Annotated in this window: 44 protein-coding genes, 1 tRNA gene and 1 pseudogene; 18 read left to right on the forward strand and 28 right to left on the reverse strand. The window is 43.2% G+C overall.

The window, feature by feature from the left end; genetic code table 11:
- From Xkoz_RS25960 to Xkoz_RS15795, 3 genes are all read left to right on the forward strand, one after another.
- On the forward strand, window positions 1–245 hold a 245-nt coding region (locus Xkoz_RS25960), incomplete at its 5' end, for a transposase (protein WP_208615283.1).
- 313 nt (window positions 246–558) lie between these two features.
- Window positions 559–1,107, forward strand: a complete 549-nt coding sequence (gene mepK / locus Xkoz_RS15790; RefSeq protein ID WP_099143023.1) for a peptidoglycan L,D-endopeptidase MepK — start codon at window positions 559–561, stop codon at window positions 1,105–1,107.
- A gap of 43 nt (window positions 1,108–1,150) precedes the next feature.
- Entirely contained in the window at window positions 1,151–1,783 is a 633-nt protein-coding gene (locus Xkoz_RS15795) for an MBL fold metallo-hydrolase (RefSeq protein ID WP_099143024.1), read from the forward strand.
- Window positions 1,784–1,856: 73 nt separating this feature from the next.
- On the opposite strand, the gene Xkoz_RS15800 is transcribed toward Xkoz_RS15795, so the two are convergent.
- From Xkoz_RS15800 to pncB, 4 genes are all read right to left on the reverse strand, one after another.
- Window positions 1,857–3,047, reverse strand: a complete 1,191-nt coding sequence (locus Xkoz_RS15800; RefSeq protein ID WP_099143025.1) for an amino acid aminotransferase — start codon at window positions 3,045–3,047, stop codon at window positions 1,857–1,859.
- Between the two features lie 241 nt (window positions 3,048–3,288).
- Window positions 3,289–4,398 (reverse strand): porin, encoded by a 1,110-nt coding sequence (locus Xkoz_RS15805; protein ID WP_099143026.1) that lies wholly within the window; start codon window positions 4,396–4,398, stop codon window positions 3,289–3,291.
- A gap of 308 nt (window positions 4,399–4,706) precedes the next feature.
- Window positions 4,707–6,107: an asparagine--tRNA ligase gene (gene asnS, locus Xkoz_RS15810; RefSeq protein WP_099143027.1), complete on the reverse strand. Its 1,401-nt coding sequence runs from the start codon at window positions 6,105–6,107 to the stop codon at window positions 4,707–4,709.
- 223 nt (window positions 6,108–6,330) lie between these two features.
- On the reverse strand, window positions 6,331–7,545 hold the full coding sequence (gene pncB, locus Xkoz_RS15815) for a nicotinate phosphoribosyltransferase (protein WP_099143028.1): 1,215 nt from the start codon (window positions 7,543–7,545) through the stop codon (window positions 6,331–6,333).
- Window positions 7,546–7,870: 325 nt separating this feature from the next.
- On the opposite strand from pncB, the gene pepN reads away from it, so the two are divergent.
- The 3 genes from pepN (at window position 7,871) to Xkoz_RS15830 (ending at window position 12,476) form a co-directional block, all read left to right on the forward strand.
- Complete coding sequence (pepN, locus tag Xkoz_RS15820; protein ID WP_099143029.1) at window positions 7,871–10,489, forward strand: aminopeptidase N; 2,619 nt, start codon at window positions 7,871–7,873, stop codon at window positions 10,487–10,489.
- A 266-nt stretch (window positions 10,490–10,755) separates the two neighbouring features.
- On the forward strand, window positions 10,756–11,766 hold the full coding sequence (pyrD, locus tag Xkoz_RS15825; protein WP_099143030.1) for a quinone-dependent dihydroorotate dehydrogenase: 1,011 nt from the start codon (window positions 10,756–10,758) through the stop codon (window positions 11,764–11,766).
- Window positions 11,767–11,924: 158 nt separating this feature from the next.
- Window positions 11,925–12,476, forward strand: a complete 552-nt coding sequence (locus Xkoz_RS15830) for a cell division protein ZapC (protein ID WP_099143031.1) — start codon at window positions 11,925–11,927, stop codon at window positions 12,474–12,476.
- Window positions 12,477–12,712: 236 nt separating this feature from the next.
- On the opposite strand, the gene Xkoz_RS15835 is transcribed toward Xkoz_RS15830, so the two are convergent.
- Complete coding sequence (locus tag Xkoz_RS15835) at window positions 12,713–13,825, reverse strand: YcbX family protein (protein WP_099143032.1); 1,113 nt, start codon at window positions 13,823–13,825, stop codon at window positions 12,713–12,715.
- Between the two features lie 160 nt (window positions 13,826–13,985).
- On the opposite strand from Xkoz_RS15835, the gene rlmKL reads away from it, so the two are divergent.
- From rlmKL to pqiC, 5 genes are all read left to right on the forward strand, one after another.
- Window positions 13,986–16,121: a bifunctional 23S rRNA (guanine(2069)-N(7))-methyltransferase RlmK/23S rRNA (guanine(2445)-N(2))-methyltransferase RlmL gene (gene rlmKL / locus Xkoz_RS15840; protein WP_099143063.1), complete on the forward strand. Its 2,136-nt coding sequence runs from the start codon at window positions 13,986–13,988 to the stop codon at window positions 16,119–16,121.
- A gap of 4 nt (window positions 16,122–16,125) precedes the next feature.
- Entirely contained in the window at window positions 16,126–18,033 is a 1,908-nt protein-coding gene (locus tag Xkoz_RS15845; protein WP_099143033.1) for an ABC transporter ATP-binding protein, read from the forward strand.
- Between the two features lie 103 nt (window positions 18,034–18,136).
- Complete coding sequence (gene pqiA / locus Xkoz_RS15850) at window positions 18,137–19,348, forward strand: membrane integrity-associated transporter subunit PqiA (protein WP_244183494.1); 1,212 nt, start codon at window positions 18,137–18,139, stop codon at window positions 19,346–19,348.
- A 4-nt stretch (window positions 19,349–19,352) separates the two neighbouring features.
- The gene (pqiB, locus tag Xkoz_RS15855; RefSeq protein WP_099143035.1) at window positions 19,353–21,002 is read left to right on the forward strand and encodes an intermembrane transport protein PqiB; all 1,650 of its coding nucleotides are present in this window, start codon (window positions 19,353–19,355) and stop codon (window positions 21,000–21,002) included.
- Complete coding sequence (gene pqiC, locus Xkoz_RS15860; RefSeq protein WP_099143036.1) at window positions 21,002–21,622, forward strand: membrane integrity-associated transporter subunit PqiC; 621 nt, start codon at window positions 21,002–21,004, stop codon at window positions 21,620–21,622. Before pqiB ends, pqiC begins: the two co-directional genes overlap by 1 nt.
- A gap of 74 nt (window positions 21,623–21,696) precedes the next feature.
- Here pqiC and fabA read toward each other — a convergent pair whose 3' ends face one another.
- Both fabA and Xkoz_RS15870 read right to left on the reverse strand, forming a co-directional pair.
- Window positions 21,697–22,215, reverse strand: coding sequence for a bifunctional 3-hydroxydecanoyl-ACP dehydratase/trans-2-decenoyl-ACP isomerase (fabA, locus tag Xkoz_RS15865; protein WP_099143037.1), 519 nt, complete (start codon window positions 22,213–22,215; stop codon window positions 21,697–21,699).
- An 85-nt stretch (window positions 22,216–22,300) separates the two neighbouring features.
- On the reverse strand, window positions 22,301–24,031 hold the full coding sequence (locus tag Xkoz_RS15870) for an AAA family ATPase (protein WP_099143064.1): 1,731 nt from the start codon (window positions 24,029–24,031) through the stop codon (window positions 22,301–22,303).
- 207 nt (window positions 24,032–24,238) lie between these two features.
- On the opposite strand from Xkoz_RS15870, the gene matP reads away from it, so the two are divergent.
- Window positions 24,239–24,688 (forward strand): macrodomain Ter protein MatP, encoded by a 450-nt coding sequence (gene matP, locus Xkoz_RS15875; protein WP_099143038.1) that lies wholly within the window; start codon window positions 24,239–24,241, stop codon window positions 24,686–24,688.
- An 81-nt stretch (window positions 24,689–24,769) separates the two neighbouring features.
- Here matP and ompA read toward each other — a convergent pair whose 3' ends face one another.
- Together ompA and sulA are read right to left on the reverse strand one after the other, a co-directional pair.
- Complete coding sequence (gene ompA / locus Xkoz_RS15880; RefSeq protein WP_099143039.1) at window positions 24,770–25,885, reverse strand: porin OmpA; 1,116 nt, start codon at window positions 25,883–25,885, stop codon at window positions 24,770–24,772.
- Between the two features lie 457 nt (window positions 25,886–26,342).
- Window positions 26,343–26,903 (reverse strand): SOS-induced cell division inhibitor SulA, encoded by a 561-nt coding sequence (gene sulA / locus Xkoz_RS15885; RefSeq protein ID WP_099143040.1) that lies wholly within the window; start codon window positions 26,901–26,903, stop codon window positions 26,343–26,345.
- A gap of 240 nt (window positions 26,904–27,143) precedes the next feature.
- Between sulA and Xkoz_RS15890 the strand changes: the two genes are divergently transcribed.
- On the forward strand, window positions 27,144–27,767 hold the full coding sequence (locus tag Xkoz_RS15890) for a TfoX/Sxy family DNA transformation protein (RefSeq protein ID WP_099143041.1): 624 nt from the start codon (window positions 27,144–27,146) through the stop codon (window positions 27,765–27,767).
- Window positions 27,768–27,816: 49 nt separating this feature from the next.
- On the opposite strand, the gene Xkoz_RS19915 is transcribed toward Xkoz_RS15890, so the two are convergent.
- The 11 genes from Xkoz_RS19915 to yccS all read right to left on the reverse strand — a co-directional run bounded on the left by Xkoz_RS19915 (window position 27,817) and on the right by yccS (window position 41,163).
- A complete protein-coding gene (locus Xkoz_RS19915) occupies window positions 27,817–28,392 on the reverse strand; it encodes a nucleoside 2-deoxyribosyltransferase (RefSeq protein ID WP_244183493.1) in 576 nt (191 codons plus the stop codon).
- Between the two features lie 174 nt (window positions 28,393–28,566).
- On the reverse strand, window positions 28,567–29,745 hold the full coding sequence (locus tag Xkoz_RS15900) for a hypothetical protein (protein ID WP_099143042.1): 1,179 nt from the start codon (window positions 29,743–29,745) through the stop codon (window positions 28,567–28,569).
- A 9-nt stretch (window positions 29,746–29,754) separates the two neighbouring features.
- Window positions 29,755–30,840, reverse strand: a complete 1,086-nt coding sequence (locus Xkoz_RS15905; protein WP_099143043.1) for a GNAT family N-acetyltransferase — start codon at window positions 30,838–30,840, stop codon at window positions 29,755–29,757.
- 1 nt (window position 30,841) lies between these two features.
- Window positions 30,842–31,720 (reverse strand): hypothetical protein, encoded by an 879-nt coding sequence (locus Xkoz_RS15910; RefSeq protein ID WP_099143044.1) that lies wholly within the window; start codon window positions 31,718–31,720, stop codon window positions 30,842–30,844.
- A complete protein-coding gene (locus Xkoz_RS15915) occupies window positions 31,717–33,096 on the reverse strand; it encodes a P-loop nucleotide/nucleoside kinase family protein (protein WP_167386609.1) in 1,380 nt (459 codons plus the stop codon). Before Xkoz_RS15915 ends, Xkoz_RS15910 begins: the two co-directional genes overlap by 4 nt.
- Window positions 33,086–33,937 (reverse strand): hypothetical protein, encoded by an 852-nt coding sequence (locus Xkoz_RS15920; RefSeq protein WP_099143046.1) that lies wholly within the window; start codon window positions 33,935–33,937, stop codon window positions 33,086–33,088. Before Xkoz_RS15920 ends, Xkoz_RS15915 begins: the two co-directional genes overlap by 11 nt.
- Window positions 33,934–35,082 (reverse strand): DegT/DnrJ/EryC1/StrS family aminotransferase, encoded by a 1,149-nt coding sequence (locus Xkoz_RS15925; protein WP_099143047.1) that lies wholly within the window; start codon window positions 35,080–35,082, stop codon window positions 33,934–33,936. The genes Xkoz_RS15920 and Xkoz_RS15925 overlap by 4 nt, the downstream gene beginning before the upstream one ends.
- A 34-nt stretch (window positions 35,083–35,116) precedes the next feature.
- Window positions 35,117–36,226, reverse strand: a complete 1,110-nt coding sequence (locus Xkoz_RS15930) for an MFS transporter (RefSeq protein WP_141554432.1) — start codon at window positions 36,224–36,226, stop codon at window positions 35,117–35,119.
- Window positions 36,227–36,332: 106 nt separating this feature from the next.
- Window positions 36,333–37,676: an ATP-grasp domain-containing protein gene (locus tag Xkoz_RS15935; protein ID WP_099143049.1), complete on the reverse strand. Its 1,344-nt coding sequence runs from the start codon at window positions 37,674–37,676 to the stop codon at window positions 36,333–36,335.
- A 4-nt stretch (window positions 37,677–37,680) separates the two neighbouring features.
- Window positions 37,681–38,709 (reverse strand): radical SAM protein, encoded by a 1,029-nt coding sequence (locus tag Xkoz_RS15940; RefSeq protein ID WP_099143050.1) that lies wholly within the window; start codon window positions 38,707–38,709, stop codon window positions 37,681–37,683.
- A gap of 282 nt (window positions 38,710–38,991) precedes the next feature.
- The gene (gene yccS / locus Xkoz_RS15945) at window positions 38,992–41,163 is read right to left on the reverse strand and encodes a YccS family putative transporter (RefSeq protein WP_099143051.1); all 2,172 of its coding nucleotides are present in this window, start codon (window positions 41,161–41,163) and stop codon (window positions 38,992–38,994) included.
- 66 nt (window positions 41,164–41,229) lie between these two features.
- Between yccS and helD the strand changes: the two genes are divergently transcribed.
- Window positions 41,230–43,284 carry a DNA helicase IV gene (helD, locus tag Xkoz_RS15950; protein WP_099143052.1) on the forward strand — a complete coding sequence of 685 codons (2,055 nt, stop codon included), beginning with the start codon at window positions 41,230–41,232 and terminating at the stop codon, window positions 43,282–43,284.
- A gap of 12 nt (window positions 43,285–43,296) precedes the next feature.
- Here helD and mgsA read toward each other — a convergent pair whose 3' ends face one another.
- Window positions 43,297–43,755, reverse strand: coding sequence for a methylglyoxal synthase (gene mgsA / locus Xkoz_RS15955; protein ID WP_099143053.1), 459 nt, complete (start codon window positions 43,753–43,755; stop codon window positions 43,297–43,299).
- 90 nt (window positions 43,756–43,845) lie between these two features.
- On the opposite strand from mgsA, the gene Xkoz_RS15960 reads away from it, so the two are divergent.
- Window positions 43,846–44,259, forward strand: a complete 414-nt coding sequence (locus tag Xkoz_RS15960) for a CoA-binding protein (protein ID WP_099143054.1) — start codon at window positions 43,846–43,848, stop codon at window positions 44,257–44,259.
- Between the two features lie 68 nt (window positions 44,260–44,327).
- On the opposite strand, the gene hspQ is transcribed toward Xkoz_RS15960, so the two are convergent.
- On the reverse strand, window positions 44,328–44,648 hold the full coding sequence (hspQ, locus tag Xkoz_RS15965) for a heat shock protein HspQ (protein WP_208615285.1): 321 nt from the start codon (window positions 44,646–44,648) through the stop codon (window positions 44,328–44,330).
- A gap of 230 nt (window positions 44,649–44,878) precedes the next feature.
- Here hspQ and yccX point away from each other — a divergent pair, with 230 nt between their 5' ends.
- The gene (yccX, locus tag Xkoz_RS15970) at window positions 44,879–45,157 is read left to right on the forward strand and encodes an acylphosphatase (protein WP_099143055.1); all 279 of its coding nucleotides are present in this window, start codon (window positions 44,879–44,881) and stop codon (window positions 45,155–45,157) included.
- 15 nt (window positions 45,158–45,172) lie between these two features.
- Here yccX and tusE read toward each other — a convergent pair whose 3' ends face one another.
- On the reverse strand, window positions 45,173–45,502 hold the full coding sequence (tusE, locus tag Xkoz_RS15975) for a sulfurtransferase TusE (protein WP_099143056.1): 330 nt from the start codon (window positions 45,500–45,502) through the stop codon (window positions 45,173–45,175).
- Between the two features lie 184 nt (window positions 45,503–45,686).
- On the opposite strand from tusE, the gene Xkoz_RS15980 reads away from it, so the two are divergent.
- Window positions 45,687–45,774, forward strand: a tRNA-Ser gene (locus Xkoz_RS15980).
- Window positions 45,775–45,948: 174 nt separating this feature from the next.
- On the forward strand, window positions 45,949–47,160 hold the full coding sequence (locus Xkoz_RS15985; protein WP_099143057.1) for a tyrosine-type recombinase/integrase: 1,212 nt from the start codon (window positions 45,949–45,951) through the stop codon (window positions 47,158–47,160).
- On the opposite strand, the gene Xkoz_RS15990 is transcribed toward Xkoz_RS15985, so the two are convergent.
- From Xkoz_RS15990 to Xkoz_RS20905, 5 genes and pseudogenes are all read right to left on the reverse strand, one after another.
- Window positions 47,161–47,367, reverse strand: a complete 207-nt coding sequence (locus tag Xkoz_RS15990; RefSeq protein ID WP_099143058.1) for a helix-turn-helix transcriptional regulator — start codon at window positions 47,365–47,367, stop codon at window positions 47,161–47,163.
- Window positions 47,357–47,560 (reverse strand): hypothetical protein, encoded by a 204-nt coding sequence (locus Xkoz_RS15995; RefSeq protein WP_099143059.1) that lies wholly within the window; start codon window positions 47,558–47,560, stop codon window positions 47,357–47,359. Before Xkoz_RS15995 ends, Xkoz_RS15990 begins: the two co-directional genes overlap by 11 nt.
- A gap of 126 nt (window positions 47,561–47,686) precedes the next feature.
- Window positions 47,687–47,917, reverse strand: coding sequence for a hypothetical protein (locus Xkoz_RS16000; RefSeq protein ID WP_099143060.1), 231 nt, complete (start codon window positions 47,915–47,917; stop codon window positions 47,687–47,689).
- Complete coding sequence (locus tag Xkoz_RS16005; protein ID WP_099143061.1) at window positions 47,914–48,258, reverse strand: hypothetical protein; 345 nt, start codon at window positions 48,256–48,258, stop codon at window positions 47,914–47,916. Before Xkoz_RS16005 ends, Xkoz_RS16000 begins: the two co-directional genes overlap by 4 nt.
- A 12-nt stretch (window positions 48,259–48,270) precedes the next feature.
- Window positions 48,271–48,502 (reverse strand): annotated as a pseudogene (locus tag Xkoz_RS20905) (hypothetical protein); the annotation flags it as partial.

Here is a 48,502-nt window from a genome sequence, read left to right on the forward strand (position 1 = left end):
TAGATAATGCGCGTATTCACCATGGGATCGAGAAAAAAATAGAACGTCGCGGGTTACAGGAGCACAACCTGTTTTTACTTTACCTTCCCACCTACAGCCCAGAGCTGAATCTGATTGAAATCGTCTGGAGACAGGCCAAATACCACTGGCGACGGTTTATCACCTGGACGCAGGAAACCATGGACTATGAGCTAAATACGCTATTGGCAGGTTATGGCGACAAATTTGCAATTAATTTCTCTTGAGGACTTATTAATAAATGTACTAATGTGTTCACTCTGTATTTCACTCTTAATGGATATTCTGGCTGCGGATAGATTTCTATGATGCATATGTAAGACCTCTGTCAACAATTCGGAGTTGTTAAAATTCAAGCTATATTGAATATAGTTTGAATTATGTTAGGTAGATCACAATATTAAGATGATGAATTTACAGTAACATACAAAGTAATTGAAACTACTTTTTGTTTTATGATGTCTTATTAATCGGAAAAGTGAAATTATGAATGAGTTTAGACAATATTAATGCATTAAAGAATAGCAGGGCATATTAACTATGAATAACATTGACCACAATCGCCGAAAGTGGCTCGGCATAAGTGTGGCCGCATTGGGGTTAAGTTTATTACCCCAATCGGTTTTAGCTGCACTGACAACATCACGTCCCCGAATTTTACGCTTCAATAATTTGCATACCGGAGAAACACTCAAAGCTGAATTCTTTGATGGCCATCGGTATAATAAATCTGAATTAGCCCGCCTGAATTACTTATTTCGCGATTTTCGTCAAAATAAAGTTACAACCATTGACCCGAAATTATTTGATCAAATTTATTTATTGCAAATTATGATGGGAATAAATAAGCCTGTTCAATTAGTTTCTGGTTATCGTTCTCTGGTGACAAATAATATGTTGCGCCACGCCAGTGGTGGGGTGGCAAAACACAGTTACCATACCCGTGGGCAAGCCATGGATTTCCATATTGATGGCATTCAGCTCGCTCATATTCGTAAGGCCGCATTGAGAATGCGGGCAGGGGGCGTAGGGTTTTATCCAAAGAGTAATTTTATTCATATTGATACAGGCCCGGTCAGGACATGGTAATCTTATTACCGATTGAGTCTTGATTGTGGAGTGAAACAGTATAATGAAATACCATATTATCCCCGTCACGAGGGCGATGCAAAATTGCACATTAATTTGGTGTGAAGAAACTCAGGAAACAGCAATTGTTGATCCTGGTGGTAATGCCGAACAACTTATTGCTGAGATAGAGCGCCGTGGGTTGAAACTGACCCAAATTTTGCTGACGCATGGTCACTATGATCATGTTGGCGCCACTGTTGAAGTTGCTAAGCATTTTAATGTGCCGGTTTACGGGCCACACAAGGAAGATGCTTTTTGGATAGAGGGCTTGGAAATTCAATGCCAAATGTTTGGTGTTGAACCCTGTCCCTCTTTTACCCCCGATCGTTGGCTAGATGAGGGGGATATACTGAAAATCGGCAGTGTTGAACTCTCTGTTTTGCATTGTCCGGGGCATACACCGGGGCATATCGTTCTTGCCAACCATACCGATAAGATCATCTCAATGGGAGATGTGTTGTTTAAGGGCAGTATTGGCCGTACTGATTTTCCAGGTGGGGATCAGGATGAGTTAATTCAATCCATTAAGGAAAAGGTATTGCCATTGGGGGACGAGTACCAATTCATACCGGGCCACGGTCCAATGTCAACATTGGGTTATGAACGGGAAACAAACCCATTCTTGCAGGATTAATTGTTCTCGTAAGAATAGCTGTGAAAAAGATAAAAGCCGCTTTGTCAGCGGCTTTTCAGAAAATCAGGCGTGATTAGAGTACTGCAACGATAGCTTCACACAGGGGAACCATATTCTCCAGTGTCAAGCCCGCAACGTTGATACGACCAGAGCTCACCGCGTAAACACCGTATTCATCCCGCAGACGATCAACTTGTTCTTTCGTCAAACCGCTGAATGAGAACATACCATTTTGAGCGCAAATAAAGCTAAAGTCTTGCTTCGCACCTTTTTCTTGTAAGGTGTTCACAAACAGTTGGCGCATACGCTTAATGCGTTCACGCATTGTTGCCAATTCCTGAATCCATTCTGCTTTCAGATCATCATTGGACAGAATAGTCGTCACAACAGAAGCACCGTGCGCCGGTGGGTTAGAGTAGTTGGTGCGCACAATGGATTTTGCCTGGCTGAATGCTTTTTCTGCGGTATCGCTGTCTGTTGCAACGATGGTGCAAGCACCAACACGTTCATTGTACAGGCCAAAGTTTTTGGAATAAGAGCTGGCAACGATCAGTTCATTGTGGTTTCGGGTAAAGATACGCAGGCCTTCCGCATCTTCATCCAATCCCTTGGCAAAACCTTGGTAAGCAAAATCGAACACAGGCAGCCAGCCGTTTGCCGCAGATAAATCTGCCAGTTTCTGCCACTGTTCAGTAGTGGGATCAATACCCGTTGGGTTATGGCAGCAACCGTGCAGTAGAACGACATCACCTGCTTGTGCCTCAGATAAACTTGCCAGCATTCCCTCGAAATCCAAGGCATGCTTTTCTGCGTTGTAATAGTTATATTCGCGGATCTCCAAGCCAGCGCTGGCGAAAACACCTTTGTGGTTTGGCCAGGTTGGGTTGCTGATCCAGACACGTTTTGCATTGGTCTGTTTGGCAATAAAGTCGGCGGCAATGCGCAGTGCGCCGGTTCCACCTGGGCTTTGTACAGTACGGGCGCGTTTGTCCGTGACAATCGGGCTGGTGTTGCCAAAAAGCAGTTCCTGAGTGACACGACCAAATTCAGGTAATCCACTAATGGCCAGATAATTTTTGGTCGTTTCGTTTTCCAGCAGGAATTTCTCTGCTTTTTTAACAGTCGTTAATACAGGGGTTTTACCTGTTTCGTCTTTGTAGACGCCGATACCTAAGTTAATTTTATTTTCACGAGGATCAGCTTTAAAGCTGTCCGCTAAACCAAGAATAGGGTCGGCAGGCGCTGCTGTGATTTTTTCAAACATTTTTTTGATTCCAAGACTCGGAGAGTTAAGCCCAAAATAAATGATACGCTGCTCAGGGTAACCTTAAGGGATCGATTTGCCAACCACTTGTCGCAAAAAGAATAAAATCTTGTGAAGTGGTTTACGGAGTGAAAAAAAGAACCTGAAAAAACAGATAAGTAAGATGCAAAAAGCAGCGCCGGAGCGCTGCTTTTCTAAGATAGACTGATTAGCTTTTCGCTAAACCGTTTATCAACAGTCATTAGAACTGATAAGTCAGGCCAACACCGAATACGTTGCGAGCGTTTGCGTCTACACCTTCGTTTTTGTCCAACAGGTTGATTTTGTAATCAACATAGGTAGACAGGTTTTTGTTAAAGTAGTAGTAAGTCCCTACAGAAACGTATTTAACCAGATCAGCGCTGTAGCGTTCTTCACCTTCACCCAGATCTTTGCCTTTAGATTGAACATAAGCCAGAGATGGTTTCAGGCCCAGGTCAGAGAACAGGTATTGTGCAACCACTTCAAAGTTCTGAGTTTTATTAGCAGTAGCAGTAAGGGAGGAGGTGGCGCTCTCCTCTTTAAAGTCAGCAGAAGTCAGATTACGGGTTTCGCCGTACATTGCTGCCAGGTATACGTTGTTCGCATCGTATTTAGCACCGATGTTCCATGCTTCAGCACGTTTACCGTGAGCAACAGCATTATTCCATTCACCGTTTGCACGAGTAGAGTTAGCGTAAGAAGCACCAACAGTGAAACCGTAACCTACGTTATAAGTGGTCGCCAAACCGTAGCCATCGCCATTTGCTGTAGCGCCGCTACGTTTATTTTTGGTGCGCTCGCTGTTTTGACCTTGGTATTGCACGGCAAAGCCCAAGCCATCAACCAGACCGAAGAAGTCAGTGTTACGGTAAGTCAACAGGCCAGTAGCACGACCGGTCATGTAGTTATCAGTTTTAGCCATGGAGTCAGCACCGAAGATTGGCAGCACGTCAGTCCATGCGTTGATATCGTAGTTGACGCCGTAGTTACGACCGTAATCCAGTGAACCGTAGTTAGCGAATTTCAGACCCGCGAAAGCCAGACGAGTTTTAGTCTCTTGCCCACCTTCGATGCCGTTAGCATTCAGGTTGTATTCCCAACGACCGAAACCAGTCAGTTGATCATTAATCTGAGTTTCGCCTTTGATGCCGATACGTGCGTAAGAAGCATCGCCATCTTCGCCGCTTCTTTTATCAGCGATCTGGTGACGAACGTCTACTTTACCGTACAGATCCAGTTTGTTGCCATCTTTGTTAAAAATTTCAGCTGCGTTTGCTGTACCAGCAACCAGCAGAGCTGGAATGACCACTGCAAGAATATTGCGTTTCATTATTATTACCCTCATTGGTGTTATCTAGACACCTGCCACTGCCAGAAATAGAACACTAAAAAAATTTGGAACTATTTTTGACTATCGAGTGTCTTATTAGTCGGCGACCAGTGTTCCATTGGTAATGAATTTTATCTACCGGCAAAATGCTACAAAAGTGCAAAATCGGTAACAAAGTGAAAATAGATGTTTCAAGATGTAAATTTCAGGGAACTTTTTTAGTGTGCTTTTCGCCATAAAATAAAAAAAGCCAACTTTCGTTGGCTTTTTACGGGATTGATTTTTAGCTCGTTTATTGAGCTGATTCATTAGAAACTTGCGTTTCTTGGTGTCCGTGGGAAGGGGATTACATCACGAACGTTGGAAACGCCGGTGACATAAGCGACTAAACGTTCGAAGCCCAAACCGAAACCGGCATGCGGTACAGTGCCGTAACGACGCAGGTCACGATACCACCAGTAATCTTCTTTATTCAGCCCCATCTCTTCCATACGCTGATCCAGCCTATCCAGACGCTCTTCACGCTGAGAACCCCCGATGATTTCACCGATACCCGGCGCTAACACGTCCATTGCTGCAACGGTTTTGCCATCTTCATTCATGCGCATATAGAAGGCTTTAATATCTTTTGGATAGTTTTTCATGATCACTGGCGCTTGAAAATGTTTCTCTGCCAGATAACGCTCATGCTCTGAGGACAAATCCACGCCCCAGAAAACCGGATTTTCAAATGCCTGCCCACAATTTTCCAGAATTTCAATGGCATCGGTGTAATCCAACTGAACGAACTCTGAATCAACAAATTTTTCCAGACGAGTGATAACTTCACTATCAACACGCTCTGCAAAGAAAGCCAGATCATCAGCGCGTTCTTCCAATGCTGCCTTGAAAACATATTTCAGCATCTCTTCGGAAAGTTTAGCGATGTCATTCAGGTCAGCAAAAGCCACTTCGGGTTCAACCATCCAAAACTCGGCCAGATGACGGCTGGTATTGGAGTTTTCTGCACGAAACGTTGGGCCGAAGGTATAGATTTTGCTCAAGGCACAGGCATAGGCTTCGCCATTTAACTGGCCGGATACCGTCAGAAAAGCCTCACGACCAAAGAAATCCTGACTGAAATCCACTTCGCCTTTGTCTGTGCGTGGCAGGTTTTGCAGATCCAAAGTGGAAACGCGGAACATTTCGCCGGCACCTTCTGTATCGGATGCGGTGATCAGCGGGGAAGAGACCCAGAAGAAGCCTTTTTCATGGAAGAAGCGATGCAGGGCTTGAGCCAGTGTATGGCGAACACGAGCCACGGCGCCGATCAAATTGGTGCGTGGACGAAGGTGTGCCACTTCACGCAGATATTCAATACTGTGGCGTTTAGCTGCCATTGGATAAGTATCAGGATCATCAACCATGCCAACGATCACAATGTTCGTGGCTTGCAATTCAAAATCCTGCCCCTTACCTTGAGATTCCACCACCGTACCCGTAATTTCAACAGAACATCCCGTGGTTAAATGTAATACTTCATCCTGATAATTGGGTAAATTATTATTAACGACGGCCTGTAATGGATTAAAGCAGGAACCGTCATAGACGGCGAGGAATGAGATGCCAGCTTTAGAATCTCTCCTTGTACGTATCCAACCGCGAACGGTGACTTCACTGCCAACCGCAACACGGCCTTGCAGTACATCGACCACAGGCGCTACGCTCATAAATTTCTCTCTTTTTTATATATAGTGGGTTAATAACGGGATAGATTTTTACCAAATACTCCTGAATTCAGGAGTAGATCCCCTATCTTACTTGCCATCTCTCAGGAAACAAGTGGAAATTGCGGGTGTTAATGCGGAAAAGGAGGGAAAAGGGGTTTTTTATTTGCGTAACCCGCATAAAGCCGGTTACGCAGAAGATATTTAGCCAGGTTATGCCGTTTTTCTATACCGCTTTCTCTATATAAGGAATATCGAATGCCTGGCGTAACTTATTGACAAATTCATCATCTTCACAGATGGTTTTGCCGGGGCTATCCGAAAGTTTTGCCACGGGTTTGCCATTGCATTCGACCAGTTTGATAACAATATTGAGTGGCCTTATGCCCGGAATATTGCAGGTCAATCGTGTGCCAATACCAAAAACCACATTAATTCTCTTATGGAAATGCTGATACAGTGCCAATGCTTTTTGTAGATCCAGGCTGTCAGAGAACACCAATGTTTTTGTCATTGGGTTGATATCCAGTGATTGGTAATGAGCGATGGCTTTTTCCCCCCATTCGATAGGATCACCGGAGTCATGGCGCAGACCTTGGTAAGCCGTTGCTAATGGTTTGTCAAAATCCCGCAAAAAAGCATCCATCGTGATGCAATCCGTCAAGGCGATGCCCAACTGGTTTGGGTATTCATTGAGCCAGGTTTGCAGCGCAGCCCTCTGGCTATTGGCCAGCTCCGGGCTAATTTGTTGGTGAGCCTGGAACCATTCATGGGCTTGTGTACCGAGAGGTGAAAGATCAAGCTGTTCGGCCAGTTGATAATTGCTGGTCCCGATCAAATAAGGGAAGCTATTTTTCAATTCATTGATAATGGCATATTGCACTGCGTGTGAAAAACGCCGGCGAGTACCAAAATCCATTAACTTAAAACCGGATAGGTCGATATTTTTTTCCGCGGCGTCTTGATAAAACAATTCGACCAATTTTCTCAATTGAATAACGGCATCTTCGGGCGTTATTTCAGGTGAGCGATGACGATGAACCAATTCGCTGATCAACGCAAGCAGAGGCACTTCCCATAAGATAACTTCGCGCCATAAACCGGAAATACGGATGGCTAATTGCCCTTCATGGGTAACAGAAACGTCTACTTGTTTAGGATTAAAGCGGAATGTCTTGCACCAGTTAAGGTAATCCTCTTTAAAGAACGGGAGGCGGGAAAGATAATCGACTTCACGTTCTGTCAATGTTAAGTCTGCCATCATGTCAATTTGATGACGTAATGGCTCGGCGTATTCTCCGAGCAGCTCGTCACCACGGCAACGAAATTCTGCAACAACAGGAATATCGTTGTAATGGTGGTACACTGCTTGCTGCATGTGAAACTTATAGGCATCAGTATCAAGCAGCGATTTGATAATCGGGGTAGCGTCTAAAGTCATGGCGCGTCAGGCATCCTCGCGGAGCATATTCGTGTCAGCTAAATCGATAAAGTCGGGAGAGTATACCGTGATTATTGGGTTATTAAAGCGATATAACTGCATATATTTTCCCGAATCTAAAGATAAGGTTAATCCATTTATAGATAATATCATGTTAAATGAGATATGAGATGACAATTCGCACGAAAGCACTAATATATCGATCACATCACTTATACCTTTATTTAATAAGTTATTAACATCTAAAAAAGAAACTTATTGATTGAAAGGACAGTTTCTCTATGGCAGCGTTTATGCTTGTTAAAAATAATGGAAAAGGTTCCCTATGACACAACAGCGACTCGTTAAACACCGTCTGGATTATACAGCACCAGATTACACAATTACTCACATTGATCTCGATTTTGAGCTGGATGCTGAGAAAACAACAGTGACGGCAATCAGCCAGGTAAAACGTCAGATTAATGACATTACCCCACTGGTTTTGGATGGCGAAAACCTCACCTTAAAAGGCCTCTATATCGATGATAAAGGGTGGGAACATTATCAGGAGCTGGATGGAAAGTTGCTTATTGAGCAACTCCCAGCCCAGTTCAGCCTGAAAATTGTCAATGAAATTAATCCGACCGCAAATACGGCACTTGAAGGGCTGTATGTCTCTGGCGATGCTTTGTGTACCCAGTGTGAGGCAGAAGGATTCCGTCATATTACTTATTATTTGGATCGACCCGATGTTCTGGCTTGTTTTACAACTCGCATTACCGCGGATAAATCTCAGTACCCATTCCTGCTCTCCAATGGTAACCGTATTGATCAGGGAGAGCGGGAAGATGGGCGTCATTGGGTAAAATGGCAAGATCCATTCCCAAAACCGGCTTATTTGTTCGCATTAGTTGCGGGGGATTTTGATGTCCTGCGTGACACGTTTGTGACCCGCAGTGGACGTGAGGTTGCATTGGAACTGTTTGTTGACCGGGGCAACTTGGATCGTGCTGACTGGGCGATGACATCGTTGAAAAACGCGATGAAATGGGATGAAACCCGCTTTGGTTTGGAATATGACCTTGATATCTATATGATCGTCGCCGTTGATTTCTTCAATATGGGGGCGATGGAGAACAAGGGATTGAATATTTTCAATTCTAAATATGTGCTGGCAAAAACGGAAACGGCAACCGATGAAGATTACCTTGCCATTGAAGCGGTGATCGGACACGAATATTTCCATAACTGGACAGGCAACCGCATTACATGCCGTGACTGGTTCCAGTTAAGCCTGAAAGAGGGGCTGACCGTGTTCCGTGATCAGGAATTCAGTTCTGATTTAGGTTCACGTTCGGTTAACCGTATTAAGAACGTAAGTGTTATGCGTTCTGCCCAGTTTGCTGAGGATGCCAGCCCTATGGCGCATCCTATTCGTCCCGATCAGGTGATGGAAATGAATAACTTCTATACGATGACCGTCTATGAAAAAGGCGCAGAAGTGATTCGGATGATCCACACCTTATTGGGTGAAGAACAATTTCAGGCGGGTATGCAGCTTTATATCCACCGTCACGACGGTAGCGCCGCGACCTGTGATGATTTTGTTCAGGCGATGGAAGACGCTTCTAATGTCGATTTGACACTTTTCCGCCGCTGGTATAGCCAATCTGGCACACCGGTATTGACTGTCCGTGATGAATACGATGCAGAAAAACAACAATATATTTTGCATGTTAGCCAACTGACACCCTCAACGGCAGATCAGAAAGAAAAACATCCCCTGCACATTCCTCTGGACATTGAACTGTATGATGCACAAGGAAAGGCGATCCCACTGCGTCGCAATGGCCAACCTGTACATCCTGTTTTGAATGTCATCAGTGCAGAGCAATCATTTGTTTTTGACGATGTTTCAGCACAGCCTGTTCCTTCTTTACTGCGTGAGTTTTCTGCGCCGGTGAAACTGGATTATCCCTACAGTGATGAACAACTTTCATTTTTGATGAAACATGCACGCAATGCGTTTTCCCGTTGGGATGCCGCCCGGACATTGTTCATCAATTATGTGAAGCTAAACGTTGTCCGTAACCGAAAATCGCTGCCACTGGAATTGCCAATGCACGTCATTGATGCTTTCCGTGCTGTACTGTTGGATAAAAATATCGATCCGGCATTGGCGGCATTGATTTTGACTTTGCCGTCTGAAAATGAAATGGCAGAACTGTTTACGGTGGTCGATCCGCAAGCTATCCATGACGTCATTCGCGTCATGACGAAGGTACTCGCTAATGAGATGGTGGATGAGTTTTCTGCGGTATATCACAGCCTGCATACAGGGACATACCGCGTGGAGCATAAAGATATTGCGAAACGCGATTTGCGTAATACCTGCCTCTACTATTTGGCCTTTACTGATAACAAAGAGTTGGCTGACCAATTAGTGGCGGCACAATATTATCACGCTGATAACATGACTGACAGTATCGCTGCTTTGTCTGCGGCTGTATCTGCTGAATTGCCTTGCAGTTATCAATTAATGGATGAATTTGATCAGCGCTGGCATCAGAATGGTTTGGTCATGGATAAATGGTTCAGGCTGCAAGCGACCAATCCAGCTTTCGATGTGCTTGATAAAGTACGTGATCTGATGAAGCATCGTTCTTTCAGCCTGAGTAATCCAAACCGTGTTTATTCACTCTTGAGGATCTTCTTTAGTAAAAATGCGGTGGCTTTCCATGCTGAAGATGGTAGCGGTTATCAATTTTTGGTGGAAGTCCTCACCGAACTGAATAGCCTCAATCCTCAAGTCGCCTCACATTTGATTGATCCGTTGATCCGTCTGAAACGTTACGATGAGAAACGTCAGGCTTTGATGCGTAATGCACTGGAACAGTTGAAAGGTTTAGAAAACTTGTCTGGTGATCTGTTCGAGAAAATTACCAAGGCACTTGAAAGTTAACATATTCTCCGGCTCTGGCCGGAGAAGCCAGGTTCGCCAATAAACCCTGTTGTTTTAAACGGGGTTTATTTTTGCCTGCTTATGAAGGGGGCTTTTTTGTTGACTCATATGATGGTAAATTAGCGCTCACTTCCTGCTGCCACAACGCACAATGATATATGTATGGGATTGCGCACAATTCAAAACGTATAACTGACAATTCCCACGTAACTGATTATAAAAACGCGATCATAAAAACTCGCTCGTAAAAAAATAGGTTAATTTAAATGTGTTATTCTCTAGTACGGAAAGCATTATTCCAGCTTGATCCTGAACAGGCACATGAGCTGACTTTCCGCCAACTCAAACGCGTCACCGGTACGCCTTTCGAATTTCTTATCCGCCAATCCGTTGCCACTAAGCCCGTGACTTGCATGGGGTTGTCTTTTAAAAATCCACTTGGTTTAGCCGCTGGCCTTGATAAAAACGGTGATTGCATTGATGCGCTTGGCGCGATGGGCTTCGGGTTTGTTGAAATTGGTACAGTGACACCACGTCCACAAGCTGGAAATGATAAGCCAAGATTATTCCGCGTGGTTGAAGCAGAAGGGATCATCAACCGGATGGGGTTTAATAACCTTGGGGTGGATAATCTGGTTGAGAATGTTAAGTGCGCAAAATATGATGGGATCATCGGGATCAATATTGGTAAAAATAAAGATACGCCGGTCGAGAATGGAAAAGAGGATTATTTAATTTGCATGGATAAAATTTATCCCCATGCAGGTTATATCACTATTAATATTTCTTCCCCCAATACACCGGGTTTGAGGACATTACAGTATGGTGATGCACTGGATGATCTCTTATCTGCGATTAAAAACAAGCAAAATGAGCTTCAGAAAAAGTTCCAAAAATATGTTCCTGTTACCGTTAAAATTTCTCCTGATCTTTCAGAAGAGGAATTAATAAAAATTGCTGATAGTTTAATTCGTCATCATATTGATGGTGTTATTGCAACAAATACCACATTGGACAGACAAATTATCGCAGGATTGAATCATTGCCAGCAGGCAGGCGGATTGAGTGGGCGTCCTGTACAATTGCGCAGTACCGAGATTATCCGCCGCCTTTCGCAAGAATTAAAAGGTGAAATACCGATTATTGGTGTGGGTGGAGTTGATTCACTTGTTGCAGCCAGAGAAAAAATGGAAGCAGGCGCTTCATTAATTCAGATATATTCTGGTTTTATCTATAAAGGGCCAAAACTTATCAAAGATATTATTGATCATATCTAAACATTTACCGTAATTTGGGGCAGGGGTTTATTTCTGTCCCCAATTCGTCTATATTTTGTCATATAGATTAAATTTTATCATTTATTTTAACTTTGTTATTTCGGTGGTAATACTTATTTTTAACCAAAAAAGCTATTTTGAGCATAAAAGGGTAATCAATGAAAATTAGACCTGATGATCAGTGGCGCTGGTATTTCGATCCTGAGCATAGTCGAGTTATGCTCGATCTTGCTAATGGCATGGTTTTTCGTTCCTGTTTTCCCGTTAAGATGTTGACTGATTACGCTGTTACAATGAAAGAAATGTCATTCTCGGTTGATGATGCTGCGTTTTTTTACACCTTCGAAGAACATTTACGTCGTATTAACATGGCTCCGGCGCTTAGGGCTGAATTAGCGTTGAATGGGGTGGTTGCGTTACGTTTTATGAAACCACTAATGCCTAAGAGCTGGTATTTCTCCCCTATTTCTTTAGTAGAAAAACCAGAACAGGGTGAAATTATTCAGTTTAAATTACAAGATAGTGGCACTGAGGCGCTGTTTATGGTCGCAGAAGTGGGTGACAATGCCAGTTTGTGCCTGCTGGCACAGCAAAAGTTAGCGCTGCATGATCGGGTAATGAATTTTTGTGATCCCATTAAGGTTATGAATGATCGCATAATGCCTTATATTGAGCCTGCGCCGACATCAATATATGATCGGGCGATTTAGTTATTGTATTTATAATATTCTTCCTACTCACATCATTGTCCACACGCTATCAAATACATTTACAATGTCAATCAATGGGATGGTTTTCTTCCATATCTATTTTTTATTTAAAAATGCAATAATAAAAATCTTATTAAAATTAACAAGATAGATATTAAAAACCAGATAGATAACTGACTGCTTATATTATACTGCCTGATTTCAATTCCACTACTACTGTTATATATTATTAATGCTTATCTTAATTCAATGACTAAATCATTTTGAGGTATACAGCTACATGCCAGAATTTTCCCATCACTTTTGATAGAAGTGGATTTTAATGGCAATACATCCCCTTCAATCAGAGATACCTTACAAGCACCACAAATTCCGGCACGGCATGAATAAGGGACCCGAATACCTTGATCTTCCAATTGTTCTAAAATAATTTGCTGATTATTGCCAATAAATTGTTGCCCATTGAATTCAATAGAAACAGTTTGTTGTTCCACTTTCTTTATCGCCAAATCGGTTGCTTGTTCACCACCGCCATATTCCCGTGGCGTTTTCTTTTCCAAAACAGTGACGCGATCACCGACTCGAATAATGCCGCTATTACGGGCAATGGCATTTTGCCCAAAATCCACTGCCCCATTTTCTCTGGCTGTTCTGAACGATTGTAGTGTCGCCAGTGGCTCACCCTGTGGATTTTTACGACCTTTTTCCGGGCTGACGGTTGTCAAGATACAACGACTGCACGGTTTTGGTAGATCGAAAACAATATCGCCAATTTGGATCACCTGCCAGCTATCCTCTTCAAAAGGGGCGGCACCGGTGACAATGATATTGGCACGGAACTGCTCGATTTTAATGCTGGCAGGACAACGTTGTTGCAGGGCCTGAAAAGAGGCTTCATTGATAATTAAATAGGGAAAACCATCTGCGAATGATAAAGAAATATCGGGAAATTTCTTAACCCGCCGTGTTAGCGCCTCACTAAGCCAGCGTAGTTGTACCGGTTGTTCAAAAAAACCACTTAACCACTCATTCACCCTCTCAGGGGCGACTAAAGCGGTAAAATGATTTCCCCAAACTTCGGTAGGGAAGCGCTCCTCTTCAAAATCATCGTAAAGCACAGTGACGCTTTCCCCGTTTGGCGCCTGTAAATACACGCCGTTATGGAGCATGGCTGGGGTAAATAGCAGCAATTGAGGATATTGGCGGGCAGTAATAAAAGTACCATCAGTCTTGGTGATCATAAAATTGCGATCAAACATCAAGCCACTTTCATTGACGAGGGAATGGGAGATTTGTACTCCACGCATGGATTTGACGGGATAAGTATAGAGGCGCGACAGGGTTAACATCCATTATCTCCAAAATGTTTTTATCTTTACCAAGGTATTTTTATCTGTACAAAAGTATTTTTTATCTTTGATCGTGTCAGCAACTTTAGGATATGTCGACGGTATTGGCTATAATGTGCAACAATTTTTTTGGTGGTGAACTTTAGTGATGATTAATAAGATGAACTCTCTCTTTGCCAGCACGGCACGTGGTCTGGAAGAACTGTTAAAAAACGAACTGGAAATATTGGGCGCACAATCCTGTAAGATTGCCCAAGGTGGGGTTCATTTTCAGGCTGATGATCAGGTGATGTATAAGAGCTTGCTGTGGAGCCGGCTGGCTTCCCGTATCATGCTGCCACTTAACGAATTTAACGTTTACAGTGACCTGGATCTGTATCTTGGTGTTCAGTCTATTGACTGGAGTGACATTTTCTCAGTTGATAGCACGTTCGCTGTCTATTTCAGCGGCACAAATGACGAGATCAGAAATACACAATATGGCGCATTGAAAGTCAAAGATGCCATTGTTGACAGTTTCATGCGCAAAATAAATCGACGTCCTGATGTTGCTAAACAACAGCCTGATATCCGTATCAATGTCTTCCTGAATAAAGAGAAAGCGTTCGTCTCACTCGATTTGAGTGGTGATAGCCTGCATATTCGTGGCTACCGTGATTTGGCCGGGCAAGCACCACTGAAAGAGAACCTTGCCGCCGCGGTCGTTTTGCGTTCTGGTTGGAATGCAGGCACACCAATGGTTGATCCCATGTGTGGTTCTGGAACGTTGCTAATAGAAGCCGCCATGATGGCAGCAGATTGTGCACCTGGCCTGCATCGTAAACATTGGGGTTTCACCTCATGGTTGAAATTCGATGAAACCATCTGGCGCGAAGTGACGACAGAAGCACAGGTACGTTTCCGTAAGGGGTTGCAGGAGACAACTTCGCGCTTTTTTGGAACAGATATTGATCGCCGGGTAATGGACATGGCGCGTTCGAATGCGCGCAGGGCAGGGGTGGCTCAATTGATTCAGTTCCAGCAGGGAGATGCCAGCAAGCTGGAAAATCCGCTGCCGGAAGGGCCAGAGGGAACCGTATTAAGTAACCCGCCTTATGGTGAACGTCTTGAAAGTGAACCGGCATTGGTTGCGCTACACAGTGTCTTTGGTCGCTTGATGAAAGCCCGCTTCCCCGGTTGGCGTTTATCGTTATTCAGTGCTTCGCCAGAGTTGTTGAATTGCTTGCAATTACGTGCAGAGCGTGAGTTTAAAGCCAAAAATGGCCCTCTGGATTGTATCCAAAAAAATTATTTCATCCAGAAGAGTGAACAGTCAGCGGATAAACCCCCGTCATTGGATATCGGTATTGCTGAGGATTATGCTAACCGTCTGCGTAAAAATGAGAAAAAAATCAGCAAGTGGGCCAAACAGCAAGGCATTGATTGCTATCGTTTATATGATGCGGACTTACCTGAATACAATGTTGCTGTTGATCGCTATGCCGATAAAATTGTTGTGCAAGAATATGCACCGCCAAAATCGGTGGACGCCAATAAAGCTCGCCAACGCCTGTTTGATGTGATCAGTGCAACAATGAATGTGCTCGGTTTATCATCCAACCAACTGGTCTTGAAAACCCGTCAGCGCCAGAAAGGCAAAAGCCAGTATGAAAAAATGGCGGAGAAGCAAGAATTCTTTTTGGTCAATGAATATGGGGCGAAATTCTGGGTTAACCTGACCGATTATTTGGATACGGGATTATTCCTTGATCACCGTATTGCCCGTAAAAAATTGGGTGAAATAAGCCGAGGCAAAGATTTCCTTAACCTGTTTGCCTATACCGGTTCGGCAACCGTTCACGCCGGATTGGGGGGCGCCCGTTCGACCACCACGGTAGATATGTCTCGCACTTATCTTGAATGGGCAGAGAAAAATTTACAGGTGAATGGCTTAACGGGGCGTCAGCACCGTTTGATTCAGTCTGATTGTTTGGGATGGTTAGCCCAGTCCCATGAACAATTTGATGTCATCTTTATTGATCCCCCAACATTCTCTAACTCCAAACGGATGGAAAACACGTTTGACGTTCAACGTGATCACGTCGAGTTGATGAAACAACTAAAACGCCTGTTACGTCCTGGTGGAACCTTAATGTTCTCCAATAATAAGCGGGGTTTTAAAATGGATGTTGCTGAATTGAATAAGTTAGGGCTGGTTGCTAACGAAATAACAGAAAAAACGCTATCTCAGGATTTTGCCCGTAACCGTCAGATCCATAACTGCTGGCTGCTGCACCACGCTGGCGAGGAAAAATAATATTATGTCATTGATTAGTTTATCCGGTGCCTGGTTATCATTCAGTGACGCACCGTTGTTGGATAATACTGAACTTCATATTGAAGAAAACGAAAGAGTGTGTTTGGTTGGCCGAAATGGGGCAGGAAAATCCACATTATTGCGTGTGTTGGCAAAAGAGCAATCATTGGATGATGGCGTAGTTATCTATGAGCAAGATCTGGTTGTTGCGCGTTTACAGCAAGATCCGCCTCGTGACGTAGAAGGCACGGTATTTGATTTTGTTGCCGAAGGGGTAAAAGAACAGGCTGAATACCTCAAAGCGTACCATCATGTTTTGCGTTTGGTCGAGACAGATCCGAGTGAGAAAAATCTCAACCATCTGGCAGAGTTGCAGGAAGTGCTGGATATCCGTGGTCTTTGGTCATTGGATAGCCAGATTAGCGATGTGTTGAAACAACTTTCTTTGCCGGCAGAAGCAAAACTCTCTTCATTGTCTGGTGGTTGGTTACGTAAAGCCGCATTAGGCCGGGCGTTGGTTTGTTCGCCAAAAGTCCTGTTTCTTGATGAACCCACCAACCACCTTGATATCGATACCATCGAATGGCTGGAGAATTTCCTGAAAGACTTCAATGGCAGCCTGGTGTTTATTTCCCATGACCGCTCATTTATCCGCAATATGGCGACACGTATCGTCGATCTGGATCGCGGAAAGCTGATTTCATGGCCGGGAAATTACGATAAATATCTTGTCGGAAAAGAAGAGGCATTGCGGGTTGAAGAGTTGCAAAATGCCGAGTTCGACAAAAAACTGGCACAGGAAGAAGTTTGGATCCGTCAGGGTATTAAAGCACGCCGTACCCGTAATGAAGGCCGGGTAAGGGCATTGAAAGCATTACGCACAGAACGCTCTGAACGCCGTAATGTCATGGGAACGGCCAAAATGCAGGTCGAGGAAGCGACACGTTCCGGTAAGATTGTTTTTGAAATGGAAAATGTGAATTACCAGGTTGGTGGTAAGACATTGGTCAAAAATTTCTCGGCCCAAGTCCAACGTGGCGACAAAATTGCCTTGGTGGGGCCGAATGGCTGCGGTAAGACGACATTATTGAAATTAATGCTGGGCGATTTGTCCGCAGATAGTGGGCGCATTCATTGTGGTACAAAACTGGAAGTTGCTTACTTTGATCAGCATCGGGCAGCACTGGAGCCTGATAAAACCGTCATGGAGAACCTCGCGGAAGGTAAACAAGAAGTCATGGTCAATGGACGTTCCCGCCATGTACTGGGTTATTTGCAGGATTTTCTTTTCCATCCCAAACGCGCAATGACGCCTGTGCGAGCGCTGTCGGGTGGTGAGCGCAATCGTCTGTTGCTGGCTCGTCTGTTCTTGAAACCCAGCAACTTGCTTATTCTCGATGAACCGACCAATGACCTGGATGTTGAAACATTAGAGTTACTTGAAGAATTAGTTGATAGCTATACCGGAACCGTGATCCTGGTGAGCCATGACCGCCAATTTGTCGATAATTCAGTCACTGAGTGCTGGATTTTTGAAGGCAATGGTGAAATTAACAATTTTGTCGGGGGCTATTACGATGCCCAGCAGCAACGGTCACAAACTGTTTCTCTGCGTCAGGTTGCGGAAAAAAAGGTGAATGCGGTAAAACCGAAAGAATCGTCTAAACGGGCAAACAAGACAAACAATAAGATAAGTTACCATTTACTGCGTGAATTAGAACAACTACCCTTATTATTAGAGAAATTAGAAGAAGAGATAAATCAATTGCAATCTCAGGTCAGTGACCCGGAATTCTTCAATCAAGCGCATGCAATTACACAAAATGTTCTGAATGAATTGGCAAATAAAGAACAAGAATTGGAAAAAGCGTTTGATCGCTGGCAAGAATTGGAAATGATGAAAAATGGATGATCGCTGCCGCATAGACGAAACTTGTGGGTTTTGCTAAAGGAGAAACACTTTGTGTTCCAATAATCACCAGCACGATAAGCTGGTTCTTTGTCCTCAGTGTGACATGCTGGTGGCTGTGCCTGATTTGGAACAAGGGAAAAAAGCGGTTTGTCCACGATGTAGTGCGTTACTGACAGCAAAGTGGAAAGAGCCGCGTAATCAGCCAACAGGCTATGCATTAAGCGCATTAATCATGCTCTTTCTCGCTTGCCTGTTTCCTTTTGTTAGCATGAGTGTTGCGGGGATTGTGAGTGAAATAACATTGACTCAGATCCCCAAGGTGATGTTCAGCGAAGACTATTCCAGTATGGCGGTGTTTTTCCTGATCTTCGTCCAGCTTGTGCCGACATTTTGTATGGTTGCCATCATCCTCTTATGTCAGAACGTCAAAATGGCGCGCCGCTTGAAAATAGAGTTGGCGCGCATTTTGTTTAAGATGAAAACGTGGTGCATGGCCGAAATCTTTCTGGCGGGAGTGCTGGTCAGCTTTGTCAAACTGATGGCCCATGGCGAAATCAGCATTGGGTTGAGTTTCTTCCCTTATTGCTTATTTTGCCTGTTTCAGGTTCGGGCGTTTCAGTGTCTTGACAGACATTGGTTCTGGAATGAAATTGCACCAGCCCCTAAAGTTTGCCACACCTTGCAGGCCGGAAAACCGGGTTTGGTGCAAGGTGTCAGGCTTTGCCTGTGTTGTACCGCAATTTTGCCTGCCCAACAATCTCGCTGCCCCCGTTGCCACACAAAGGGGGATGCGCGTCGTCGTAATAGCCTTCAGTACACAATGGCATTACTGATAACATCAGTCATACTTTATATTCCAGCGAATATTTTACCTATCATGGTGACCCAGGCACTGGGGACACAGATAAATTCCACCATTTTGGAAGGTGTGCTTTTACTTTGGAGCTCTGGATCTTATCCCGTTGCCATAGTGATTTTTATTGCCAGTATTATGGTGCCCTTATTAAAAATGCTGGCGATTAGCTGGTTATGCTGGGATGCCAAAAGTCACATGAATCACGATTCCGAAAAGATGCATTTTATTTATGAAATGGTGGAATTTGTTGGGCGTTGGTCAATGATAGATGTCTTCGTTATTGCTGTTCTATCCGCGTTGGTTCGCATGGGACAACTGATGAGTATTTATCCTGCCCTGGGAGCAGTACTGTTTGCCCTGGTGGTGATTTTGACGATGTTTGCATCAATAATGTTCGATCCGCGTCTAACTTGGGATAAAGCCAATCGTAAATTTGAGCGACATAAAAATGAGGAGTAGTAAGGTGACGGATAAAGAAGAAGATCTGACCCAGGCCAGAATTCATAAACTTAAGAGTTGGTCACCGGTATGGATCGTACCCATTGTCACTGTGCTGATTGGGGCCTGGATCTTGTTTTACCATTTCAGCCATCAGGGACCCGAAGTCACATTAATCACTTCCAATGCGGAAGGCATTGAGGCAGGCAAAACAAAAATTAAAAGCCGCAGTGTTGACATTGGCGTCGTCGAGAACGTGTCCCTAAGCGAAAACCTGGGGCAAGTTATCATTAAAGCTCGCCTAAACGATGGCATGAATCGCTTGTTACGCACAGATACCGCTTTTTGGGTTGTGAAACCCCAGATTGGCCGTGAAGGGGTTTCTGGCCTGAGTACATTATTGTCCGGTGCTTTTATCGAATTACAGCCCGGTACACAAGGTGAGGAAGAAAACAGCTTTTCATTGCTTGATACCCCGCCGCTGGCTTCCCCTGATGCAAAAGGTATTCGCCTGATCCTGAGTAGTGAAAAAGCAGGACAATTAACGCCCGGCGATCCCGTGTTATTTCGGGGATACCGTGTGGGTTCCGTTGAGGCGGGCACGTTTGATCCCACCTCTCGCCTGGTTCGTTACCAGATTTTCGTTAAAGCACCTTATGACGCTTTACTGACCACAAATGTCAGGTTCTGGAAAGACAGCGGTGTCACATTTGATATGTCATCACAGGGTATACGGGTTGAAGTCGCTTCATTATCGACCTTGTTTGGGGGGGGGGTGAGTTTTGATGTGCCGAAAGGTTGGGAGCTGGGTAATCCGGTGAAGGAAAAGGAAGCCTTTAAACTCTACGATAGCGAGAAAAGTATCCAAAATGCACTGTATACAGAGCATAAAGACTTTTTACTCTTTTTCTCTGACTCTGTGCGTGGTTTGCAGTCGGGCGCCCCGGTCGAATTTCGTGGTATCCGGGTGGGAACGGTAGCCAGGGTGCCTTTTTATAGTGAAAACATTAAGCAGCGTATCGACACTGACTTCCGTATCCCGGTATTGATTCATGTCGAGCCTGGCCGATTTGTGAAAGAGTTAGGTAATGGATTTAGCACAGACAAAGAATTGAAGGAAACTATTGCCAGAGGGTTGAGAGCTACCTTGAAGCCAGGCAATTTACTGACAGGTGCGTTGTTTATTGATCTGGATTTTTTCGCCAATGAGAAACCATGGGCAGGCCCCTATGAAATTGCGGGCTATAAAACACTGCCTACGGTAAGCGGTGGTTTGACGCAAATTCAACAAAAAGTCATCGCGGTGCTGGATAAGATCAACAGCATGCCGATTGAACCCGTTTTTGCTCAGGCAACACAAACACTCAAAGAAAGCCAGAAAGCAATCAAAACAGCGCAAAAAACCATGGATGAATTAAATCGTATTCTTGCGAGTAAAGCAGCACAAGGATTGCCTCAAGATATACAAGAAACATTACATGAGTTGAACCGCAGCATGCAGGGGCTACAGCCAGGCTCACCAGCATATAGTAAGCTGATGGATAATATGCAACAGTTGGAACAGGTATTACGTGAATTGCAACCTGTCTTGAAGACGCTCAATAACAAGAGTAATGCACTGGTATTTGAAGCCGAAGCAATAAAAGATCCTGAACCTAAAAAGGCGCCTAACTGATGAAAAAATTGATTTCAAAATTGGCATTTTTTATTTCCGCCAGTGTGTTTATTGTTGGAAGCGGACTTATTTCGGGATGCAGCAGTAGTCAGCCACAAAAAACCTATTATCAGCTACCGGTCTTAGCTAATCCGGTCGCCCAAAATCGGGTTTCGCAAGAAGGTAAACGGGGAGCTAAGCATGAACGGCCGCTGTGGATAAAAGAGGTTAACCTTTCTGATTACCTTTCCGCCCCTGGAATTGTGTATCAGACCGGAGAAGTGAGCTATATCAATGCATCGAACCATTTATGGGCCAGTCCGTTGCAACAACAATTACAACAACTATTGATTTCTGAACTGAGCGCAGCATTTCCACATCGTTTGGTTTCCGGGCGAAAATTAGAAAAAGATGCAGATGCGTTGGATATCACAATAACGGCTTTTCACGGGCGCTATGATGGCCAGGCATTGATTGAAGGCTATTGGATATTGTCTAACCCAGAAAGCGTGATTAAGCGGCCATTCAGCCTTAAGCTGAAACAGGAAAAAGACGGTTACGCTGAATTAGTGCTGACTTTAGCGAAGGGTTACAGCCAGTTAGCCGAATCTATTGCCAGACAACTCTCTTTGCAACATTAACGGAGTTATTCAATGGGAGAAAAACACCTCCGCAATAGCGGAGGTTCGACATTGGATCGCCAATTGTCAGTTAATTAAAAGGCACTGGTATCTTTAAACAAGCCGACTTTCAGATCAGCCGCAGTATAAATCAGTTTGCCATCGACCAGAACTTCGCCATCAGCCAGCCCCATGATTAATTTGCGATTAATGACACGCTTGAAATTAATGCGATAGGTCACTTTTTTGGCTGTCGGTAAGACCTGGCCAGTAAATTTGACTTCCCCAACGCCGAGTGCGCGGCCTTTACCTTCTCCACCGATCCAGCCCAGGAAGAAACCAACAAGTTGCCACATGGCATCAAGGCCAAGGCAGCCAGGCATGACAGGATCATTGACAAAATGACAACCGAAAAACCACAACTCTGGGTCGATATCGAGTTCCGCCTCGACATACCCTTTATCATAAGTCCCCCCGTTTTCTGTCATTTTCGTGATGCGATCCATCATCAGCATATTGCCAGAAGGCAGCGGCGGCCCATTTTCACCAAATAATTTACCTTGCCCAGAGGCTTGAAGTTCTTCTTTCGAGTAGGACTCTTGTTTTTTAAACATGTTCGCAGATAGCCTTAAAATCGTGTAAGGGTAGAGAATAGCGTACACTTGTACGCCCAACAACTCCGATCAGATAACGATGGAGTTAACCTAGCCAGCGGAGAAACCAGGGTAATCGAGGTCGCTCTTGAGTATTAGCCTGTGTAATGAGTTCACGTATCATAGCTAACAAGTGTTCTTTTTGCGGATCATAATAAGGAATACCCGTTAACAATGATGCCGCCTCAGAAACATGCTTAACTGCCCAAATATGAAATTGCTCATCCTTTACCGCATCAATAACATCCTGGTTCAGGCACAAATGTTGGATATTTGTCGTCGGAATAATAACACCTTGATGGCCGGTTAGCCCTCGGTAGTGACAGATGCGGAAAAATCCCTCAATTTTTTCATTAACGCCACCAATAGGCTGCACATAACCAAATTGATCCACGGCACCCGTAACGGCAATTTGCTGGTCGATAGGTTGCTGTGACAATGCACTGATAAGGGCGCATAATTCGGCGAGTGAAGCACTGTCTCCATCGACTTCACCATAAGATTGTTCAAATACAATCGAAGCAGAGAACGGTTGTGGCTGCTCTAATTTCAATTCAGAAATCAAATATGCCTGCATGATCATCATGCCTTTTGCATGAATATTGCCACCTAACTCAACCTTGCGCTCCACATCAATAAATTCCCCATCCCCTAAATGTGCAACACAACTGATACGGGAAGGTTCTCCTATTGGATCAGGATGTCCAGGATATTCGAGTACGGATAGCCCATTGATTTGACCAATAACGGAACCTTGCGTGTTGATCAAGATCTGGCCTTTTAGAATTTCCTCTGTACTACGTTCAGCCAGATAACCATGACGCCAGTTACGATTATCTTCCGCTTGTTGCAGAGCATGTTGGGTGATCCGATTTTCCTGCTGATAATTGGCCGCGGCTTCCAATTTTTGCTGCAACCATTGAATATCCAGAGGCAAGCGGAATTGATCTTCTGTGTAACGGGTAGCAAGTTTAATCAACTCAGGCCAGGCATCGGTACTTAATGGCGGCAAGTTTTGTTGCTGGATGATGCCATTAACGTACCGGCACCATACCGCCAGATCATCTTCTGCCAGAACGGGGATATCCAGTTCAAATTCACCATACAATGCGCTGCTTGCCAGTTCAGGCTCAATGGCCTGTAACTCTTCAAGGCTGAGCCTGTCTCCGACTAAAATCAGACGCAGATCTAATTCCATTGCGGGTATCGGCAGAGGTAGGGCGCGATTTTCATCGTGTGACAGCCAGTCAAAACGGCGCTGAATAATCATCTGCTTGAGACGAACCCACATCAATGGCTGAGAAAGCAGGGTGCGCAGGGGCAAAATCAAGATACCGCCATTCACTTGATGGATAAGGCCTGGTTGCAGTTGAAGCGTCCCTTGGTATGTATAGACATTACCAAATAATTGCTCTGGTTCAATCCATTCGCGGTAAGCCACTCGTTCAGTTGGCGCAAAAAGACCTTCCCCAGAGGGGTGCCAGGTAATGGTTTGGTGCTCTATCTGATAATAACCACCAATATTTGGCCGGTTTTCTGGTAACAAAGAAGGGATCGTATCGGATAAAAGGGAGAGATAAATATCACTTTCTTCTGCTTTCAACAGCATAAGGGGTTGACGCAGGGGAGTCTGACAAAAAATGGATAATCCGCTGTACAGCCTGGGTTGAACCATATCCATTGTGATGGGGGGCAATTCAGCGACAGAATTGAAGAGTGCCTGATAAGGCGCATTGTTTGGCTGTAAAGCCTGCCAGTCTAATTTTATATTCGTCAAGGTGATAGCTACATCATATAGTAAACAGGGAAACATTTATTATACAAGATTAGGCAATGAACCAACATGACAGAATTTTGAAAGAGACGATATTTGAGACAGCACTTTGATTGCTTGTAAAATAGGCCAATATTTTGTGTTGTTATGGGCAATTTCAAGAAATAGTTGCTATGCTTAATTTTAGTTACGCTGTCACTGAGAGATGAAATGAAATATCAACAACTAGAAAATCTGGAATGTGGCTGGAAGTGGGCATATTTGGCAAAAAAACACCGTGAAGGTGAGCCGATTACTAAATACATTGAAAAAAGTGCTGCACAAGATGCGGTCAATGAATTAATGAATTTAGAAAGCGAGCCAGCCAAGGTATTGAAATGGATTTCTTTGCATATGAATCCTGATTTAGCTAACCGAATGAAGCAAACGATTCGGGCGCGGCGTAAACGTCATTTTAATGCTGAACACCAACATTCGCGTAAAAAATCCATTGATCTGGATTTTCATGTTTGGCAGCGGCTTTCAGCGCTCTCCCGACGCCGTGGTAATACTCTGTCAGAAACGATCATACAGTTATTGGAAGATGCTGAATATCGGGAAAAGTACACTCACCATATGTCGAGTTTGAAACAAGATTTAGAAGCAATATTAGGCAAATAAATCTACTGCTAAATAGGAAAATAGATAAAAAATAAAAGCCCCATATAAAATGGGGCTTTTGATATATTGATTGTAACGGTATTACTGGGCGACTTGAGGTTGGGTAACCACTTCAGTCGTGCCCTGGATGTTGATATCTACACGACGATCTGGAGCCAGACAGTCGATAAGTTTAGAGCGAACTTTAACCTTATCACAGGTAGAGCCAGTGACAGGGTTTTCCTTACCGCGACCTTCTGCCTGAATACTGCCTGCCGGGATACCCTTAGCAACCAGATAATCTACAACGGATTGGGCACGTTTCTGAGACAGTGGCAGGTTGTAATTTTGGCTGCCAATGCGGTCGGTATAACCGATTACCAAAACCTTGCCTTGTGTTGGGTCAATTTTAGCCAGTTGGTTATAAAGGTTGTCCAGTTCCTGTTTACCTTCTGCTTTCAATGTGGATTTGTTGAAATTGAACAGGACATCAGAGCGCAGAGTAAAGCTCTTGCTTTCAACGACAGGAGCTGGTGCAACAGGCGGTGCTGGTGTAACGATAGGTGCCGCTTCATCCTGGCCGAAACGGTAAGAAACACCCACGCTCAGCAGTCCGTTATCTGGACGGGCACCAACGGTAGTTGCATCACCGATGTTGTTAACCCATTGATAATCCAGGCGGGTTGCCAGATCTTTAGTCAATGCGTATTCGAGACCAACCGCGGCCAGAGGCGAAATACCATTGTCGCTGTTTTTCAGGTTACGCTGATCTTTCTCACCGTTTCCAGCGACGGCATTGGCATTGTAGGTTGCGGAGGAGTTTGCATGCCAGACCATACCACCAAGGCGAGTATAAACATCCAGGTTATTCAGCACTGGGTAGCTCAGTTTAGTGGTTAGCTGAACGCCCTGGGCACGGAAAGCACCATTATTGACGCTGCCTTTGTAAGCCATGCGACCTAACCAATCGTAACCCAGTTCAAAACCTAAGTATGGGTTTACTTGATAACCGACATAAGCCCCCGTACCTAACTGGCTTTTGTGGGCAGATCCGTTGCCAATCTGGTTATCATAACCATTTCCGTAGAAATTAACGTCATGGTATTGAGACCAACCCAGCTTAGCGCCGGTATACCAGGTGTTGTCCTTTGGAGCTGCTTGAGCAGCAGTTGCGAAAGCTGCCACTGCCACTGCTACTGCGATAGCTGTTTTCTTCATTTTTACGCCTCGTTATCATCCAAATAGGCAATTGGCTTTAAAGCCTTATTGTTAGCCATTGGTTAAAATGTTCCATTAGGTAAATATGCTTAGATTAGAAGATCTGTACTAAAATATAAGAATGGTAAGCACAACTCCCTAAACTGTGTAAGTCTACAACGAAGTTAAAAAGTTACAAGTGCACTGTGACTCATGGCCCAAAATTTTTAATTACAGACTGACAAAAATAAATATTTTTGACGAATATTTACAATATTGACGATATTAATATACCAATCCAACTTCAAGTTGCAGTTTGCAAGCCAATGAGAGTGCTTATATCTCCCCGCTACGCGGGGAGATATAAGACGCATCTTGAAAGGCGACTGGTATATATTGATTTTCATTGCAAATAATAATGTTTCTCAATGAGTAGCTTATTTTTTGTAAAAAATATTGGGAATAATCCTAAATTTAGTCAATGATAGTAATTAGAATGAATATGTAGCCTATTAGTTTTCGGCGTAAATGGATGTGGTAAATTTTGCGGCCGCATAATAAAACCGAGAGTAATACCTTTTTGTGCCGCTATTTGTAATGTATTTAATTGATATTCTGATAATTTAGGTAACCAACCCAATACAATACTGTAATTGCCACTTGCCAATGCTTTTTCCATAGCACTAATAGAAGCAATAGGACGTATTTGATTTAATTGAACGATCTTATTTAAGGGAAGCCCTGCATTTATTAACCATTGACGGCTTAACTTCTTATTAGGATTTATCCAAAGTAACCATCTATCTTCTTTTCCTGACTGATGTAATAAAGGAAGAAGGATAGGGTTAATAACAGGCTGATGTTCACAGTAAACCAGCTCACTCACCATGCCTTTTATAGTATGTGAAGTGCATTGAGGTGGTTCCACAAAAGAGGCGCTTTCAACCATTTCTTTGCCTATTTTATATTCGTTCACTGTTGTGCCAGCGGTTGCCGTTTCTTTCTCAATGAGGTGTTTCCACGCGGATCGGATGTTCATGATGTCCCTCGCCACATAAGACTGTATATTTATACAGTATAACGATTTTTGATTAAAAGCAAGTCTCTTTTTTTCAAAGCGCTTCGCAAAAATTTACAGAAATTAGGATTTTTCTGACTTAACGATTGGCAGGTGGAAACAGATTGCGTATGGTTTTAATTAATTGTTCTGGTTATCTATTTTATTAATAGCAGGCATGATTAAACATTACGTTGGAATGTGATTCATGGAGTGATAAAAATGTTTTTATCCGGAGCGCGTTTTGCTCAATTGCAACACGGTGTATCTTCACTGGGAAGGCTTAAGAAAAAGTCTCAATTTGGCGGTATTGGATTATTAATTAATGACGTTTTATTTGCCATCAGCTCTGATGGGGAACTTTATTTACGAGGAAATAGTCACGCTGAAATATTATTTAAGGCCAGGGGAATGGAAAAATTCATTTATTCAAAAAGAGGGATACCTGTGACCTTACGGTATTATCGTGTTAATGAAGCACTTTGGCAGGATCAAAAACAGTTATTCGAATATGTCAATTTAGCCTATCAATACACAATGAAGGAAATGATTGATAGGCAGAAAATGCCTCTCCGGCTTAAAGATCTCCCTAATTTAGGGATTGCTCTAGAGAGACAATTATGGAAAGTCGGTATCTCTAAAGTAGAAGAATTACGCGTGTTGGGGGCAAAAGCGACTTACCTCAAACTCCGGCAGCATAGGAAAAAAACAAATATCAGTTTATTGCTTGCGTTGGCAGGGGCAATAGAAGGGTGTCATGTTGCAGTATTACCAGAAAAATTACGTAATGAATTAATGCGTTGGCACCGCGATTTGGTTCACCATAACCCAGAAACTCATCCATGATGAGTGAAGTTTGGTGAATAGGGGCGTTAGCCCCTACTACTTACTCATTTTATGCAACGGCTGAAGATTTTTGGTTAATTTTATTATCGACTATGGATTGAATTACATGACTTAATATTGTTGGATCATGTTGAAAATCATTCAGGGAAATATGATGGACTTGAGCAATAGCTGATAACCCTTTTAATAAATGGCTGGCAGAATGATTAAAGGGTTTTTCAGTGACCAGTATAATGGGACGTTTTAAGGCGGAAGCCCAGCCCAACTCGATATGAGTGCCATCCGTCCTTATGAGTTGCTTCTGCTGTGGGCAGACAGGCAAAATAGCAGCAAAAATATCACACTGCTCCATCCATTGGCGATCCCGTTGGGAAACTTCCTCTGGTGTAAAGAGATGTGTGGTGCCTCCAAATTGCTCTGTACGGTGGGCTGAAAAAACGTCTGCACCGAGTGACTCCAGATGGTGAATGGCAGATTTAATGTGAACTTGTAAATTATTATCTAATACCCTTAATTTCAATGCATGTTGAATAGGGCCACCAATAAATATTTTAAGGTCAGAAAATATTATGGACATAGAATTGCCTCTTAAAGTAATCACTTTAATGTTTATAAATATACGCATTAAACTTCAAGTTGCAATTTACAACACTATATGAAACCTGATTTATCCCCGCTTCGCGGGGAGAAATCACACGCATCTTGAAGTTAGATTGGTATAGAAGATAATGATTTATTTCATTGTACAGATATCATAGGTTGTTATCTGAGTAAATTCTATTTTCATTATTTGTTATATTTAAATTATGGCTATATATTCCAATTTCTGATTGGAGATTCTATTTTCAATATAATCAGCAATGATATCATCTGAATTGTTTTGGAAAATATCATGGCGAAAATGAGTGCTGTTTTTTTCTTTTGCAAGAAATTGATTTATCTTATTCATTGCTCGTTTTCTTTCTATCGGATTATTAATAAATAAGTCATTACATTTTTTAATTAATGCCAAGCCGTCTTTTTCTGGTAGGTATGGGGGGATTTCAGGATAACCCTCTTGCGGTTGCCATAAAAAACCGTATTCGTGGCTATAATAATTTTGTAGATACACTTCTAATTGTAATTGCTGACTGTAATTTTGTGGCGGTAAGAAAAAAACATCTTTATTGAGAGCGACACACTCATAAAATGTGGTAAGACCCGGATTAGCTAATACCTTACGGGCACGATGTAATTTTTGCAGAAAATCATCCCTTGCAAAACAGCCAATATGAATATGGGGATGCGTTTTGGCAAATGTTTCCGCCAGATTGACAATCGTCTTACCCCCACCTGCAATAGTGATATTGGTTTCATTTTGCAGTTGGGGAATAGACAATAACTCTTCAAGGAAATGGTAATAAAAATCAGTTGGATCGGCATAGACGGTATCAATGCCGCCAAGGGTAATTAATATCCCTTCTGGTTCATGGTCATCCAGCAGGTATTGTTGCACCGAGCTATGAAGAATGGGAGGGATAATTTGATAGTTGCCCAGTTTATCGTGGAATCGTTCGATATTGCGCTCTATCCCATGAAAATGCTGAATAAATGTTTTTTCCGTTTGGTGCAGATCAACATCAAGATTACCCCACATCCAAAAGAGTGTATCGATATAGATAATGGATGTGTTAAGTTTTGAAACAAAATTAATCGAGTTGGGATTAGTATTACTGATATACAAACTTGCGCCTGCAATAAGTTCAGAATAGCGTGAAAGCTCAGTAACCGAAGTGGTATCACATTCATAGATCTCATCAAATAAGCCAGACTTTTGACCTAATTGAGAAGAAGTGAGTGTGCCTAATAAAATAAGTTTAGTGCCTGACATTAATTTATTTCGACGCCGCAAATTTTCCACCACATTTAACGTGGTGGATATTGGACCAAAACAGAATGGTTCAGCGTCAAAAATAATATATGGAATATTTTTCGACATATTATTCTCTCATAAAGGGATATTTACATTTTCTATATCAAATTGTTTAGTATAAGGACTATATAAAAAAGTACTGCCATGGAGATTATTAAGATGCAATCGGCCAGAAAGATTGAGATTACTCGCCATTAAGTGCGCCAAGAAAATATTGTGCAAATTTTGATGGGAGATCATGATCCGCATAGAAGACATTGAAAGTTCATCGCCAATCTGCATGACAAAACGATGAATCCTGTCGGCCGCGTCTATCACCTGTTCTGAATCTTTAAAAGGTGAATCAAGGGGAGTATGCAGTAACCGATAGGCATAATCCTTGCCATAGCGATGCGGAATATCTGCCAGTTTCATGCCAATAAGTTCTTCTGGAAAAAATTCACGAAGTGCATCAGCTTCGTGTATTGCACAAGATTGATAGGCTGAGCTGAGTGCCTTGGCAGTTTCAAATGCCCGACGTTGGGGCGAAGTATAAATATCTTGCCACGGAAGTGCCTTCAGTATTCGTTTACCAATTGCTTCAGCCTGTTTGATTGAAGTCGCATCAAGGGTGATCAAACTATCTGCCGGGCAGTAATCCAGGTGATCAAGCGGGATAATTTTCCCATGTCTAATCCAAAGTATCTTTAGGGGTGGTATGGAGCCATTATAGTGCATACGCTCTTCCACTTGGTGGCTTGAAAGCCCATGCGATTGCCAAAAGAAGTTGGCATTTTTGCCGGCATCTGTCTCCAGATGAACAGATGTGGCACCGTGGCGACGTCCCCATTGCAACATAGCATGCCATAATCCATAACCCAGCTTCTGGCGTTGGTATTCATCCCTGATATAAAATTCAGCAATATTCAGCGTGACTTTTTCTTCCCGCTCAAGATACACATTGGCTAATCCCGCCAATTGACCGGCATTTAGCAACAAAAATAGCCCCCGGTCACCCTGCTGGATGCGTTGTTCAAGGGTAGCGTGGTTTTCCTTTGCTATTGCCTCTTCTGACTGATCCGTAAAAACGTCTGGCCAATGGCGTTGAAAATACTCGCCATAAAGGTGAAGAAATGCATTCCACAAGGGAGATTGCGGGGTAACTTGTTTGAGTTCTAACATTTTACTGACTCCATTCAACTCTTGGTGAACTGAACATCAACATCACTTTCTCACACCATTGATGATAATTTGAGCTAGAATGCCCTTTTTCCTGTCGGGGTTCAGCGAGTAACGGCTGAACCAACCCCTGATGTTTCAGTAATGTTTGCAAAGCGGGAGAACATTTCTGCCAATTCAATACAGTACGATAAGGGCTTGATTGGTAAGAAGCGTACAGCGAGGCATGGTCAATATCCTCTTCAATACAGTGAGATTGCAGGTGCGCTTTCAATGCCGCAAATTTTTCTTCGGCTGCGCCATAAAAGCGGGTAAAAATATTCCTGACAGAGCAGGGAATATGCTCCCTGCCTGTTAGGTGCAGGCGTAATGCGCCACCGGTATGGATAAGTTTATTGCCGTTGAAGGAATAATAAGCGGCATGAACATGCAAGATCTCCTGTATGCAATCTTTCCTGCCATAGCCCTGGGAAAGATCCAAGAATACATAAATATTGTGGTTTTTCTGAAATTCTTGCAAAAATACCATGCAGTTCGGGTCGATATAACCTAAAGGATGGGCAAGGAGTACAGCACAGGGTTGTGGAAGAGCGCTGAGTCTTTCCATCATGGCTTGGATATCCGCTTGCAAAATCATGCTGGCCTGCTCTGGTGGCAAAACAGGGTAGAAAAGTGGCTGCCAATTGGCTGCGTAAACGGACTCGACCATGCTTTGACATATCCACTCTGGCAGCAGGCAATAACCTTGAGCGGCCATGGATTGCAGATCTTCGCGGAAAAACTCGCGTACTGAACAGCCATAGTTCACGATATTATCCAGGGAGATAATATCTTGCCGGGACAGTACACCTTGCAAAGACCCTAGATTGCAGTGAGATATCATGGTGTGATCCTGAGATGAAGACGATCAAGATATGTCGTGGCTAATTGGTCATAGAAGTCATTTTCCCTGCCCCACAGATCAAGTTGGAGACCGGTGTAAGGGCAATAGAGCATTTCCAGATGACTCATCAGGCAATTAATCCCCATTAACTTTTCCCGCCCTTGATCGCTACAACCCCATTTAGCGGCATACCATTGGCCTGCACCGTTGTTAATCATTAATGACCAGGCACCCGGCGTGCCGTTATCGTCATAAGTCACGGCCAGATGATATTGATGGCTATTGGATAACAAACCTGGAAGGTATTGGAGATCTTCACGGTTGAGGCTGCGCATATCACTGCGTTGAATGCTTTTCCAGCCCTGTGTGTCGATATGCAGGGCATCTTGCCACAGTTGCTCCGTTTGACCATAAGCACTGTAACGTGTGACGGTATGATAGGCGCGTGCTTTTTTAAGGCTGCGCTTTACCCGTGCTGAATGATGGCTTAAAAAATCAGCGATGTTTGTCTTAGGGGGAATGTTGACTATGGGGGCTGACCATGCGCTTTCTTCGTGGCAGCGTAAACCGCGCTGCTTTGCTAAATCATGCAGGTAGGAATAGGCATGGGATTTTGCATTCACATACTTAAATAAGACCGGTTGCTGCGTTAAAAAAGATAACAATTCTTCTTTTTCTTGAGCCGTAAAAGCGAACTCGAAGAACGTATTACTCTGCCACTGTTGATGGTCTTCTTGCCAGACCAAATCAACCTGTTCAAAACGCCGGAATTTAGGGTAACGTAACGTTGTCCCCAAACGCCATAAATGGGAAGTCGTTGGATTGGCAGAAGGGGCAATGGCAGCCGATTGTTGCATAATTGCCTGGCTTATCTGTGCCACAATACGGTCTGGAGAATATTTCGTGCTATCAAGCAACGTTTCATGCGGGACATGGCAATCCCACAAATTATCCTGGGCGACTTCCCTGACACGGGAAGCGGGCAAGCGATCTTCTATGGCGCGTTCTTGATTACGGGTAATCAACGTTGCTTCATGTGCCATAAGCCGAAAATGCAGGATCCGAACACCCTGGCGTGTAAATAAGGCATGAATGGCGTCAATTTCTTCAGGATAAATGAATACGCCGTCCAGAATAATCAGATCACTGCCTGCATCAAGGCAATCATCAGCAACCTTTAACAACCGCAAGGTATCTTCCATGATGATCCTTCGCGTAAGGTATGTCCTTGGTTCAACGAAATGATGAAAAGTATCCCAGGGTAAATAGGAAACCGTTAACCCCTGCGCGAGCATGACATCTTTCAAGCGATCGCAGGTTGTGGATTTGCCACTTGCCGGTGTTCCCCTAACAACAACAACGGTTTTATGCTTCATTACCGAATACCTTTGATTGCCAGCCTTGCATGATATCGACAATAGAATGCCGGTTAAAGATGGCCTGATAATAATCGTCATGACCAATTTTAGTCGCACGATGCATGAGTTGCTTTGCGGTAAGACGTAATTCAATTTTATGGTTGCTATTGCCTAAACACATTTCTTTACCTTGGGTATTCGGCGCCGGTTCGTAAAGCAGGATATTGCAATTTTGCCCAGTGGCATGATAGTAAATCTGGATTGCTTTTTGCTGCGTGCTATTTTCCACAAACAGTGCCTGTCCTGGCGGGATCTTAAGGGCTGTGCTGAGGAATTCGGGCGTATAAAGGGTGATATTGCGGTAATACACATCCAACATCATCGGTTCTTCGTCTGTCCCCTGCGGATAAGTGGCATCCGGCTTTTTGGCATAGAGACCGTATAGCGTCGATGTGGGTAAAACCCGCTTGATATAAGGAACCCACTGATCAATGTGCTGGCGGATTTTATCTTCGGCTGTATCCACCCAATAAATCGGTGGTAAAGGAATATTAAGTTGCTCTAAGGTATAAATAATGCCGGCTTCCAGCCATTCCCTCATCGCTTTGTGGTTAGCCTGTTGAGGATCAAAATGCAACAAATCGGCCATCATGATGGCTTCATGGGACTGAAAATAGAGATAAACCGGGGCATTGTGCTGTGAAGCAATAATGGCTGGCAGTACAGAATCGATCAAATCCTGTAGTGAAAGTCGGGCAGGCACACCTTTTGCGTAACAGATGCAAGAGCCGCCCAACACAGATTGGACAGGCTGGTCGTTTCCGCTGAGTGGGGTAAAAAAAGTATTGTCTAATATCATGACAGGTTTCCTTCCCTTGCCCACTGTAAGACATGTTCGTAAACCCCATCATCAATGGGCACGGGTAGGCAAATACGGTCACTGATAATGCCACTGTGTTTCTCTAATGTGGGTGCAGGATGTGGGCTGGTTTGCAGATCCCAGGGGAAACGATCAGAGTAGGGCGAAAGCTGATTTTTTATAATCGGATGGTTAGCCAGATCCCAGGCTTGCCAATCATATAGCAGCGCTGAATTGGCGAGATCTGTGGGCAATTTGCTGCGTTTTAACCAAACAGATACGGGTATCGTTCCTTTCGGGCGTGAAGTGATCCAATCTGCGGGTAAATGTTGCAGGATTTCTTGATAACGTTCGATTAATAAGGCACGAAAATGTTCAATATTCTCCAGTTGATGAATGAGCAATGCCGCTTGTATTTCATTGAATTTATTATTGTCACCAAAGCCAATACTCTTGCTCCAATCTGGGTAGCCTTCTGCGGTACGTTGGGCGCCATGATCAGTCATCATGCAGGCATTGGCGAACCGGGAATTATTTTTGGCAATCAGTAAACCGCCTTCGCCGCTGCTGATCAATTTATTGGCCTGAAAACTGAAACAGCCATATTCACCAAATGTGCCTACCGGCTGCTCCTGATATTTTACTCCCATCGCTTGTGCGCAATCTTCAATCAGGTGCACATGATATTGTTGGCAAATTTGGGTGATTTCAGCAATTGAAGCCGCCGTACCTTCCAAATGAACGGCAATGACCGCCAGAGGTTTAGTCTCCATTTGATTTAACGTTTTGTTTAATGCTTCTGGACACATCATGCCACTGTCATCAACATCAACGAGAACCGGAATTAATCCGCAACTGAGTACCGCATTGGCAGTGGCGATAAATGAGATGGAAGGAATGAGAACCCATTGCCCTATTTTGGGCGTGAGACCAAGCAGAGCCGCTTTTAGCGCGACAGTACCATTTGTCAGTAGAATAGCATGTTGGGTATGCAAAATATTTTGCAATAACCTTTCGGCCTGGCGGCAATATTGGCTCTCTGTGGCATATCTGAACACCGCTTTATTATCAAGGACCGTTTGCAAACGAAGCCGCACATTATCAGCAATTTGGGTATTACCGAGATAAGGTCTGAGATATGACATATTATTATCCTAATAATCAATATTTTTATTAATATTACCTGCGCCAATCATGTATCGGCGCAGGCACTTTATTCATTTGAATGATTAAATAAACAGCTATTGCAATCAGTAAAAATAGAGAAAAACCCATCGCAGGTAAAAAATGTTGTGTCGAATCAGGCGCAATGGATACGGTGATTGCGGCGATTGGAAATGAAAAATTCATGGTGATCTGAAATAAAGAAAACAGGCGTCCCTGTTGCATTTCCAATCCTTTTTGATAGATAGCCTTGGTAATTAAAATGTTAAAATAAATTATTGCCATGTTATAGAGCAAATAGAAAAAGGCTTTTGCATAAAAAAGGGGTAGCTGAAAAAATAGAATGCCAAATATAAACATAGCAATAAATATTGAAACGGAATAACGTTGGATACGATGATCAACCCTTGTTTTACTGAGTAATGTTGTGCAGAGAATCGGTATTAGGGCACTGAGTACATAAAACAGGGTGACTAGCCCATAACCTTTATTCCCCAAACTTTCCATAACTACAACGGGGAGAGACACCATTAAAAACGCATTGGCAAAAATAGCGAAGATAACGGTAATGGCAAAGACCTTATAATAGTTTTGTTGAAATACAGAGCGTAGCCCAACGGGTGACTGAGTTTTTTGCGCTGTTGTCCGTTTAATCTGCATTCTCATCATAAGATAGCAGAGATAAAAATAAGGCAGCAGAGAAAATAATTTGATCGTCACAATGGTCTCTATGCCTTGAGTCATTCCCAGTAAAGCACCAAATCCAGGGCCGAGAGCTGAAATAAGCGAAGTCGCAATAACAATGTAGAGAGAGACATTCACATGCTTACCACCTTGTTGCTCTGTCCAATCATTAAGCTCATGCCAGGCAACCCGTGACCATGGGATCTCATAGGCAAAAAGAAACTCTAATAATGAAATAAATAAAAGTAGCATAATCGGCGAAAAGGTTATTTTGCTCAGTAACAATACCAATAGTGACAAGGTGCTAAATATTTCAAACAATAATATAACAATACGGAACTGCCAAATATCGGCTGAGTAATCGATTTTATAGCCCCATAACAATGCACCAATAGAGGTAAATAAAAAGATGATACCCATGTTGCCATAATAGTATGTCATTGGCATATTTTCAGATAATAATATGTAGGGGTATCCAACAGCAAGAATACTTGATCCAACACCATTAATAAATAAAGAAATAAGAAACAGATATCTTATCATTGTATTAATCTTGTTTTATCGTTGTGTAATGAAATTTGGTATTGTAATTTTTTAAGTGTTTCAGACATTCATGCTCATTTTTGGCAGAACAAATAATATAGCCCATTTTTTCAGTATAATGGTTATTGGAAAAATAATGGCCAGTTTTGGCATACTGTTCCCATTCAATCACATGCTCATCAATCATTTCTGCTATGGGCGTTATCGATTCTATTTCTCCAATCGGTGGGTTAAAAATGATCATGCCAATGCAATTGGAGGCAGAGGGCATTATGGAAAAAGAAGTCTCTTTACCCATTGACGTGGGGGAAATTAATGCATCGATAAAAACATCAAAGGCATGCTTATTATAGGCTTGCGCATGAAGGTCGAGTAATCGGAGTCCTGGTGGACGTGATGCCGTTTCGCAAAGTATGAGATTATGGGTATTTTCTTCAATGAAAACTTCGGTATGAGTAAAACCGTATTCGAGGTTGAATGCCTGCAATACCTGTTGGTTAAATTCAAACAGCCTATGGCTATCTGGGGAGTCTGGTAACAGGGTATGCCACATAAAATGGCGAGGTTCAGTTTGAGCGGAAGAGAGTAATGAACAGGCATAAACACCAATGCCTTGGTAAATAACCTGATGTTGCAATACTGCCGCATCAATATGGAGTAACCTGCCCTGGATCTTTTCTTCAACCAGATACGCTTCTGGTGTATCAAGTCCCTGTAATGCATAAAGCAAGGCCGTGCGGTCTGAATATTCTGTAACGCCCATAGAACCCCAAAATGAACGTGGCTTGACAATAAAACCGACTTGATTACCTTTGTGTTTGGCCGAATTTTCAACGGATTGAGTAAAAGCCGCGAAATGTTCAGGTGAGAGGAGCATTTCTGATGCCAGAGTAAATTTGGGGCACAAGAGTCCGTGCTCATTGGCTATCTTGCGCATGAGCCATTTATCCCTAAATGTTCGGGCTATCTCAATCACATGGGGATCTTGGTTAATGTGGGAGGCAATCGTGGCCATCAATTCAACATGAAGCTCAGAAAAAACCATAAAATAGTCGATATGAATTGGAGCTGTGCTAATTGATAGAGTGTCTTTAACCTGTTTCAGCGCCTCGATTATTTTTTCACTGGCATGGTTAGCTAACGGATCATCAATCACTAAATATGCCAACGCCAAAGAGCAATCTGTTGAGTCCAGCCATTTTTTCTTGACCAACAAAATAATATTTAAATGATGCTGATAGCAAAGTTGAACAAAACGTTCACTGTCTCTAATATCTGGCATACAGAAAATCGTTGGCTTTTTGCAATGGAAACTCGCCTGATGATTGATGTGAATTTCTGGAGACATCGTTTTACCTTAATCGATTGGCAGGATCACAGCCTTTAATACAGTCACACGTGATGACGGGATACATTTTTTTACGGAACAACGAAAACTTATCGCCATGCCAAATATCGTGGAGTGAATTTTCCAGGACATTTCCCATCACATATTGTTGAGGATTTGGTCGATACATGGTGGTATCACAAGGGTAGATATTGCCTGTTACCGCATCAATGAAGAGTGTGGTCAGTGGAATGGCACAGGCTTTTTTGCTGGACGCGTTATAATGTCCCATTTCCGCCCGACAATAATCTTCTTCATTGCGGCCAAAAATTTCGTAATTGGCATCCATAAATAAATGGCGTGAAATTTGTCTGCTTTCCAGTAAAGCATTTATTTTTTGCATAAATAACTTAATTTGGGCACGGTTCAAAAATAGCAAAGGGTAGTCTTTAATGGGAATAAGGTTAACACCATCAACCCGCAATGCAGCCATTTTTAGCAGGAACTGATCGATAGTATCGTAATTTAATGAACTGACAACATGGTTGACGACAATAATAGAGCCGGGTATTTCTTGCTTAATATACTCCATTGCATCATAGAGATTGTTTGTCAGCCAACGAATGCCACGTGACTCGCCATTTTTTTCAGGATCGACATGATCAATTGAAATATAAAATTTCTTGACGAGATGGCTCTTGTTTTGTACACGATTAAAAATCTTTTTGGATAGAGCCGTTCCATTGGTTGTGATAGAAATCGGGGTGTTTTTATTACAATCCAAAATCGCCAGAAAATCTTTTGATAAAAAAGCTTCTCCGCCATGAATATTGACTTCCTGCGGTGAGAGGGCTTCCAACTCTTGCCAAAGTTTAACCATGTCTATTTGTTTGTGTGCATCAACTTGGGCAGTTTGCCAGACATCGCAAAATTCGCAACGAGCATTACAAATATTATTTATACGTATAAAGGCATAGTTAAGTTTAGGTGTGACAAAAAGTTTTTCCGCTTCCAGACCAAGAGGGTATTTTGCAATGGCAATTATCTCTTCCATATTTTTTTCCACAAGTTTATAAATCCCAAAAGTGATGATTTTTCTATTGATAAAAATAAATATAATGAGTTGTTGTTTTTATAGATTTGTGACTTTACAGGAGTTATGTATGGAATCAATATCAAAAATAACTGTTTATGATATTAATATTTGTAAATGTCTTTTTTGGCTGAAAATTAATGGGTGATTTTTATGTTATTTATTCTATGGTGTTTTTTTAATGGTGTTTATTAAATGATTAGGAAGGAATAATAGGGGCAGGATTGATCTGCCCCTGAAGGATTATTTATCAGTGCGGGCTTGCTCGCTAATTTCTTTTTTTAACCAAACAATTTCCGGTAATAGCTCAATGAGCAATCCTATTTGCTGTAGTATAAGCTGAGTTTTACTGTTACTTTCTGAAGGTGACAGATTGATTGTTTCTAACAATTTATTCACTGCAACGTGTAAGGTATCGTCATTCTTCTGGCCTTGTTTTAATGTCGATTCAACATAACAGATTGTATGATTAAGGGTGTCTAAGATGGCGGGATCATTCAGTTTGTCGCGATGGGCTCCTAATGCGGAAATGTAGCTCAGCATGGTGTGATTCAGGCACAGTAAGCGGAAAGCGACTTCCTGAGAAATACGGTAGTTCCTTGGCTCCGATGCCATGTTTGAGATCACTGATGCCAGTTCAGCATCACCATTGTGGGCGTCACGACGGGCAATCCGATAATTCAGGCTGTTGCTCTTACCTTGGTGATATTGGGTTAAAATCGCACTAAGATAGCGGCTATTGGCTTCCATTGTGCGGGCAATCACTTGGGGCAATTGGCGAAAATTCCAATCTGGCCAGATGAAACTGACGGCCAGTAAAGCAATGCCACATCCAATGAATGTATCGATAATTCTCGGCAATGCCACTTCAAACCCTTCACCTAATAAATTGAAACTCAGTAATACCAGCAGGGTGATAAAGAGCGTTGCATGTGCATATTGGCTATTGCGAAAGACAAAAAACAGGACGCCAGAAATCACAATCAATACTAATTGGCCTTCAATGGAAGGGACAAAATAGAGAATGGGCAGGCCAATTAAAATCCCTGCCAGTGTGCCGGTAACACGTAAGGCAAGACGGCGGCGAGTGGCGCTATAGTTCGGTTGGCAGACAAATAAACTGGTTAACAAAATCCAATATCCGCGCTGTAAATCAAAGAGCTGGATAATGGCATAACCAACACACAGTAAAATGGACATCCGAATAGCGTGGCGGAATAGGGCAGATTTGGGGGTCAGGTGACTTTTGAGTCTAAACCCGATATCACGCCAGCCCGTTAGGGTTTCTTCGGATAGCTGTGTTTCTTCCTGTCTCTCTTTTGGCGAGGTATCCTGGGAAAGAAGAGAGTGATCCGAGCCAAGCCCGGCTAATTGGGCATCGATGGCACGTAAGTTTTTCAACAAATGATCAAATGCCATGATCTTATCATCGGTGACTTTTTGGTTTTTTAAGCGCCCAATAGAGTGTTCAAGGTAGTTAAAGGCACTTTCGAACCGTGGGTTATGTTGATATTGCTTATGCAGAATAATCGATTGTGCAACCTGCTCACATGCCCGCGCTTGCATGGAAAGCAATCGCTGAATGCGGAACATAATATCGCTATGGCGGAGCACTTCCCGTAGTTTTTGATATTGGACATGGGATGAACTTGCGCGTTCATGGATATCTTGGGCGACAAAATAGTAATGCAACGTATGGCGAGTCCCTCGCTGCCCTCGGTCTCCCCTTAACCGACTTAACAAAGAACTTTTGGCCTGATTGAGCGTTGCAACTAATGCACTGTTCGCCATGGCAACATCAACGACAGCTTGTTGATATTCATCAGCTTCACAATCGGGATCAAACAGGCTTGTTTTCGCATCGAGATATACTGAAAGTTGCTGGTAACAGCGGGCTAAATTTTCTTGCAAGGGGCGGATAGGAAACAATAAATAACCCGTTAATGTCAGTAAATTATACCAGATTGCCCCAGTGAGCAGTAATAAAGGCTGTTGATACCAGATAGGAAATATTGACGAACCGAGCATGGTATAAATGGCAATGAGCAAAGCACCAAAAGCGATAGTGGCGTAACGTTGCCCTAATGCCCCAAGTAAAATAAAGCCGCAAGTGGATATCGCCAATCCAAACATAAAAAGCCATGGATACGGAAATAGCAACGTTATCGATGCGGATGCGATAAAAAAAGATATCAGAGTAATAGTGATATTGCGTAATCGCCCCATCAAACGGTCATCCAAATCGGTTAATGCCGCCGCAACAACACCCAACAACAATGGAATAGTTATTTTGATTTCGTCCCCTAATAACCAGGGAATGAAGGTGACTCCTGTCAGTGCAATGAATATACGGATATAATAGAGGGTGTGACTGTGATAGAGAAAATGGCGGGAGTTGGATAAAACCGTTAGCACAAAATACCCCTAACAACATTTACGTGATGAAATCGTTCAACAATTTTCAGGTACGGTGCCACGACAATGGAACTAAAATCAACACAAATCGGCCAACGCCTCGCTCAACATCCCTATAATCGGGTACGTTTACTGAATGCTGGCATTGAAGTGAGTGGCGACAGGCACCAGTACCTTATCCCATTTAATCAATTAATTGATATTCAGTGTAGGCGAGGAATTGTTTGGGGGGAACTGGAATTTGAATTACCAGAAAGAAAAGTGGTTCGTCTGCATGGCACTGATTGGCAACAAACCCAACGTTTTTACCATTATTTATTAAAAGAATGGCAAAAATGGAGCCTCGATATGGGGGATGTCAGCGCTGATGTTTTGGCAGCGCAAGTCAATAAAATAACTCAGATAAAACGACAAAATCGCTGGCTTAAAGCAACAGATCTCGCGGCGGTGCAACAACAAATCCGGGATACCTTTCAGGCTTTACCTTTGCCATTACAACGCATTGGGCAATTTGAAAATTGCCGGGACAATTATCAGATTTGTCTGGATTGGTTAGATCATGGTGAAAAAGCAATCCAAACCCTGAACCAGCAATGGGTTGAGCACATGTTGGGGCAATATGGACAATTTTTCCAGACAATAGAAATATCACCCCTTAATCATGCCCAGTGTCGGGTCGTGATTAATGGTGAACAGAATATTCTGTTATTGGCGGGTGCAGGTAGCGGAAAAACGTCTGTTTTGGTTGCGCGCGCCGGATGGCTATTGTTACGGCAACAAGCCCTTCCTGAACAAATTTTGCTGTTGGCTTTGGGTCGTCAGGCTGCCGATGAAATGAATGAACGCATTCAGGCACGGCTGGGAACACAAGAGATAAAAGCCAACACATTTCAGACCTTGGCATTGCATATTATTCAGCAAGGTAGCAACAAATTCCCGAAAATTAGCGAACTGGAAACGGATACCCAAAAGCGCCGGGCTTTTCTTATCCAGGAATGGCAGAAGCAGTGCGAAGCAAAGAAAGCGCAGGCTAAAGGTTGGCGGGAATGGTTGAATGAAGAATTGGATTGGCAATTACCGGAAGGTGAATATTGGCATGATAATGCATTGACGACTCGCTTATCGGTTCGCCTGGAACGTTGGCTGGCGTTAATACGTATGCATGGCGGCAGTCAGAAAGAGTGGGTTGAACAATCTCCCGCCGCTTATATTGATGCATTCCAGAAACGCCTACGGCTTATGTCTCCGTTGCTGAAAGCCTGGAAATCGGCATTAAAATCTGAAGGTGCAACCGATTTTTCTGGCTTGATCCATCAGGCAGTGAATATCTTACAAAAAGGGAGATTTATCAGCCCATGGAAACACATCCTGGTGGATGAATTTCAAGATATTTCTCCCTTGAAGCTCAAATTATTGACGGCATTGAAGGCACAAAATCAACAAAGTCACCTATTTGCCGTAGGAGATGATTGTCAGGCAATTTATCGCTTTAAGGATCCTGAATTAACGTTAGCGGCGGTATTTGCAGGCTATTTTGGCAAAGGGACTGAATGTACACTGGATACAACCTATCGTTTCAATGAACGTATCGAGGAAATTGCCAGCCAATTTATACAACAAAATCCTTACCAGCCTAAAAAAACGCTGAATAGTCTGGCGAAAGGCAATAAGAAATCGGTTGTGATTTTACCGGAAGAGCAGTTGGAAGCACTGCTTAATAAAATGAGTGGTTATGTGACCCAGCAAGAAACCCTCTTATTATTGGCGCGCTATGACTATCTCAAACCAGAATTATTGAAAAAAGCGCCGACGCGCTGGCCAAATTTGAAGATTGAATTTATGGCGATCCACGCGTCCAAGGGGCAGCAGGCGGATTACGTCATTATCTTAGGATTACGGCAGGGCCAAGATGGTTTTCCGGCACCAGAAAGGGAAACGGTGATGGAACAGGTTTTATTGCCACCACCGGAGAATTTCCCCGATGCGCAAGAGCGTCGCCTTTTATACCTCGCCCTGACGCGCGCAAAAAAGCAGGTTTGGCTCATGCAGGAACCGGAAAACCCATCGATTTTCATTCATCAGTTAGCGCAATTGGGCGTACCGATCCAGCGTAAGCCTTGATGGTCGTTAAAATCACTTTAATCTTTCATTGAGATAGCGCTGATAATCTGGCACGCAAATATCAACATTTTTAGAAAAAAGCGTTGAGTTGATAAGAAAATCGGCCGTTGAGCGGTTTGTTGCAACAGGAATATTCCAAACCGTAGCCACGCGTAGCAGAGCCTTAACATCGGGATCATGGGGAACGGCATTTAATGGGTCCCAAAAGAAGATTAAGACATCGATTTTCCCTTCGGAAATCAGCGCACCAATTTGTTGATCACCGCCCATTGGCCCACTTAACATGCTCGTTACAGACAACCCCGTTTTTTGCTGGATTAGATGCCCCGTCGTGCCTGTGGCATATAAAGTATGTTGTGCTAACAAAGCGTTGTGAGTGTTAACCCAGGCCAGCAGGGCGTTTTTACAATGATCGTGTGCGACAAGCGCGATCTTTTTTGATTCAGGCAAGGTGCGAACCGTTGATTCCATAGGGATACCTTTATGCGGGTAAATTATTTATCATAAACAGGGTAGCAGATAAACCAAATGAAAAAGCGGTGGAAAATAGGGGGAGCAAAAATGAGTGATCAATACATCGCGGATATACTGGGAAAGGTAAAAACTATAGCGTTAGTCGGTGCGAGTGAGAAAACAGATCGCCCAAGCTACAAGGTCATGAAATATTTACTCAATCAGGGGTATCGCGTTATTCCTGTCAGCCCTAAACTGGCAGGACAAACTTTATTGAACCAGCCCGTTGTAGGCCAATTATCTGATATTAAACAACCCGTCGATATGGTTGATGTATTTCGCAATGCGGACGCTGTTTACGGTGTTGCGGAAGAGGCTATCGTCATTGGTGCCAAAGTCCTTTGGCTGCAACAAGGCATTATTAATGAAGATGCAAAATTATTGGCAGAAAATAAAGGGTTAGAGGTTGTGATGGATCGTTGCCCAAAAATTGAAATCCCGCGATTGGGAATGGAAAAGTAAAGAAGGCGGCGATGGATTTATTCTTCACCACCTTACTGTTATGATTTAGATAACGGTAATGAAAACATTTAATTTCGTAGTCGTGGAGCCTGCAATTGATTGCGGATCGATTCGGCCAACTCGTCCAGAGAAGATTGTTCTGGATGTTCGTCTGATGTTTCGTAAGTCAATTGAGCTTCAGCCAAATAAGTGTGAATAGGTTGCCCGTCATCATCTTCCATCACGACGTGATACCACGGCGCTGAACGTAAGGTGGCATTAGATGCAATATCATTTTCCTGCGGCTGTTCTAAAGAATATTCAGCATCAATATCTACAATCACACCCAAGTAACCCAGCAACCTATGTCGTACTTGCTGGCCGATACCAAATTTGCTGGCGATCATCATAGTCACCTCCAAAGAAACTTTGCAATGACTCATATATAAGGGCAGTAAGGTAAATTTCAAGCGCACACCAGAGAGTGATAGCCGGAATTTTTGCATGACTTTTGCAACCAAGATGACATGTGACCGCCACCTCATAATTTCAGGTTAGCTGTTGCATATATAAAATACAATATCAAAAGTGAGTTTAACATTTTAAAGTTTTTACCATCTTATCTGGGAGGAATATAACGATGGCTAAATGCAGCATGATTATTTATGTTTACGGAAGGGTACAGGGCGTTGGATTTCGTTATCATACTTACCGCTGGGCAAAGAAAAATAAGCTGGTGGGATATGTCCGCAATATGAATGATGGGAGTGTGAAAATCGTCGCTTGCGGCAATGATTCGCAAATCAAAATGTTAACGCATTGGCTGGAGCAGGGCGGGCCACCTGGCGCTAAAATAGAACATTTTCAATCTGAGTCTTGTGAAGTGGAAGAAATGAGTGATTTTAGCATCCGCCATTAGCGACGGATGAATAAATCAAATACATTTAACGGGCTTGGGAAGGCCAGCAATTTTTGTTGCTTGTTTTGCAGGCCCTTTGGGAAACAGGCGATAGAGGTAACGGCTATTTCCTTTTTCCTCACCATATTTTTGGGAGATCGCTTTGACTAACATACGAATAGCCGGTGAAGTATTAAATTCTTCATAGAACTCACGTACAAATCGGATAACTTCCCAATGCTGTTCGGTCAGCGTAATGGCTTCCTGTCCGGCAATGACAGGAGCTATGGCTTCTTGCCAATCACGGTAATTTTTTAGATAACCTTGTGCATCAGTTTCGATCTCGCGACCTTCAAATACCAACATAACTTTTTTTACCAATTCAATAACGATAGCTGCAATTTAGCAAAAATCACCACAATTCCCAAGAAAGATCCCCTAATATGCTGAATAAATAGACCAATAGACAGAGTTGTGAATAAATTAACGGCAGTTGAACAGATAAATGCTTTACATTGGGAACAGCCATGTTTATAGTGCTCGACATCGCGGAGGGGTGGCCGAGCGGCTGAAGGCAGCGGTCTTGAAAACCGCCGATGGGAAACCATCCGAGAGTTCGAATCTCTCCTCCTCCGCCACTTCTACTTCTCGCAACGTCTCCTAAAGTCCACTTTTTCAAATAAAATCAACAAATAACAATAATCCCAAGTCTCCTAATATCTCCTAGCGTCTCCTGAAAGCGACATGAAATTGTGCATAGTTTTGTGTATAGTTTTTACTATACACATCTTCCTACACACACGGGTGAAATGATGAAGCTAACAGACGTGGCAATTAAGAGAGCCAAGCCAAAAGCAAAATCTTATACGCTATCTGATGGAAATGGACTTTGGCTATTGATAGAACCGAACGGATCTAGAGGTTGGCGGTTCCGTTATCGTTTTGAAGGTAAGCAGAAGATGCTATCTTTAGGCACTTATCCTGAAGTGCCTTTAGCGGAAGCAAGGAAAAGAACCGCAGAGTGTCGTTCTATGATTGCTGGTGGCGTTAATCCTTCTGAAGATAGAAAGCAGAAGAAGCGAGAAAGCGCTATCATGTCTGAAAACACTTTTGAAAAAATTACTCTTGAATGGTACGAAAAACGCAAAGATAGATGGTCGGCAGGGTATCGCGCTGACATGATGAGCGCTTTTGAAAATGATGTTTTCCCTTATATTGGCAATAGACCAATAGCAGATATAAAACCCTTGGAGTTACTGGACGTTCTTTCGAGAATGGAAAAGCGCGGGGCTACTGAGAAGTTAAAAAAAGTCCGTCAACGTTGTGGTGAAGTTTGGAAATATGCAATTATCACTGGTCGAGCTGAGTATAACCCAGCCCCCGATCTTGCCAGTGCTTTTATTCCCCACAAAAGAGAGCATTACCCTCACCTTGATGTTGACGAGTTACCAGAATTCCTGAAATCCATTGACAAGCACATGGGTAGCCAGATTGTTAGACATGCACTGAGAATTCTAATTATTACAGGATTACGCCCTGGTGAATTAAGAAAATTAGAATGGAGTGAAGTTGATCTGGAAAAAAGACTCATTCAAATCCCTTCGGAAAGAATGAAAATGCGCAGACCGCACAGCGTGCCTTTGTCTGATCAGGTAGTAACTTTACTTCGGCAATTAATCCCAATTAGTGGTGATTATCAATATGTATTTCCTAGCCGAACCGATTACAAAAAACCTCTCAGCGAAATGGCTATGAATACCATGATGAAGCGTATGGGGTATGGCGGCAGGGCTACGGGGCATGGATTCCGCCACACTATGAGTACTGTGCTGCATGAGCAGCGCTTCCCTTCTGAGTGGATAGAGTTACAGCTTGCTCATGTTGACAAAAATACTATTAGGGGCACGTATAACCATGCCCTTCATTTGGATGGTCGCCGAGAAATGCTCCAGTGGTATGCTGATTTCATTAATGCCTTAGAGTGCGGGAAAGATATTATTAATAGTCGTTTTAAGAATGACTGATTAAGCATTATCTTCAATTGAGCGGCGAGACTTATTTATACGCTGCTCAATCCATTCGTTAATCTCGCTTTCTATAAAGGCAATTGAGCGAGAACCAATCTTAACTGGTTTAGGAAATTCTCCTTTATCAATTAATTTATAAGTCCATGATTTGCTATAACCTATTCTGCTCAAAACTTCATCTAACCTAATGAACTTATTCGACACTGGAATTACCTCCTTTCCGGTATCCTGCCTGCCAGATTGCATCGGTGATGTCAGCCGGATTACCCCAAGCTGAGGCGATTATCTGGGTGAGGTGGGGTGAGTTAGTGATCATTATTTCCTTCTCCTCTTGCCTGTCTTTACTGGTGTTAACTTCACGCTTGCCACTTTTGGCGCTGGTGGCAGAGGAGGGCAAACGCCCTCATGAATATGTTGGTTACGCCTCATGATATGAATGAGCCGCTGTGTTTGATCCGTGCCGTCGTCGATGTGGAATGTGGTTTTAACAAGCACATCGTGAATGTCTGCCATCTGGCGGTGCTTATTTGTCACGGCTTGCCTCCCTGCAAATGATTTTGTAGGCTCGCATCATGTGGTTCGCTTTGCCGGTGATCGCGGTTTTTCTGAACAGCACACCAAAAGAAGTAGTCCGCAACTTACCAACAGCCAACAGGGCGGCATCCACACAACGATTATGTAAACGGCGCTCTGTGATGAAGCTGGTTATGATGATTAGTGCTGCGTTGCCTTTGTTCTGATAGTCGATTTTCATTGAAACGCCCCCTTGGCTGCCAGCGTGTCGCCCATGTCATTGATCATGCTTTGCCATATTTCACGCCCGTGGCCTGTCAGATAGCCATTGACTACACATTTTTCCATCAGGTTAATGGCGATGATTTCCCATGCCGGGTAATTCTGCTGTAGTGCTTCCAGTGCGTAGCTATCGACCAGTTCACGAATGCCTTTTACCCCATCGACAATAGCGACATTGATTTCTGTTTTTCCGACCTGCATTGTGAAGTGAGCGCCGCCGTTACGGGTTGTTACATCGTGATAGATAGCGGCTGCGTAAGTGTTTGCCAGTGCGTTGAGACGAAAGTTTTTCGTTATCATCTGCGCCTCCTGTCAATGAATAACCGGCATAGTGTTAAACTCGCCAGCCTCTACCGCTTTGATTAATTCATCGTGCAAGATAGAAAGTCCCTCGCGCCCTTTCTTAGATAACCGGTTGCCTTTCTCTGGCTGACTATTGACAAAATCCATGTACATTCTTACCGCTATGTCCGCACCTTCTTCGCTTCCGCACTGCTCAAATGCGATCCCTTCAACATGGGTTGCCAACATCATGCGCTCTGAT

The organism is Xenorhabdus kozodoii, assembly GCF_002632875.1.
GTDB classification, from domain to species: Bacteria; Pseudomonadota; Gammaproteobacteria; order Enterobacterales; family Enterobacteriaceae; genus Xenorhabdus; species Xenorhabdus kozodoii.

Excerpts from the sequence above, each read along its gene's own strand:
- mepK (WP_099143023.1), top strand. The coding sequence starts at position 559 with ATGAATAACATTGACCACAATCGCCGAAAGTGGCTCGGCATAAGTGTG.
- Xkoz_RS15795 (WP_099143024.1), top strand. The coding sequence starts at position 1,151 with ATGAAATACCATATTATCCCCGTCACGAGGGCGATGCAAAATTGCACA.
- Xkoz_RS15800 (WP_099143025.1), bottom strand. The coding sequence starts at position 3,047 with ATGTTTGAAAAAATCACAGCAGCGCCTGCCGACCCTATTCTTGGTTTA.
- Xkoz_RS15805 (WP_099143026.1), bottom strand. The coding sequence starts at position 4,398 with ATGAAACGCAATATTCTTGCAGTGGTCATTCCAGCTCTGCTGGTTGCT.
- asnS (WP_099143027.1), bottom strand. The coding sequence starts at position 6,107 with ATGAGCGTAGCGCCTGTGGTCGATGTACTGCAAGGCCGTGTTGCGGTT.
- pncB (WP_099143028.1), bottom strand. The coding sequence starts at position 7,545 with ATGACTTTAGACGCTACCCCGATTATCAAATCGCTGCTTGATACTGAT.
- pepN (WP_099143029.1), top strand. The coding sequence starts at position 7,871 with ATGACACAACAGCGACTCGTTAAACACCGTCTGGATTATACAGCACCA.
- pyrD (WP_099143030.1), top strand. The coding sequence starts at position 10,756 with ATGTGTTATTCTCTAGTACGGAAAGCATTATTCCAGCTTGATCCTGAA.
- Xkoz_RS15830 (WP_099143031.1), top strand. The coding sequence starts at position 11,925 with ATGAAAATTAGACCTGATGATCAGTGGCGCTGGTATTTCGATCCTGAG.
- Xkoz_RS15835 (WP_099143032.1), bottom strand. The coding sequence starts at position 13,825 with ATGTTAACCCTGTCGCGCCTCTATACTTATCCCGTCAAATCCATGCGT.
- rlmKL (WP_099143063.1), top strand. The coding sequence starts at position 13,986 with ATGAACTCTCTCTTTGCCAGCACGGCACGTGGTCTGGAAGAACTGTTA.
- Xkoz_RS15845 (WP_099143033.1), top strand. The coding sequence starts at position 16,126 with ATGTCATTGATTAGTTTATCCGGTGCCTGGTTATCATTCAGTGACGCA.
- pqiA (WP_244183494.1), top strand. The coding sequence starts at position 18,137 with ATGCTGGTGGCTGTGCCTGATTTGGAACAAGGGAAAAAAGCGGTTTGT.
- pqiC (WP_099143036.1), top strand. The coding sequence starts at position 21,002 with ATGAAAAAATTGATTTCAAAATTGGCATTTTTTATTTCCGCCAGTGTG.
- fabA (WP_099143037.1), bottom strand. The coding sequence starts at position 22,215 with ATGTTTAAAAAACAAGAGTCCTACTCGAAAGAAGAACTTCAAGCCTCT.
- matP (WP_099143038.1), top strand. The coding sequence starts at position 24,239 with ATGAAATATCAACAACTAGAAAATCTGGAATGTGGCTGGAAGTGGGCA.
- ompA (WP_099143039.1), bottom strand. The coding sequence starts at position 25,885 with ATGAAGAAAACAGCTATCGCAGTAGCAGTGGCAGTGGCAGCTTTCGCA.
- sulA (WP_099143040.1), bottom strand. The coding sequence starts at position 26,903 with ATGAACATCCGATCCGCGTGGAAACACCTCATTGAGAAAGAAACGGCA.
- Xkoz_RS15890 (WP_099143041.1), top strand. The coding sequence starts at position 27,144 with ATGTTTTTATCCGGAGCGCGTTTTGCTCAATTGCAACACGGTGTATCT.
- Xkoz_RS19915 (WP_244183493.1), bottom strand. The coding sequence starts at position 28,392 with ATGCGTATATTTATAAACATTAAAGTGATTACTTTAAGAGGCAATTCT.
- Xkoz_RS15900 (WP_099143042.1), bottom strand. The coding sequence starts at position 29,745 with ATGTCGAAAAATATTCCATATATTATTTTTGACGCTGAACCATTCTGT.
- Xkoz_RS15905 (WP_099143043.1), bottom strand. The coding sequence starts at position 30,840 with ATGTTAGAACTCAAACAAGTTACCCCGCAATCTCCCTTGTGGAATGCA.
- Xkoz_RS15910 (WP_099143044.1), bottom strand. The coding sequence starts at position 31,720 with ATGATATCTCACTGCAATCTAGGGTCTTTGCAAGGTGTACTGTCCCGG.
- Xkoz_RS15915 (WP_167386609.1), bottom strand. The coding sequence starts at position 33,096 with ATGAAGCATAAAACCGTTGTTGTTGTTAGGGGAACACCGGCAAGTGGC.
- Xkoz_RS15920 (WP_099143046.1), bottom strand. The coding sequence starts at position 33,937 with ATGATATTAGACAATACTTTTTTTACCCCACTCAGCGGAAACGACCAG.
- Xkoz_RS15925 (WP_099143047.1), bottom strand. The coding sequence starts at position 35,082 with ATGTCATATCTCAGACCTTATCTCGGTAATACCCAAATTGCTGATAAT.
- Xkoz_RS15930 (WP_141554432.1), bottom strand. The coding sequence starts at position 36,226 with ATGACATACTATTATGGCAACATGGGTATCATCTTTTTATTTACCTCT.
- Xkoz_RS15935 (WP_099143049.1), bottom strand. The coding sequence starts at position 37,676 with ATGTCTCCAGAAATTCACATCAATCATCAGGCGAGTTTCCATTGCAAA.
- Xkoz_RS15940 (WP_099143050.1), bottom strand. The coding sequence starts at position 38,709 with ATGGAAGAGATAATTGCCATTGCAAAATACCCTCTTGGTCTGGAAGCG.
- helD (WP_099143052.1), top strand. The coding sequence starts at position 41,230 with ATGGAACTAAAATCAACACAAATCGGCCAACGCCTCGCTCAACATCCC.
- mgsA (WP_099143053.1), bottom strand. The coding sequence starts at position 43,755 with ATGGAATCAACGGTTCGCACCTTGCCTGAATCAAAAAAGATCGCGCTT.
- Xkoz_RS15960 (WP_099143054.1), top strand. The coding sequence starts at position 43,846 with ATGAGTGATCAATACATCGCGGATATACTGGGAAAGGTAAAAACTATA.
- hspQ (WP_208615285.1), bottom strand. The coding sequence starts at position 44,648 with ATGATGATCGCCAGCAAATTTGGTATCGGCCAGCAAGTACGACATAGG.
- yccX (WP_099143055.1), top strand. The coding sequence starts at position 44,879 with ATGGCTAAATGCAGCATGATTATTTATGTTTACGGAAGGGTACAGGGC.
- tusE (WP_099143056.1), bottom strand. The coding sequence starts at position 45,502 with ATGTTGGTATTTGAAGGTCGCGAGATCGAAACTGATGCACAAGGTTAT.
- Xkoz_RS15985 (WP_099143057.1), top strand. The coding sequence starts at position 45,949 with ATGAAGCTAACAGACGTGGCAATTAAGAGAGCCAAGCCAAAAGCAAAA.
- Xkoz_RS16000 (WP_099143060.1), bottom strand. The coding sequence starts at position 47,917 with ATGAAAATCGACTATCAGAACAAAGGCAACGCAGCACTAATCATCATA.
- Xkoz_RS16005 (WP_099143061.1), bottom strand. The coding sequence starts at position 48,258 with ATGATAACGAAAAACTTTCGTCTCAACGCACTGGCAAACACTTACGCA.